Here is a 54,746-nt window from a genome sequence, read left to right as displayed (position 1 = left end):
AGAGATGTGTATAAGAGACAGGCTACGCTCCCGTTGCGCCCGAATCGATCGCCGAATCGGCCCCGGCCGACGACTGAGCTACTCGAAGAACTCCTTGTAGGCTTCGAGGGTCTGCTCGACGTCCTCGTCGGTGTGGGCGTCGCTGACGAACTGTGATTCGAGCTGATTGGCGGTGAGGAAGACCCCCTCCTCCTTCATCGCGGGACGGAACAGCCTGTCCCAACGATCGGTTTCGGCGCTCTCGACGTCGGCTCCCGTTTTCGGGCAGTGGTCGAAGCAGTCGCTGTCGGGCGTCTGGCGATAGCCCGGGATGCAGGCCTCGTCGATGTCGGTCGCACCGGCGCGCGTGAACACGAGTTTGAACATGCTGTCGGTGCCCAGTATCGTGTAGCCCGGTGCGCGGTCGGAGACGATGTCGGCGATGCCCGTTCTGAGCTGCTTGCCCAGTCGGTTCACGTGATCGTAGACGTCGTTTTCGGCGGCGTAGCGCAGGGTTTCGAGGCCGGCAGCCATCGCGACCGGATGGCCAGAGAAGGTGCCCGATTGGAAGACGTCGCCGGCAGGCGTGAACGATTCGAGGATCTCCGCTGGGCCGCCGACTGCACCCGCCGGGAAACCGCCGCCGATGATCTTGGCGAAGGTCGTGAGATCGGGCGTCACACCGAGCTTCCCCTGTGCGCACTGGAGTCCGCCGACCCGGAACCCGGTCATCACCTCGTCGAAGATCAGGAGTGCGCCGGACTCGTCACAGAGCTCGCGCAGCTGTTCGTGATACCCCTCGACAGGGGGTACGCCCGCCGTGTTGCCGAGCAGCGGTTCGGTCAGCACCGCCGCGATCTCCTCGCCGTGGGTTTCGAACACTTCCTCGATGGCCTCGCTGTCGTTGAACGGCACCGGGATGGTGTGTTCGGCGAACGTCTGTGGCACGCCGGGCGAGGAGGAGCGCGCGTTCTCGGCGTCGCCCGCGACGAGCGTCGATTCCTGCGCGCCGTGGTAGCCGCCCTGCATGACGACGATCTTCCCGCGGCCGGTGTAGCCGCGCGCGAGGCGGACGGCCGAGACGGTCGCTTCGGTACCGGAGTTGACGAACCGCAGCATCTCGACCGAGGGGACGTGACGGGCGACGAACTCGGCGAGTTCGACCTCGATCTCGGTCGGCGCGCCGTACATCGGCCCGTCGCTCATCGACGACTGGATCGCCGCTCGAACCGACTCGGGCAGGTCGTGGCCCAGTAGCAGCGGCCCGTAGCCCATCACGTAGTCGATGTAGCGATTCCCGTCGGCGTCGATGACGTGGCCGCCGTCGCCGCGCTCGATGAAGGCCGGGTAGGGCTGGGTCGCCCGCACCGAGGAATTGACGCCGCCGGGGAGCACCGAGAGCGCACGATCGTAGAGGTCGCGCGAGGTTTCGTGGTTCATAATCAGCCTTCGACCGGCGTGCTGAAAGTCGTTACTGAGCCGGCGCGATGGCGGCTGCGGTGCGGTCGGCGGCTGCCGGGCGGCTGCGGTACGGCAGCCGGCGGTTGCGGTTCGGTGCTCTCCTGGTGGATGAAGGGCGAAGCGCGACCAGCGGGAGCGCGAGGGCTTCTGCGGTGCCGTTGCGGTTTGCGGAAAGCGTCAGCATCCGCGCGAGTGAAGCGAGCGCGGTTCGCGAGAGACGCGTAGCGTCTCTCTGGCTCTCGTTCATTCCCTGCGGTCACTCACGAGAACGCCGTGAACGAGCGCCGTAGGCGCGAGTGAGCGGGAGTTTTTAATGAACGTTTTTGCAAGGGGTTGAGCGCGAGCGAAGCGAGCGCGATCCCCCGCAGTAAAAACGTTCAGGCGGAGCTCTCGGCGCGTTCGCGGATCAGCTCGCGCAGCGCGTCGGGATCGTCGATGGCGTCGATCTCCTCGCGTTCGATGAGTGCGGTTTCCTCGACGGCGTCGCGACTGGCGTCGTCGACGACGTAGACCGAGCGCGTGCGGGTGACGGTGCCGAGCGAGGACATGATGCGGGCGCGCTTCTCGGCGGTCTGTGTGAACGCCGAGTGGCCGGTGAGGACGTTCTCCTCGTCGCCGTCGTCCTCGCTGACGGTTTTGAACGGCGCGCGCGTCGTCGGATGGACGTCGAAGCCGACCCGTGTGAGCACGGCGACGAGTGCGTCGTCGGTCTCGTCGTCGGTCGTGTCCTCGTCGGTGGGGTCCTCGGCACCGTCGAGCACGTCGACGGGATCGACGAGCGGTGCGTCGAGCAGCTCCTCCATTTTGGCGGCGACCTCGACGGAGGCGTTCATGCCGTCCTCGTATTTCGAGACGGTGCGTCGTGAGACGCCGAGCTCCGAGGCCAGCCGGCCGAGACTCCACTCGCGCTCTTCGCGTTCGTCGGCGAGCACCTTGCCGTCGATGTTGACGTAGAGCCCGCCGGGGGCGGCGTAGATCATCGGCGGGACGTCCTCGATGAACAGATCGAGGGCGGTGTCGGGGCTCAGGACCGGCACGCCGTGTCGGAGATACATTACGCCGGGTTTCAGCTCCTCGTCGCGGGTTCGCAGGCCGACGACCATCGGTGTGGCGTCGAGATGGGTGCCGAGTCGCCGCATCTCGATGCCGGTGCGGGCATCGAAGGCGTCGATGTTGCCGAGGATCTTGAGCAGCAGTACCGTGTCGTCGCGGCGGGCAGCCACGTCGAAGCTCTTCGGGCGGACCGCACAGCGCTCACTGACGAGAAAGCCCGCGTCTTCGAGCATGGCCGTCACGTTGCCGACGAGCGCGGACCGGGACATAGCTGTACGTAAGTAGCGCATCGTATATAGTGGTTGTGCCGGCGGGAGACCCTCTCGTCGGGCGGTTCGTCGTTCTACAGCAGAAGATTTATATATCAAATTTGAGCCGGAACGCGGTTGAGCGACGGCGTCCCAGAACCGGTGTGACGCTCATCGGGCTCGACGACAGCGACTCGCGCGAGCGAGGGATGTGTACGACGTATCTCGCCGTCCGAGTCGCCGAGGCGGTGCGCGCGGCCGGCGGGACGGTCGAGCGACTGGTGCTCGTCAGACTGAACCCCGCCGTCGAGCACAAGACGCGCGGTAACGCCGCACTCTGTGTACACACCGATCTCGCCGTCGACGAAGCCCTCTCGATCGCTCGCAAGGCGGTCGATGCGCTCGCGGCGATCGACGACCCGCGGACGAACCCTGGGGTCGTGGTCGCCCCGGGCGAGACGACCTCGGAACCCGTCGTGGCGTTCTCGCGCCGGGCGGTTCGCGAGCATCTCGCGCTTGCCGACGCCGAGGCGCGAATCGACGCTGCCGGCTATCGCCACGCCGAGTGGGGCAACGCGCGCGGCCTCATCGGTGCGCTCGCGGCGGTCGGCGCATGGCAATCGTTCGACGACCCGACCTACGAACACATCAGCTATCGCGAAGCGGATCGGCGCGGAACGCCGCGCGAGGTCGATTTCGATTCCCTCGTCGCGGCCGCCGATTGGGGCTATCCCGACGCGTGGGATACGGTCGATCACGGCGAGAGCGCGATGGTCTGCGTGCCGCACGCGCCCGGTCCGATCCTCCACGGGGTTCGCGGCGACGATCCCGGGGTCGTGCGCGCCGTCGCGGAACGTATCGAGAGCGAACCCGTCGAGCGAGCGGCTTTGTTCGTGACCAATCAGGGTACCGACGCACACCTGCGCGACGGGACGATCGAGGCCAGCGAGGACGGGCGATCGTACCGTCTCGACGGCCGAGTGTCGGGTTCGCCCGAAACGCGTCAGGGTGGCCACGTCTTCTTCGAACTCGACGACGAGGGTGCGACGATGGCCTGTGCGGCCTTCGAGCCGACGAAGCGTTTCCGTGATCGGGTGCGCGCGCTCCGAGTCGGCGACGAACTCACCGTCTGTGGCGAGGTCTCCGAGGGGACCCTCAAACTCGAGAAGTTCGCCGTCCGCGATCTCGTGACGACCGAACCCGTGGTCCCAACCTGTCCCGACTGCGGGCGCTCGATGGAGAGTGCGGGCCGCGGACAGGGCTATCGTTGTCGACGATGTGAGACGAGCGCGCCGGGGAAAGTCGAGCAGCCGATCGAGCGCGATCTCGAGGAGGGGTGGTACGAGGTGCCACCCTGTGCGCGCCGACACATCGCCAAACCGCTGGTGCGTGGCGGGTTCGACGCACCGATCCATCCAGAGCACTGACGCCGCGGATTCAAACGTTCGCGTCCCCGAGCGTCGTGCATGGGGATTCGACGCGGGTTCGTCACGCAGATCGGGATGGAGTACGAGGACGCGTTCGCGCACGCCGACGCGTTCGACCTGGACTTCGTCGAGCTGATGATGGACGGGCAACACGTGCGGAACCGTCTCGACCCCGAAGCAGTCCAGGAGAGCGCCGTCGAGAACGATATCGACCTCGCGGTGCATCTCCCGTTCGCGCTCGATATCGCTTCGCCGTTCGAGCACGTCCGCGAGGGTGCGCTGCGCGAACTCCTGGCGGCGATCGAGACGGCCGCCGACTGCGGTGCGGAGAAGGGCGTCGTCCACGCGAGCACGTCGGCCTGGTCGCCCGCGTGGGAACACGACGAGCTCCGCGAGCAGCTGCTCGATTCGGTGCGCGAACTCGACGGCTTCGCGAGCGAACACGGGTTCGAGGTCTGCGTCGAGAACATCCCCGGCGAGTTCTTCCCTGCCGAACGGTTCCCGCGCCTGTTCGATGCAACCGGCGCGAGCATGACTTTCGATACCGGTCACGCGCGGATGAATGGCATGGATTCGACCGATATGGCCGACTTCCTCGACAGCCATCGTGATCGCGTTACCCATCTCCACCTGAACGACACCCGACGGGCCAGCGACGAACACCTCCCGTTCGGTGCCGGCACGCTCGATTTCGGGACGATCCTTGATCCACTGCGAGAGGACTGGACGGGGACGCTCTCGATCGAGGCGTTCACGCTCGACTGGGGCTACATGGAGACGAGCGTTGAACGGCTTGATGCGCTTCTCTGAGTCAGTTCTTCGCCCGCCCGGTCAGCGGCACCACCACATCCACGTCATCGGCGAGCACCCCGCGCTCGCGATACTCCCGGAGGGCGGCGGGCGCGACGGCGCTCGTCGGCTCGACGGGGAAGCCCGCTTCGTGGAGACGTTCGTGTTCGCGATCGGTCGCCGTGGCGTCGATCGCGATGGCGTCGCCGTCCGTTTCCGCGATGGCTTTCTGGACCTCGTCGGCGCGGACCGGTTCGCGGATGTGGATGCCGTCGGCGCGGTCGTTCTCGTCGTCCGAACCCTCGACGAACGGAGCGTAACCGGCGGCCTGAGCGGCGAGTAGCTGTGGCGGGTCGTCGATCCAGCCGGCGTCAGCGAGCGCGCGAAAGCCGCGATAGAGGCCGAGGAACAGCGTGCCGTGGCCGAGCGGGCAGACGACGGCTTCGGGAGCGTGCCAGTCGCGCTGGGCGGCGATCTCGAAGGCGATGGTGCTGGTGCCGGCGTCAAACGATGGTCGCCACGCGTGGCTCGCGTACCAGTCCGCACCCGTCTCGACGGCGTCGATGGCCGCCTCTGTCACGTCTTCTCTCGATCCCTGGACGCGGACGACGTCCGCGCCCGTGCGCTCGATCGCGTGGAGTTTCGCGGCGGTCGCGTCGGCCGGCACGTAGATTTCGCTTTCGAGGCCCGCGCGGGCGGCGTAGGTCGCGATCGCGGTCCCGGCGTTGCCCGACGAGTCCTCGACGAGCCGTTCGGCCCCGCAGGCGAGTGCTCGCGAGACCGTCAGCGCCGCGCCGCGATCCTTGAAACTGCCCGTGGGCGAGACGGATTCGAGCTTGAACGCGCAGTTCCAGTCGGGCGCATCGCCGGATTCCGTTCGGCTCTTCGAGGGACTGAGTCCCTCGCTGTCGACGAGCGGCGTCCAGCCCGCGCCGAGCGTGACGCGGCGCTCGATCGGGAGGAACTCGTCGAACGTCCAGAGGCCCTCGCGGGTGTCGAGGGTGGTCGGTATGGGCGGAGAACCTTCGGGTAGCGGTCGATCGACGAAATCGAGGGGTTGCCCGCACGCACATCGCCAGCGGTCGGCGTAGCGAGTGCCGCAGGCAGCACACTGGAGTTCGGGTGGCATACCGCTCGAACGCGTGTCGCGAACCAGTACCTGACGGTCCAGCGTGATGATTTCGTGCCGCTGGCGGCGCGGCCGCGGTGCGGTTGCGGTGCGGTGCCTGGCGGATGAAGGGCGAAGCGCGCGAGCGACCGTAGGGAGCGAGTAGCGAACGGAGTGAGCGCGCGCCGAGGGCTTCGGCGGTTGCGGCGTTGTGCGGTTTGCGGAGAGCGTCGCATCCGCGCGAGTGGAACGAGCGCGGTTCACTGCGAGCGACCGTAGGGAGCGAGCAGGAGTTTTTAGTCCAGGTTTTTGGACGGGGGTTGAGCGTGAGCGAACGTAGTGAGCGAGCGCGATGCCCCCGTCGAAAAAGTGGGGGTGTTTAACGGTCGTCGATCGGGACGAACTCGCGGTTCTCGGGACCGACGTAGCGTGCGCGGGGGCGGATGAGGCGGTTGTCTTCCTGGTATTCGAGGACGTGACCGACCCAGCCGCCGACGCGGCTCATCGCGAAGATCGGGGTGTACATGTCGAGATCGATGCCGAGCTGGTAGTACACAGTACCGGAGTAGAAGTCGACGTTGGGTGCGAGCCCTTTCTCGGGGAACTGTTCCTCCTCGGTGAGATACTCCTCGATCGTGGCGGCGTAGTCGTACCACTTCTTTTCGCCGGAATTCTCGCCGAGCTCTGCGGACTTTTCGGTGAGGATCTCGGCGCGCGGGTCCTTGACGTTGTAGACGCGGTGGCCCCAGCCGGGAATGCGGCGGTCGTTGTCGATCGCGTCGCGGATCCAGTCGGTGGGGTCCTTTTCGCTCTCGTCGAGTTCGAGCAGGGTCTCCATCACGTCCTGATTCGCGCCACCGTGGAGCGAGCCCGCGAGCGCGCTGACGCCGCCGGTGACGGCGCTGTAGGTGTCGGCGAGCGTGCTGGCGATGACCATCCCGGTGAACGTCGAGGCGTTGAGCCCGTGGTCGGCGTGGAGGATGAGTGCCATGTCGAAGGTCTCGGCGGCCACGTCGTCGGGTTCCTCGCCATCGAGCATGTAGAGGAAGTTCGCGGCGTAGCCGAGGTCCTCGCGGGGTTCGACGGGCTCCTGGCCGTTGCGCAGGCGGTCGTAGGCCGCGAGCACGGTGGGGACTTTCGCGGCGATGCGGCGACCCTTCCGGAGGGCGGCGTCGAGATCGTCGGGATCGCTCTCCTCGGGGTCGCTCGCCGAGAGCATCGAGACCGCGGTTCGGAGCGCGGCCATCGGGCGTTCGTCGGCGGCGGCGAGGCCGTCGAGCGTCGTGATGACCGACTCGTCGACCGCGCGTTCGGCGGCGAGTTCGGTGGCGAACTCGTCGAGCGCGTCGCGATCGGGGAGTTCGCCGCGCCAGAGCAAGTAGAGTACCTCCTCGTAGCTCGCCTCGCGCGCCAGGTCCTTGATGTCGTAGCCGCGATAGGCGAGCAGCCCGGCATCACCGTCGATATAGCTGAGCGATGATTCGGCAACGAGCACATCGTCGAGGCCCTTCTGGAGGTCGTCGGCCATGTCTCTGCTTCCCTACCTTCCGGGAAAAGCATTACCGTTGCGCCACGGCAAGCTTTTGACCGGTCCGGTCGAACGCCGACGTATGTCACGGGAGGTCGGCTACGAGCCACGGAGCGTCAAGCGGCTCCTCGCGGAGATGAAGGACATCGCCGAGCTCATGATCGACCTCTCGTACTCGGCGGTGCTGCTCGATAGCCGGGAGGTCGCCGCCGAGGTGCTCGAACTCGAATCCGAGATGGATATCCTCCAGCTCAAGACACGGATGAGTCTGCTGATGGCCGCCCGCAGCCCCGACGACGCCGAGGCGCTCGCGCCGGTCGTGGGGATCGTCGGCGCGACAGAGAAGGTGAGCGACGCGACCGGCGACATCGCCAAGGTCGTCCTGGAGGAGATCGGTCTGCCCGAGGCGATCCGCGGGGCGCTGCCCGACGCCGTCGAGACGATCGTGCGTGCGCAGGTCGCTCCCGATGCGCGCTTCGCCGGGGGAGCTCTCGGCGACCTCAATCTCGAAAGCGAGACCGGCGTGCGGGCGATCGCGCTCCGGCGGGCCGGCGAGTGGGTGCTCAACCCCGACCGCGAGACCACCCTGGAAGCCGACGATGTCGTGCTCTTTCGCGGGCCGGAGGAGGCGCTCGCCGGCGTCTATCAGAGTGTTACTGGGGAAGTCTACACTCCACCGGAGCCGCCCGACCCGACCATCTCGGATCTCGAACGTGCGACCGATTCGGTGGTGTTGATGAAGAACATGAGCGAACTCGCCGTCGACCTGGGCTACGGTGCGGTGCTGTTCGACAGTACGAATCTCGCCGACGAGGTGGTCGACCTGGAGGCCGAGGTCGACGCGCTTCAGTCACGCTTCGAGGCGTGGACGCTCCGTGCGGCGAGCCGAGTCGATGATCCCGTCTCGCTGCGCGGGCTCGTCCATCTTGCCCGCAGCACCGAGGTCATCTCCGACGCGGCCGTCGAGATCAGCGAAGGCGTCCTCAGAGGACTCGGCTCGCATCCGGTCATCGCCGAGGCCGTCGGCGAATCGGACGAGGTGATCGTCCGGCTGACCGTCGGACACGACAGCGATCTCGATGGTGCGACTCTCGGCGGGCGGATGGTCAAGACCGAGACGGGGATGCGCGTCATCGCGGTCCGGCGGGCGGGGCGGACGGACGTCACCGACGAGTCCGTCACGACCGAGACGGTGACGCATGCCCACGACGAGTGGGTCGTCTCGCCCGGTCCCGAGACCGAACTCCGGGCGGGCAACGTGTTGCTCGCGAAGGGACCGCGGACGGCTGCCGAGCGACTCGGCGCGCTCGCCGGAGAGCAGTGAACGGGGATACGAATCGATGCTCAATCAGCGCTGTCGTACGGTCCGAACACAGCCGGACTGTATATCGTCCCGAAACCAATCAGTAGCATGAACAGTCCGGAGGCCAAGGCGACGACGTCGTACGGTTCGACGCCCTGTTCGAGGACGGAAACAGCCGGCGACCAGAGAAGCGCGACGCCGAGTAGTAGCTGTGCAGCGGCGACGAACTGTCGCTCCCGTATTCGTCGTGCTCCGACGCTGAACTGGATTTCCAGTCCGGAGAGAAAAAACAGGAGTGTAGCCAGAACGAACAGGAGCAGCTCGAACTGTTCGGGTGCCGTCGGCGGGTCGAACAGCACGTACAGCGCTCCGGTGGCGACGAGTAGCAACAGCCCGACTCCGAAGTTCCAGTACCGCCACCAGTAAGGCATCGACCGGTGTTGGTCCATCGACTACACTCTGTCGAGATAGACAATAACTATTGGGCTGGTGATATCCGACAGATCGATTTGGAGATCCCGTGATCGTGTGAGCTGTGTTCGGCCACAGTTACGATTCGCGGGCGAGGCGGTAGGCCGAGACGAGCGTCAGCCCGACCGTGACGAGCGCGGCGACCGCGAGCACGAGCGTCAGCGCCAGCGAGAGGAAGAGCAGCGGCGAGCCGCGCGTGTCGACCGATGGGCCGGCGATTTCGAGAACGCGGTAGGCGTAGGCGAGCACGGCGACGGCCACGCCGCTGGCGAGTCCGATCTTCGCGTTCCGGGCGACCGACAGCGCCGCGATGAACTGTGCGGTCGGTGGCCGTTCGGGGGCGTTGCTCGACACGCCTCGACTATCGCCGGCACCGACAAATCCGCGTCGGTTCGACTCGCATATCGAACGCCTCAAGGCGGTCGGCGAGTCCCATCAATCAATGACGAGCCTCGGAACTGCGAGCGCCGCTCCCGGCGAGGTCGACACCGGGCGACTGCCGATCGGCGAGACGCGTGACGGCGCTCGGGCGGGGCTGCCCGTCTGTGTTATCAACGGCGCTGAGGCGGGCAAGACGCTCTACATCCAGGCTGCGAGCGACGGCGACGAGCTCAACGGCGTCGGTGTCGTCCGCGAGCTCGTCCCCCAGCTCGATCCCACGGAGCTGTCGGGCACGATCCTCGTCGTCGGCATCGTCAACGTCTACGGCTTTCGCGTGGCCGAACATCGCAACCCGATCGACGACACGAAGATGAACCGAGCCTACCCCGGCGACGAGCACGGCACGTCCTCCGAGCGCATCGCCGCGGCCACCTTCGAGGCCGTCCAGCGCGCGGACCTCGCGCTCGATCTCCACCAGGGATCGACCAGTCGGATGATCCACGAGACGCGCGTCCGCTGTGGCCCGCGCCACCACCTCCACGACGAGTGTCTCTCGCTCGCGAAGACGTTCGACTGCGGGCACGTCCTCGACCAGAAGGGACCCGACGGCCAGCTCGCCCGCGCCGCCCCCGACGAGGGCATCCCCACGATCGATCCCGAGCTCGGCGGCGCTGTCGGGCTCGATCCCGAGAGCATCAGTACGGGTGTCGAGGGCGTCATGAACGTCCTCACCGCCTACGGGTTTCTCGACGGGGAGATCACGAACGGCGAGCAGACCCGTGCGACCGGTTTCGAGCAGTACGGCGCGCCCGCCGGCGGACTCGTCGATTTCGAACTCGATCTCGGCGATTCGGTGGAGCGTGGCGATCGTATCTTCCGCGTGACCGACGCCTTCGGGCGCGTGAAAGCCGAGACGACCGCCGACGTCGACGGCGTGTTCTGGCGCACCCGCCGGCTCCCGCAGGTCGCCACCGGCGAGTACGTCTGCTCGGTCGGGACGGACGTCGACACCGTCTGATCACGTTTTACGGCCTCATTGAGACTCTGGAGAAGACTTGGCTTCGACGCAGCGATCGCTCCGTTCGCACTCCGAATTGCCAGTTTCAGTCAATAGCACGACCATTTGGCGTTTTGGATGCGAGCGAACGCGGACGTGTCGGCTCCATCGACGATCGATGCGACGAGCCGACGATGGAGAAACGAATCAGTCGTCGGCGGTCGATTCCGCGGCGGCGGAGCCGTCGGTTCCGGTTCCACTCCAGTCGAGTTTGCGCTGGAAGTAGAGTGCGACGTTGACCAGCGCGAGGAGCACGGGAACCTCGATGAGCGGGCCGACGACGGTGGTGAAGGCGACGCCGGAGCCGACGCCAAACACGGCGACCGCGACCGCGATGGCCAGTTCGAAATTGTTCGAGGCCGCAGTGAAGCCGATCGCGGTCGTCGTCGAGTAGTCCGCACCGATGCCCTTCCCCATGCCGAAGCTCACGAAGAACATCACCACGAAGTAGATCGTCAGCGGCACGGCGATCAGCAGGACGTCGCCCGGCTGAGCGACGATGCTCTGGCCCTGCGTGGCGAACATCACGACCACGGTGAACAGCAGCGCGACCAGCGTCAGCGGGTCGATCTTCGGGACGAACTCATCGTCGTACCACTCCTCGCTCTTGACGCGCGTACCGACGTAGCGAGTCAGAAAGCCGCCGACGAAGGGGATGCCGAGGAAGACCACGATCGCCTGGAACACCTGCATCGGGGTGATGTCGAAGGTCGTGATGCCGGCGACGAGCGAGTCCATGCCCAGCAGTGGCGGGAGGAACAGTCCGAAGAACCAGACGTAGACGCCGTAGGTGACGATCTGGAAGAGGCTGTTGAACGCCACCAGTCCGGTGACGTATTCGGGCGAGCCCTCGGCGAGTTCGTTCCAGACGAGCACCATCGCGATACACCGGGCCATCCCGATGAAGACGAGCCCGAGGAAGAACTCGGGACGGGCCGGCAGACCGGGGACGAGCCCGCTGAAGAACACGACCGCGAGCCCGAACATCAGCGTCGGCCCGATGAGCCAGTTCTGGATGAGGCTCAGCCCGAGCACGCGCCAGTTGCCGAACACCGTCCGGAGCTGCGAGTAGTCGGCCTTCGCCAGCGGCGGGTACATCATCAGTACGAGACCGATCTCCACGAGGTGGAGGTTCTGGATCGGTTCGGTCACTGATGGGGCGAGATAGCCCAAGCCCACGCCAATCGCCATCGCGCCGAAGATCCAGACGGTGAGATACTTGTCGAGGAAATCCATCGAGCGCGGATCGCCGCAGCTCTCACACTCGCAGTCCGGGCCGTGTTCGTGGTCGACGCTACTCATCGCTCACGCTCCCGTCGAGAACGGTCACGAGGGTGATGGCACGGTTCGTCGCACGATATTTCTTCCATCGTCCGTCCTTGCGTCCGGTCGCGAGCCCCGCGTCGACGAGTGCCGAGAGCGCGTGACTCAGCCCGCTCTCGCTCACGTCGACGACGGCATTGAGCTCGCAGACGCAGAGCTCCTCGCCAGCGGCCACGAGCACACGAGCGAGCGTGTAGCGCGTCTCGTTGGCGAGTGCGGAAAGAACGCCGAGTTCGTCGTCGACCTGTGCCGGGCCGAGCGCCGCTTCGAGCGTGCCGAGTTCGTCGAGTCGCTGCTCGACATCTTCGTCTCGGCACTCGCCGAGTTCGTCTTCGAGATACCGCTGGAGTCGTTCGGTCGCTTCTGCCATGCATCATCGGTTGAAGAGATACTCAATTAATGCTTCCGATACTGTTGTGGATCATCGCTCTGAAGCCACCAAATCCGGGCACATGCTACTGATCGAATACGATGGATTGAGATACAATTGAATGGAGTATGAATCCAAATATGCAATCAAAGAACCAGTAGATCGGTTCCGGACCGGGTGTGCGAAGCAACCGAAGCCAGTCGCCCCTGCCGAGGACGGAACCCATTTCATCCCGCCACACCGATCTCGAAAGAGTGCAGCGACTCCCGAATCCGGTCCGACTCGTGGTCTACTGGGTCGGTCTCGTGCTGGTTCGCGCCGGCCTGATCGAGCGCGAGCGTGCCCGCCGAGCGACGACCCTCGCGTGGCCGCGCATCGTCACCGGACTGGCCAGGATGTCGAAGAGCGCCGCCGACGTGGCGATGGTCGGGGCGGCGATCGGGACGGGCGCGATCGCCGGCGTCGGCTTCGCCGCCCCCTACTGGGGGATGGCGTTCGCGCTCGGTGGCGGGCTCGCCAGCGGCACCATCGCGCTCGTCTCGCAGGCCTACGGCGCGGACAGATCGGCGGGCCAGGCGGTCCGGTCGAGCGTCGTCTGTGTGATCGTGCTGACGCTGCCGGTCGCAGTCCTCTTTCACACCTATCCGAGCGCGCTCATCGGCGTTCTCAGCGACGATCCGAACGTGGTGGCGCTCGGTGCCGACTACCTCGAAGTCGTCGCGTTCGGCGTTCCCTTTGCTGGAGTGAATCTCATCGGCAGCCGCACGCTCGTCGGGACCGACGACGCGTGGACGCCGATGGTCGTCCGCGCCGGCGGGGCCGTGCTGAACATCGCGGCCAACGCGATCCTGATCTTCGGTTTCGGCTACGGCGTCGTCGGCGCGGCGATCGGGACTGTGCTCGCCAATGTCGTCGTCACTGCGACGTTCACCACCGGCTTTACGACCGGCTCGGTCCCGCTGATCGGGGCGTTCCCCGTGACCGTCGCTCCGTTCGGCACGTATCTCGACGGGGCAACGATCCGCCGACTGCTGCGCATCGGCATGCCGATGATCGGGAAAAACCTCGCGTGGCGGCTCGGCGAGTTCCCGCTGCTCGCGATCGTCGATCTGTTCGGGACGGCGGTCGTCGCGGCGTTCGTCGTCGCCCAGCGCGTGCGCGACCTGCTCAACACGCCCGGCTGGGGGTTCGGCCTCGCCTCCTCCAGCCTCGTCGGCCAGGAGCTCGGCACGGGCGACGAGACGACCGCGGAAGCCTACGGCCGGGAAGTCATCCGCTTCGGCGTCGCCGTCTACCTCGTTTCGGCGACACTCGTCGCCGTCTTCGCCGACCCGATCGCGCGCGTGTTCGTCGACAACCCGACGACAGGGACACTGTCGGTCGCCGTGACGCTCATCTACGCCACCTGCGTCGGCATCGTCTTCAAGGGGCTCTCGCGGACGGCGACCGGCCCGTTACGCGCGAGCGGCGATACGCGCTGGCCGTTCTACGGGCAGGTGCTCGGCTACGTGGTCGCGCTGCCGTTGGCCTACGCGGGCGCGACGACACAACTCGGACTCGCCGGGCTGGCGCTCGCCATCGTGACGCTGATGGCCGTCCCTGCCGCGGTCAACTACTACCGGTTCTGGACCGGCAAGTGGAAGGCGATCAGCCGGGGCTACCGGCCCGCGACCCATGCCGACGACTGATCGCGAGGAATTAGGCCGACCAAAACGCTTATAGAATTAGGCCCGCCTAACACCGGTATGGCGGTTCCCTCCCGACTGACGAGCGCCGACGACACCACGACCGCTGACAGCGATGTCTCGATCCATTCGACCTCTCTCGAACGAAGCGTCTTCATCGAGGCGGACAACGCCGACGGCTGGATCTCGACCGATACGACCGTTCCGCTCGAACGCTAAAAAATCGGGTTTTAGTGGGTCGCTTCGTCGACCACCAGCGTGTCGTCTTCGAGGTAGTGTTCGAGGTGGTGGGCGTGATCCTCGTAGTCGTCGATGGCGTCCCTGAGGACCTCCTCCGAGGCGTAGTCGCCGAGGCTGTTGGTGAGTTCGATGTGGTCGCGGAACCGCTCGACGATGTCGCCGAACAGCTCCATGTCGTTGCGCAGCGAGGTGCGGACGTCGTAGACGTCCTCGCCCTCGAAGTCGACGTAGCTGTGATCGGCGAGGTTCGTCGGGCCGGCGACCGGGACGCCGCCGATCGCCTGCGCGCGCTCGGCGATCGCGTCGGCCTGCTCCTCGACGTCCTCGTAGGCCTCTTCGAGGAACCGGTGGAGTTCGAGGAACTCCGCACCCTCGACGTTCCAGTGGTGTTTCTTGAGCTGGTGGTAGAGCACGTACGACGCGGCGAGATCGGCGTTCAGCGCGTCGATGATCTGCTCTGCGCGCTCTTCCTCGATGCGGAGTGCCGGAGACTCCTCGACGGACCCGAACTCCTGTCGGAGCTCGGAATCGGACTGTTGGAAGCTCATTACACTCCATCATAGGTGGACAACCCACTTAACTGTTGCTGTTCGGAAAACATATTTTCGGCATCCCAAAAACCAGTTCTCCATAGAGCGAACAAACGGTGTCGAAAGCGGAGAAATCGTCGCCGATCGGGATGCAGCCGGGTCGGTGTGGTCGCCCATTCCGAATCGATCCGTCGAACGTCAACCGAAACGGCTAACCGTTGTTTTGGCGGACCTAAAATATATGTCCGAACGAACCGATGCGAACCCCACGCGACGCGGCGTGATCAAGGGCGGCAGTGCGATGCTCGCCGGTGGCATGCTCGCGGGCTGTACTGGCAACGGAGCGCAGTCGGGCGTGAACAACAGTTCGTCGACCGACTCGACCACATCGAACGGTGGTTCCTACACCGTCGGGATGGCTCCGATGGGCGACGTCTCGTTCGAGGGAGCCCCCGAATCCCTGTTCGTCGTGTTCTCGCAGTACGCGGACATGGCGGTCGCGCTCGGCCACGGCGATGCGGTGAACGCGATCTACAGTCCGGAGCTCTCCGGCGACATCATGGGTTCCTACTGTGCGCGTCTGGATGGGGTCTCGCCGGGCTGGAAGGAACTCCCCGACCCGCTCGCTGACGGACTGAGCAAGGAGAAGCTCTACGAACTCGACAGCGATGTGCACTTCCTCGATCCGGCGTACGTCTCGACCCAACAGAACTGGAAACAAGCCGACATCGACGAGATCGCGACGAACGTCGGTCCCTGGTTCGGGAACTTCTACAGCGGCACGCACGACGAGCCGCCGAAATCCTATCGGGATAGCTATCAGTATTACTCGCTGTGGGATCTGTTCGGCAAGGTCGCGCGCGTGCTCCAAGAACGCGATCGCTACCGGAAACTCGAACGGATGCATTCGAACGTGCTCTCGACGATCCGCTCGAAGCTCCCGCCGAAGGGGGAGCGGCCGACCGCCGTCCGCGTCACGCTCAACGACGACAACAGCGCGTTTTACACCTACCATCTCAACCGGCCCGGCTACTGGCTGGCCGACACCCGTCCGCTCGGGGCGCGCGATGCTTTCGCCGAAAAGGACTGGTCGAGCCTCTGGGGCGAAGTCGGCTACGAGGCCATGCTCGAAGCCGACCCCGACGTGATCCTCCATCTCTGGAGTATGTCGTCGAAACACGATCTGAGTGACGTGCGCAAGCGCATCACGAACAAGCCGGCAGGACGGGATCTCGCTGCCGTCCGCAACGACCGCGTCTATCCCGCCGGAATGCGCTATCAGGGTCCGATCATGAACCTCTTCCAGCTGGAGATGACCGCCAAACAGCTCTATCCCGAGCGCTTCGGCGAATGGCCCGACTACACGAGTGGCGATCCGTATCCCGAGATTCCCGCCGACGAACGGCTGTTCGACCGGCAGAAGCTCGCCGCCATCATCGACGGAACTGCCTAGCCACCGCCGACTGTTTTTCCTGTCTCCTCACATTTAGGCCAGCCAAAATCGGAACGCTTTAGCCTCTTTTCGGCGAGCCTAATCCACATGCAACGACGACGCTTTCTGACCGGCGCGACCGCGACGGCCGGCGCGCTGCTGGCCGGCTGTGCCGGCGGTGCCAGCGAGGGCGGCGACGGCAACGGGAGCGACCGCACGACCGGATCGACAACCGGAACGGCCGCGGGTGGAGCGACGACCGGTGCGGGCTCCGACGGAAACGGTGCCTATAGCGTCTCGATGGCCCCGATGGGTGAGGTCACGTTCGAGAGCGTCCCGCAGACGTGGGTCGCGAACAACGGCAGCTGGGCCGACATGGGCGCTGCGCTCGGCGTCGAACCACCGAAGGCGCTCTGGCTGCCAGAGCGCTACCACACCCAGTATTACGACGGGATTCCCGGCGTGTCGGTCGACACCTCACAGATGACGACACTGTTCGGCGACGGCGGTAGCGTGAGCAAGGAAACGTACTACCAGCTCGACGGCGACGTCCACGTCCAGGACCCGACCTTCCTGTTGAATCGCGCCAAGAACTGGAAGCAGGCCGATATCGACGAGATCACGAACAACGTCGCGCCGTTTGTCGGCAACACCGGCTTCTCGCGGGGCTACTCGTGGCACGAGAACTACCGCTACTACTCGCTGTACGAAGCCTTCGGGAAGCTCGCGACGGTGTTCAAGCGCGAGCAGCGATACGACGCGTTCTCGAAGCTCCACGACGAGTTCCAGTCGCAGCTCTCGAATATCGTCCCGTCGAAGAGCGAGCGCCCGGCGGTCGCCATCCTTTGGGCCGAAGGCAACCAGCCCGAGCAGTTCAGTCCGTATCTCATCGGCAAGGGAACCAGTTTCAAGCAGTGGCGCGATCTCCAGGTACGAGACGCGCTCGCCGAGACCGATGTCGAGAACTTCCACGCGTCGCGAGCACAGGTCGACTACGAGACGCTGCTGGAGATCGATCCCGAGATGCTCCTCCTGTGCGGCCACGAGGACCAGACCGCAACGAAGTTCCAGAACACCGTCGTGCAATCCCTCCGCAACCACGAGATCGCAAGTGATCTCACTGCAGTCAAAAACGGTGATGTCTATCGTGGCGGCCCCCTGTACCAGGGGCCGATCACGAACCTCGTGCTCACCGAACGCGCCGCGAAACAGGTTTACGGCGTCTCGAAGGAGCTGTTCGACCGCAACCGCGTGGCGGACATCGTCGCCGGAAAGCTCTCGCAGTAATCGACGATCGCGAACGCGACTCGAATCGCCATTCATCCGGTAACGGAAACGTTTATGTATTTTAGGGCCGCCTAAACAGCCATGAGCGAGCGATGGTGCGTCCCGCCGGCGCGGACCGATCGATCGAGCTCCAAGAACGGGCTACTGGCGGGTGGCGACGACTGATGGACGACTCTACCGAAATCGCACCGGACGGCGGCACGCTCGTCGCCGGCGGATCGTCGACGGAGGGGACGACGATCGACACGGTTCGGAACGAGCCGGACAGCGCCCTCGTCGGCGAGGAGCTGGTGCTCGGCTATCCGACCGGCGATCAACCGGTCATCGACGGCGAATCGGTGTCGATCCCTGAAAACCGCGTGACGGCGCTCGTTGGGCCGAACGGCTCGGGAAAGAGCACGCTGCTCCAGGGACTCGCCAACCAGCTCGATCCCGATTCGGGTGTCGTCACGCTCGATGGCCGGGAGATCCAGTCGCTCGGGACGAAGGAACTCGCCCGCAAGCTCGGCTTGCTCTCCCAGGAAAGCAGTCTGCCGGCGAGTCTCACCGTCGAGAGCCTCGCCATGCACGGGCGCTACCCACATCGCGGCGCGTTCGACTCCCCGACCGAGGACGACGAGGCGGCCGTCGAGCGCGCGCTCTCGCTGGCGGGCGTCGGCCACCTCCGCGAGCGGACCCTCGGCAGCCTCAGCGGCGGCCAGAAACAGCTCGCGTGGATCGCGATGGCGCTCGCCCAGGACACCGAGGTGCTGCTGCTCGACGAACCGACCACCTTCCTCGATCTCCACCACCAGCTGGAGGTGATGGAGATCGTCGAGACGCTGCGAGCCGAGAGCGACGTCACGGTCGTGCTCGTCCTCCACGATCTCGACCAGGCCGCCCGACACGCAGAACACATGCTCGCGCTCGCCGACGGTGAGATCTACGCCCACGGGCCGCCGTCAGAAGTCGTCTCCGAGGGGCTTCTCCGTGACGTCTTCGGCGTTTCGGCGACCGTCGAGCAGGGCGAGCGCGGCCCGCACATTACGCCCCACCACGCGGTGCACGAGGACTGAGCGGGTCGCTACGGGACGCTTTTTACCCCCGGACGTGGTGGATTTATCATGCACGTCAGCACCGCCGTCGTCGAGCGACTTCGCGCGAACGGTATCGATACCGTCTTCGGCCTGTCTCTTATACACATCTCTGAGNGCAAGCAGTCGCTTCCGCTGAACGACGGCATCGACCGTGCGGACGACATCCGCTACGTCGTCGCGCGCCACGAGACCGCCGTCAGTCAGGAAGCGTGGGGCTACGCCGAGACTAGTGGTCGGCCGGCGGCGACGATCGTCGTGCCCGGCCCGGGCGACATGAACGCGATGAACGGGCTGAAGAACGCGACAAACGACTGTACGCCACTCCTCCACATCGCCATCGAGACCGAGCCCGAACTCCGCGGCGGCGACGCCATCCACGAAACGCCGCCCGACATCTACGACGAGATCGTCAAGGAGAACCTCCTCGTCGAGACCGCCGAGGCGACCGCCGCCGAGATCGACCGTGCGATAGCGATCGCGCAGACACCGCCGAAAGGTCCCGTCAGAATCGGCATTCCGAAGAACTTCCTGAAGCAGGACGTAGCAGTCGCATCGCCGGCCGAGCACGAGCCGTCGGCTCCCGCTACACCCGACGACGTCACCGCTGCGGCCGAACTGCTCGACGAGGCGACCAAACCGATCGTCATCGCCGGCGGCGGCGTCAGGACTGCGGGAGCCGCCGCCGAACTGAACGCGGTCGCCGAGAGCCTGGGCGCGCCGATCGTGACGACGTACAAGGGGAAGGGCGTCGTCGGCGGTGACCACCCGCTCTGGCTCGGCACGCTCTCCGGTAGCGCCAGCCCGGAAATCGACGAGACGCTGGCAGCGGCCGACGCCGCGCTCGTCGTCGGATCGGATCTCGACGCAGTCGCCACGAGCAACTGGTCGGCACCGCTGCCCGACGAACTCGTCCACGTCACGCTCGACGCGAACGACATCGGTACCGGCTACGCTCCGACCGTCGGTACCGTCGCCGACGCGCGCGCGACGCTCGACGAACTGTTGACTCGTCTCGACGGGGGCAGGTCGGGGTGGGACGGTGCCGAAGAAGTCGCGGCGGTCAGGGATGCCTACGACGAACGTATCGCCGGTCTCCTCGATGTCGAGCGCGAGCCACCGACCTCGGTCGCCTGCCTTCGAGCGGTCCGCCGCGCGATCCCCGACGAGACGGTCGTCAGCGCCGACGCGGGCGGCTTCCGGGTCTGGGCGCTCAACGTCTTCGACGCCGCCGGCCCGCGCCGATACGTGAATCCCGGCTCGTGGGCGACGATGGGCACCGGATTGCCCGCTGCCATCGGCGCACAGCTGGCGAACCCCGAGAAACCCGTGCTGGCGCTCTGTGGCGACGGCGGCCTGATGATGGCGGTCCACGAACTCCACACCGCGGTCGCCGAGGACCTTCCGATCACGACGGTCGTGTTCAACAACGACGACTACGCCATCATCAGCGAGGAGGCCGAGCGAAGCTACGGGCTCGAATCGGGGGCCTACGGTTGGCCGTCGGCCGCGCTCGACTTCCCGACGATCGCCGAGGGGATGGGCATGACCGCGTTCCGCGCGGAGGGCGTCGCGGAGCTCGAAGAGCGCGTGGCCGAGGCCGTCGCGCGCGACGAACCCGTGCTGGTCGAGGTCCGCACGGATCCCGACGAGCCACAGGCGAGCGCGTTCATGGAGGGAGCATGACCGGTGAAGCGCGCACGGCCGACGGTGATCGCGGGCCGCTCGACGGACTGACGGTACTTGACGCCTCGCGCGTTCTCGCCGGCCCCTTCTGTACGATGCAGTTGGGCGACCTCGGCGCGGAGGTCATCAAGGTCGAGCGCCCCGACACCGGCGACCAGACTCGCGGCTGGCAGCCACCCTCCTACGGCGCTTCGGAGGAGAGCGCTTACTACATGAGCATCAACCGGAACAAGCGCTCGATCGCGTTGAACCTCGCCTCGGAGGCGGGTCGCGAGGTGTTCCGCACGCTCGCCCGCGAGGCCGACGTGCTCGTGGAGAACTTCCGGGTGGGGAAGATGGAGGAGTGGGGGCTCGGTTACGAGGACCTCCGGGACGCGAACCCGGAGCTGGTCTACTGTTCGATCACGGGCTACGGTGAGTGGGGGCCCGACAGCCACCGTCCGGCCTACGACATCATCATGCAGGCCGAGGGCGGGCTGATGAGCATCACTGGCGAGGAGGGGCACACTCCCGTCCGCGTCGGCGTCGCCATCGCCGACATCGGTGCGGGGATGTACGCCACGCAGGGGATCCTGGCAGCGTTGCTCGAACGCGAACTGGGTGGGTCGGGAGGGCAGAAACTCGACATCAGCCTGTTCGACGGCCAGGTGGCCTGGATGACGTACATGGCGTCGAACTACTTCGCGACCGGTGATCCACCTTCCAGAATGGGCAGCAAACACCCGACGATCGCGCCGTATCAGGCGTTCGCAACGAACGATGGCCACGTCGTGGTCGCGGTCGCATCCGAGAACCTCTGGCCGAACTTCTGTACGGCGCTCGATCGCGAGGATCTCACCGACGACGAGCGGTTCGCCACGAACGAGGATCGGGTGGCCAACCGCGAAGCACTTGACGCGCTGCTCGCCGAGGAGCTTCAGCAATACGACACTGACGAACTGCTCGCGCTGTTCGACGAGCACGACGTGCCCGCGAGCGACGTCCACGACATGGCCGACGTCTTCGCCGACGAGCAGGTCGCGGCGCGCGGGATGCACAGGGAAATCGACCACCCGACCGCCGGCACCGTCGAGATGCCGGGCAGCCCGATGCACTTCTCGAATACGCCGACGACGATCCGCCAGTATCCCCCACGACTCGGCGAACACACCTGCGACCTTCTCCACGAGGCGGGCTACGACACGTCGGAAATCCAGGAATTGATCGATGCCGATGCCGTCGCTCCTTTCGAGAACTGATCAGCCGAGCGAACTTTCGTTGACGGCGAACTCCAGCGCGTTGATGAGATAGTGGGCGACCACCACGACGAGCAGGCTCCCGGTCACGACGAACGCGCCCGCGAGCACGAATCCGAGGCTTCCCGTGACGACCATGCCGAGCGCGCCCTGCGCGCCGTGACCGAGCGCGAACGCGAGCGACGAGAGCAGCGCCAGCAGCCACGGCGAGAGCGAAAAACCCGTCGAGAACGCGCCGACGAGCGCCGCCCGGAAGAGGAACTCCTCGAAGACGGCGATCGTGGGTAGAACGACGCCGAGCAGCACGATCCAGCCGCTCGTCGAATCGGGCGCGAGCGACCCGCGCAGCTGCTCGGGCACCTCGATGCCGACGGCTTTCGCCGCGCGCGAACCACCCTCGTTGGCGAGATATAATCCGACACCGAGCGCCACGCCGACGGCGAGTTCCCGGAGGCCGTTGGTCGCCGGTGCTGCACCGAGCGCTCCGAGCGGGATCCGTGTGTACCACGCGCTGCCAATCAGAATGACGAGGAACAGTCCCTGTGAGAGCGCGACGTTCGCGAGCAGTAGCCCCGTCGATAATGATGTGGGCTCCTGTGGTTCGCGTTGCGAGTGCTCCGCTTCCAGACGCTGTTCGGCATTCGGATCGGAGTCCGCTTCGTGATGGGGCGCTGCTTCCGGATGATATTCTGGTTCAGCGCGTTCGGGAACACTCGCCGGCGTTTCATCCGTCGGGGTGGCCTCGTGGCTCGCCACCTGGGAAACGCGCGCGAGCGCGAGCAACAAAACGAGAACGAGGGCGGTCAGCCCCGCGAAGACCGCCCAACGGGCCACGTTACTGCGGGCTGGGGCTGCCGGTGCCCTGCTGGCTGACCTGCTGCCGGTCGAGCGCCTGACCGGTGATCGACTTCAGGCGGTCGACCAGTCCGTCCTTCTCACCCTCGCCGGCGAGGGCGACTTCGAGCACCTCGCTGATGTGCGAGACGGGGACGACCTCGATCTGGTCCTTGTACTCGTCCTCGATCATCACGTCCTGTTCGTTCGCTGCCGGGATGATGACCCGTTCGAGACCGGCCTTGGCTGCGGCCTCGATCTTGTGGGTCACGCCGCCGACCGGGAGCACGTCGCCCCGGACGGACAGCGAGCCGGTCATCGCGAGGTTCTGGTCCACGGGCACGTCCTCCAGTGCGCTGATGACGGCGGCGGCCACGGTGATCGAGGCCGAGTCGCCGTCGACGCCCTGCTGCCCAGTTTGCACGAACTGGATGTGGATGTCCTTCTCCGAGATGTTCTCGTCGGAGAACTTCTTGATGATCGCCGACACGTTCTGGACGGCCTCCTCGGCCATCTCCTTGAGCTGGCCGGTGGCGATCACGCCACCGGGGCCCTGCGAGGGCGTGACTTCGGCCATCACGGGGAGGACGATCCCCGAGTCCTCGCCCATCACGGCGAGCCCGTTGATGCGGCCGACGACGTCGCCCTGTGCGACGGTCATCTCGTAGTCCTTGCGGCGCTCGATGAACGTATCCGCGAGCTGCTGTTCGATCGAGCGCGAACGGTTCTTCGCCTGGAGAACGTGCTCGCGGGTGGTGAACTCGGCTTCCTCCGCCCGAGCGATGTCGCCCGCCACGCGGACGAGCCCACCGAGATCGCGCATCTTGAGCGAGAGGTGTCCCTTCCGGCCCGCACGGCGCTGGGCTTCGAGGATCATCTCCTCGATGGCATCGCGCGTGAAGTGCGGGAGCCGCCCGTCCTTGTCGACCTCCTGGGCGACGAACCGGGCGTACTTGCGGCGCATCTCCGGCTCGTCCTCGATGGTGTCGTCCATGTACACCTCGTAGCCGTAGCCCTTGATCCGCGAGCGCAGCGCCGGATGCATGTTCTCCATCGCGTCGAGGTTCCCGGCGGCGACCATGACGAAGTCCGTCGGGACGGGTTCGGTCTGGACCATCGCGCCCGAGGAGCGCTCGGACTGACCAGTAATGGAGAACTCGCCCTCCTGGATCGCCGTCATCAGCTTCTGCTGAGAGCGCACGTCGAGCGTGTTGATCTCGTCGAGGAACAGCACGCCCTTGTTGGCCTCGTGGATCGCCCCTGACTCGACGCGGTCGTGGCTCGGCGTCTCCATCCCGCCCGACTGGAACGGGTCGTGGCGGACGTCGCCGAGCAGCGCGCCGGCGTGGGCACCCGTCGCGTCCTTGAACGGGGCGGTCTGGGTGTCCGAGGAGTCGATGAGGAGGTTCGGGATCATCGCGTCCGTACTGCGCGAGCTGTACTTGAAGGCGATGTAGATGACGCCGGCGGCGAGAATGCCGAGCAGCACCTGCCCGGCGATCAGCAGCGAGTAGCCCAGCACGATGGCGATGATGATCCACATCAGGAACTGGCGCATCTGATTGCGCTTCTGGGCCTCCTCCTTGTGCGCCTCGATGATCTGTTTGCCCTTCCCGCCCGGCACGGTTCGGACCTTTGGCGCGTTGCCATCGTCGGGGTTGTGATAGACCAGAACGTCCTGGAGATCCTCCTTGGGCAGGAGCTGGCTCATCGCTTTGGCCAGCATCGACTTGCCCGTCCCGGGCGTCCCGATCATCATGACGTGACGGCGCTGCTTGGCCGCCTTCATCACGACGTCACGGGCGTGATCCTGCCCGATGACCTGATCGACGAGTCGGTCGGGGATCTCGATATCGGCGGTCGATTCGATGTCGAGCCCCCCGAGCAGACCGTCCTCTTGCCCCTCGATGATGGCCTCGTCGTCGACGTCGCTGCCGAGTTCCTCCCCTGACGGAACGGTCGTCTCGGCTCCCGACTCCGAGCCCGAGTCGATCTCAGACTCGGTCGGGAACGCGTCGTCGGTGTCGGTGTCGTTGCTCATATGACTGTCTCTAACAGTAGAAACGAGGGCACGTTTACTGATATACTTTCTCCCCTCGAACGTCCCGCACACGCTGCCGAAACCGACCCTGTGAGTGCGTTTCTGCCATGATTCGTCGTTCACGTACGACCGGCCGGTTTTATATACGTGTGGGGCGGGAGTGTGGATATGACGCGGGGGTTCTACATCGGTCGCTTCCAGCCCTACCACGACGGCCACCACCACATGGTCGAGCGCATCGCCGGCGAGGTCGACGAGCTCGTGCTCGGCATCGGCAGCGCCGACGACTCACACACGCGCCACAACCCGTTCACCGCCGGCGAGCGCATCATGATGATCACCAAGGCGCTCGAAGACGCCGATCTCGTCATCTACCCGGTGCCGATCGAGGATCTCGACCGCAACGCGGTCTGGGTCTCCCATGTCCGGAGCATGTCACCGGCGTTCGACGTCGCCTACTCGAACAACCCGCTCGTCGTCCAGCTGTTCTCCGAGGCTGGCGTCGAGGTGCGCCAGTCGCCGATGTTCGAACGCGAGAAGCTCGAAGGAACCGAGATCCGTGAACGCATGATCGACGACGAGGGCTGGGAGGAGCTCGTCCCGAGCGCCGTCGTCGACATCGTCGACGAGATCGACGGCATCGAGCGCCTCCAGCGGGTGAGCGACACCGACGGCGCGGCCGATGATCGTCCGCACCGCTCGAACACCGCTGATCCCGAATAGCATGCTCACGCTGAGCTCCGACTTCGGCACACCCTACCCGGCGGCGATGAAGGGCGTGTTCCTCTCGAACACCGACGCCCGGCTGGTCGACGTCAGCCACGAGTTCCCGAGACAGGATGTCCGCACGGCGGCGTTCTGGCTGCGAGAAGTGCTCCCCTATTTCCCGCCCGCCGTCCATCTCGTCGTGGTCGATCCGGGCGTCGGCACCGACCGTGCGGCGCTCGTCGTGCGCGCGGGCGACCACGCCCTCGTGGGGCCGGACAACGGTGTCCTCCGCCCTGTCGCTCGCCAACTCGCCGAAGGCGACGACATCGAGGCGTTCGTGATCGACGATGACGAGGCCGACAGCTCGACGTTCCACGGACGGGACGTGTTCGCACCGGCGGCCGCCGCCGTCCACGAGGTGGGCATCGATCACATCGAGAGCCTCGATCGCTGTACGCCAGCGGACGGGATCGAGCAACTCTCCTTCCCAGAACCGACGCACCGCGACGACGCGATCGCGGGCGAGGTGCTCGTCGTCGACGGGTTCGGCAACGCCATCACGAACGTCCCTGGAGAGGTGCTCGACGACTCCTTCGGTGACAGTATCACCGTCAACGACGAGCAGGCACCGGTCGAACGCTCGTACGCCCACGTCGAGTCGGGCGAGCGCCTCGTCACCGTCGGCAGCCACGAGAACGTCGAGCTCGCGGTCAACCGCGGCCGTGGCGAGCGGGCGTTCGACGTCGGGGTGGGCGATCCGGTCGTGCTGACGGACGTCTGATGGTCGATGCCTTCGGCGCGATGAACGCGATCGGCCTCGTGGCGTTCGCGCTTGCCGGCTCGCTCAAGGGTGCCGACGCCGATCTCGACCTGTTCGGTATCGCGGTTCTCGGCATGCTCACGGCACTTGGTGGCGGCATTCTCCGCGATACGCTCGTCGGTCGCGTCCCGATCGCGCTCCGAACGACCGGCGACGTCGCCATCGCCCTCGCCGGCGTCGCACTCGCGCTCGTGCTCGCACGGCTGCTCGGTAGCCGTCTCCGGAATCACGCGGCGATCCAGCTCCCCGATGCCGTCGGTCTCGCGGCGTTCGCGGCCACCGGCGCGCTCGTCGGTGTTCAAGCGGCGCTCTCGCCGTTCGGCGTCGTCGTTCTCGCGACGCTCACCGGGGTCGGCGGCGGCAGCATCGCCGATCTACTGCTCGGTCGGGTGCCGAGCGTACTCCACGAGGACTTCTACGCGACGCCGGCGGTGCTCGGCGGGGCTGCGTTCTGGCTCGCCGTGCGGGCGGGCGTCGCGTCCGGTCGGGCGGCGCTCGGCTGTGCGATCGTCGTGCTCGGGCTTCGCCTGCTGGCGCTGCGATACGACTGGCGGCTCCCGACGGTCTGAAGATTGCCGACGGACGTGCGAGGCGCTGGTCGTCGTTGGAACAAAAAACGGTGGGTTCGGCTTGAATCAGCCGTCCGCGGAGATGACGTCGTCGATGCGGGCGATCATCGTCGCGGCCTCGGTCGCGCTCTCGATGGCCTCGTGTTTGACGGCGACGGGGTCGAAGACGCCGGCCTCGACGGGATCGGTGACGGTGCCGGTCTGACTTTCGCTGATGATGCCGGCCCGGCCCTCGCTGTCGTGGCGACTGCGCAGCTCGACGAGCGCGTCGATCGGGTCCATGCCGGTGTTCTCGGCGAGCGTGCGCGGGAGCACGTCGGTCGCGTCGGCGAACGCCTCGACGGCGAGCTGGCGACGACCCTCGATGCTCGCCGCGTGATCGCGGATGTACGCGGCGATGGCGACCTCGCTCGCGCCGCCACCGGGCACCACACCACCCGCATCGAGTGCGGCGGTCACGACGTCGAGCCCGTCGTGGAGCGCCCGTTCGAGCTCGTCTGTGACGTGCTCGGTGCCGCCACGGGCGAACACCGTCACGGATTCGGCGGCCGCGCCGCCCTCGACGAAGACGAGATCGTCGTCGGCGAACGACTCGACGCTGACGCGCTCGGCGTTGCCCAGATCGTCCGCTTCGAGGTCGTCGATGGCACCGACGCGGCTCGCGCCGGTCGCCTGTGTGATCGCCTTTGCCTCGTCGTCGTCGACGCTCTCGAAGGCCAGAACTCCCTCGTCGGCGAGGTGGGCGGCCGCGCGGTCGTCGACGCTCTCGGTGACGAACGCCACGTCGACGTCGAGATCGGCGAGCGCGTCGGCGTACTGCTCGAACTGGCTCTCCTCGGCGTCGATGGCGGCGTTGAGTTCATCGACGCTCCCGACGTCGTACTCGGCGTCGACGTTCGACTCACGGATGTCGAACTCGACGTCGAGGACGGCGATCGAGGCGTCCTCGACGGTCGAAGGCATGTCCTCGCGGACCGGCTCCTCCTCGCTGATGACGCCCTCGACGAGCTCCGTCGCGCTCGAACTCGCGCCCGTCTGGGTGCGGACGGTGATGTCCTCGCGCGCGACGCCATCGTTCTCGACCTGTCGGATCCCCTCGACGACCGTCTCCGCGAGCGCTTCGGCACCGACGTCGCCGGTGCCCTTGCCCGTCATCGAGGTCTCGGCGACGCCACGGAGGACGTCGTCGTCGACCGTCTCGTCGACGACGAGCTCGTCGACGGCCTCGTGAGCCAGCTCCGCAGCCTCGTGATAGCCCTCGACGATCGTCGTCGGATGGACGTCATCGTCGAGGAGGCTCTCGGCCTTGGCGAGCAGCTGGCCGGTGAGGACGGCCGCCGTGGTCGTCCCGTCGCCGACTTCGTCCTCCTGTGTCTCGGCAACCTCGACGATCATCTGTGCGGCGGGATGCTCGATATCCATCTCGCCGAGGATCGTCGCGCCGTCGTTGGTGATGACGACGTCGCCCGAATCCGAGACGAGCATCTTGTCCATCCCCTTCGGACCGAGCGTCGTCCGGACGGATTCCGAGACGGCCTTGCCGCCCTCGATGTTCGAACTCTGTGCGTCCTCGCCGCGCGTTCGCTCGCTGTCGTCACTGAGGATGAACATCGGCTGTCCACCCATGCGCTGTTGCTGTGCCATGATTTGAAATCCTCATCAATGGGTCGTTTGCGGTTCTATATAAAAATTGCTACTCGGGATCGCGGAAACGCCGGACACGAACGGCAGGCTCTGGCACACGAACACCGGAACGAACGCTTATCAATCGCCGTCAGCGCCAGTCGTGGACCGCGACCGCCCGCTCGGATCGCGCGGAGAGTCCGTTCGGGTTGCGGCGGTCACGTGAGCGCCAGCGCGCGGCCAGCCCGGAGCCGTTGCCGCGCAGGCTCCCGGTGAGGACGTCTCGCCCGTTCCCGACCCAGTTCGTCGGGCTTGCCTCGCCGCGTACGACGCTTTCGAGTCCGGTGAGGGCGTCCCGCCCCGCATGCGAGAGCAGTCGTCGGGCGGTCGTCGGCCGCAGCCCGTAGTTCTTGACGAGGCGGTAGGCGAGCGCGCGATATTTCCAGTACCAGTCGCGCTCGGTCCGGCCGCCGTCGGAGATCGCCCGCGGTGCCGACGGGGCCGTCTCGGTGCCGAGCGCATCGCCGACGGCCATCCCCGCCGCCCAGCGGACGTCGTACTCCGCGGCCGCGAGCCGGTGGGCGAGATCGCGCGCGCCGCCCGTCTGGAGATATTCGTCGAACCCGTCCGCGTCTTCGAGTGCCGCGCGGGTGAACGCGACGTTCGACCCGTCGAAATACGTCACCTCGCGGCCGGTGATGGTCCGCGATTCGGGTGTCGTCGGCCCGTCGGTCGATCGCGCCGGGCCGGTGACGACTCCCACATCTCGGCGCATTCGCGGTGGATACCCTTCGGCGATGGCGTGCGCACGCCCGTCGCCGTGGCTGTCGGTGTCGAAGCCCGCCGCGAGCGCGTCCTCCCAGCCCGGCTCCACGGTCCGATCGTAGCCGACGAACGCGACGTGCTCGCCGGTCGTGTGTTCGATCCCGGCGTTGCGCGCGACGTTCAGGTTGCGGTCGGCGACCTCGACGAGCACGTCGACGTCGTCGCGTTCGCTGACCATGCCGGTGGTACCGTCCGCGGAGGGGCCGTTGACGACGACCACCTCGCTCTCGGGGGCCACCGCCGCGAGCGCGTCGAGACACGCCACGAGTTGGGTCCGGCCGTTGAGGGTCGGCACGACCACCGAGAGCTGCATACCGACCGAATAGCGCCGCTCGACATAAAAACAACCGCTTTATCGTCGAGCCGCTGCCGATCCTTCCAACGACCGACGAAACGGTCACTCGCGGACGATCGTGCGCCAGTCAGTTCATTACCGACGGAAGCTCGCCCCAGTGGGCGACAGCACGGCGACCGGTTCTCACTCCTCTTGCAACCGTGCGTCCCAGTACGATACCGACGCCACGTACTCGCCGATCGGCGAGTCCATGATCACGTCGTCGAGTTCGCGCACGCGGGTGGCCATCGCGTCGGGGAGCTGGCGATAGAGGCCGTACGGGAAGAAGAAGTCGTGTTCCTCGCCGGCCAGCTGCAGTCCGGCTCCGTCGAGCAGCTCCTCGATCTCAGCACGGGCGTACAGCCGCGAGCCCATCGGCAGCAGCCAGTTGTAGATGCTGCGGGTGCTGAACCGACGGAAGGTGTCGAAGACGACCTGCTTGCGGGCGACGCGGCGTAGCTCGGCGAGAAACGAGGCGGGCGTATCTGCGAGATGGAAAAACCGCATCGCGATGACGGTCTCGAAGTGGTCGTCGGGGAAGGGCAGGCGGGCGGCGTCGCCGCGCATGAACTCCAGATGGTCGTCGACGCCCGCTGCGCGCGCCTTTTTGCGACCCTCCTGGAGCATCGCGGGCGAGATATCGAGGCCGACGATATCAGCGCCGCGCTGGGCGAGCATCGTCGTGAATCGCCCCGTTCCGCAGGCGATCTCCAGGACGCGTTTGTCGTCGACGGGGCCGACTGCCGAGAGCACGGCCTCCTTCTCCCGCTCGTCGATGAGCCGGCCGCCGTCGGAGAACCGCTTGGTGTCGTACTCCTCGGCGACCTCGGCGGTCTGGTACCACTCCTGTCCCTTCACGCTACCCGTGGTTTTCGGTCGAGGAATAAAACCGTACGGATATGGCGCGCTGCCCGTCAGTGGCGACCGTCGAGCGACCCGACCGTGGCACGATCCAACTGCTCACCGCCATCCGTGGCCCGGCCATGCGGTGCGCGCCGCACCACGAAATATAAGGACAAGGGTATTCATTCATGCGGTAGTAGTATACATTCCCATATATGGGCAAGTTTTACCATAGCCCGTCGAAGAGTGGTGGGCATGAGCGCCACCACGGACCGCACACAGCCCGACGACCCGTTGACCGAGACCGAGTTCCGCGATCGCCTGCGCGAGCTCCCCCCGAGCGCGAAGCTCGTCGCCAAAGTGCTCGAATCGGAGACGCCGCTCTCGCAGGGGCAGCTCGCCGACGAATCGCTGCTGCCCGATCGGACCGTCCGCTACGCGCTGAACCGCCTCGAAGACGACGATCTCGTCGGCTCGCGCTACAGTTTCCGCGACGCCAGAAAGCAGGTCTACTTCCTGAACCAATAACTGGCCTTTTGGGCCGCGAACGCCACCACTCGTCGTGAGTCCGACCCGTGTTCCGATCCCTGTCGAGACGGCCGCACCCGGCGGCGAGACGAACGCCTATCTCGTCGGGAGCGAGCGGGCGTTGCTCGTCGATCCGGCGGCCGCGACGCCCCGACTCGACGAGGCAATCGACGGCGTCGCAAACCTGCTCGTGACCCACACCCACCCCGATCACGTGGGCGGTGTCGAAGCGTACGCCGACCGGGCGACCGTCTGGGCGCGCGCCGGCTACGCGGACCGGTTCGAGCACGCGACCGGTGTCCCGCCCGATCGCACCTTCGGCCCGGGAACGCGCATCGACACCGACGCAGGGACCGTCGAGCTGCTCGCGACGCCGGGACACGCCCCCGACCACGTCGCGCTCGCCATCGACGACGAGCTGCTGGTCGGCGATCTCGCCGTCGCGAGCGGCAGCGTCGTCGTGGGCAACGAAGACGGCGACATGCGTGGCTATCTCACCGCGCTCCGGCGGCTCCACACTCGGAACCCGGCGCGATTGTATCCGGGTCACGGACCGGTCGTCGAGGAGCCACGGGCGGTGATCGAACGACTCATTTCCCATCGACTGCGCCGCGAGCGAGCGGTTCTGCGGGCGGTGCGCGATGGCGCGCGGACGGTCGCCGCGGTGACCGACGCGGCCTACGAGAAGGAGCTTGCGGGAGTGCGAGGGCTGGCCGAACGCACGGTGGCGGCCCATCTCGTCAAACTCGCCGTCGAGGGCCGCGTCGAGTGGGATAGTGAGCAGGTCCACCCCTGACGACGGTCTTTTTGCGCGGCGGTGGGAAGGGGGCGTGTGAGTTTCGAGGACGAACTCGTCCGTGCGCGCGATCTCGATGTCGAGGTGCTAGCCGACGCCATCGAGGAAATCGGCTTCGAGTGTACGCGCTGTGGGGCCTGCTGCAAGGCGGCGACGGGCCCGGACGGGCACGAGGAGCACACCGCGACGGTGTTCCCCGACGAGATACGCGAGCTGCAGGACGCCACCGAGTACGATCACCGGGACGTTGCCCGACCGATGCCGTATGGTCTCAGCGAAGGGGAAGACGGATTGGAGGGCGAGACCTTCGAGTGGGCGCTCGAAACGAGCGACTGTGGCGACTGTACCTTCTACGCCGAGGAGGACGGTGTCGGGGCGTGTACCGTCCACGAGGATCGGCCACTCATCTGTCGCACCTATCCGTTCAGCGTCGCTCTCGATGGATCGAGCCAGCCGATGGGCGCGGCCGTCGACCAGGTCGGCGACGTGCGCGCCCACGAGTGCGAGGGGCTCGGGCGCGACATCGACCGCGAGCACGCCGAGGAGCTGGCCGGTGCGCTCAAAGAACGCGCGATCCGCGAACTCGAAGAGGCCATCGCCGTCAGCGAACGCTACGAATCAGCAAATCCCGATTCCGGCGAAGTCGTCGTTCACGACTCCGAGGGTGCGAAACGGCCGGACGGAACCCCGATAGACGGGTAGTCGCCGGCCCTGCCGGCGGTGCGGTTGCGGTGCGGCGACGGTTTGCGGTCCTGGTGTCTCGGCGAGTCAAGCGAGCCGAGGCTCAGGAGAGTGGTTCGAAAGACGCGAAGCGTCTTTCGTCATTGTCGAGCAAAGCTCGACTTGCAGTCAGAACGTATCACGTTCTGACGACATCACGAGAGAGCTTCGCTCTCTCGAACGACNCTTGCAGTCAGAACGTATCACGTTCTGACGACATCACGAGAGAGCTTCGCTCTCTCGAACGACTATGCTCTCCTGGTGGATGAAGGGCGAGTAGCGAGGGACCTCCGGTCCCTCGTACCGTGCGAGCGGGCCTCCGGCCCGCGAGCAGACGACCGGAGGGAGCGAGGGCTTCTGCCGTGCTGTGCAGTTGGAGGGTGGTGTAGAGAGTCCGCGCGAGTGAAACGAGCGCGGTTCACGAGAGACGCGAAGCGTCTCTCTGGCTCTCGTTCACTCCCTGCGGTCGTTCACGAGAACACCGCTCGCGCGGTTTGCGAGCGGGAGTTTTTAGCGTAGCTTTTTGCGAGGAGTGGTGGCCGACCGCAGGGAGGCCACCCGACGAAGTAAAAAGGTACTAATCGATGATTTCGCCGACGGCGAAGTTCGATTTCACCTCGGTGATCTCGACTTTGACGCGTTCGCCGATCTCGGCACCGGGGACGATGATAACGTAGCCACGTTCGACGCGGGCGATGCCGTCGCCCTGCTTGCCGATGTCCTCGACCTCGACGTAGCGCATCTCACCGACGTCGACGGGCGGCTGTGGCTCCGAGGAGGGTGTGCTCGACCGCGAGCGCGAACTGCTCGATGATTCCTCGGTTGGTTCACGCGAGACGAGTGCCACACGATAGGTATCGCCGGGCTCGATCGACCCGTTCTCGACCTCGCGTCGCGGTATCTCGACGGTGTAGCTGTCTTCGGATTCGGTGACGTCGGCGTTGAACAGACACAGGAGTTTATCAGATATTTCCATCGCGTAGTCCTCCATCCGCCGCTACCGTGGCCGAGAAATAAAGAACTACCGCCCGCTCGCGCCGTACCCATCCGTACCACCCCCGACTCGAACGGGCGTCGACGGGCCACGACGGGCCCGATCGACATGGTGAATGCGACCGAAATCGACCGATAGCGCCCGAATTAGCCCATCGCACCAAACCCGCTATGTGTGATGCGCCGTTCGGATCGTGTATGGCCGCACGCAGCGCACCGATGCAGACTCTCAGTGAGAAACAGCGCCGCATCCTCTCGTATCTCCGCGAGCACGCCGACAGCAAGACCTACTTCAAATCCCGCCTCATCGGCGACGCACTCGGACTGTCGCCGAAGGAGGTCGGCACGAACATGAACGCCATCCGCAAGACCGATGGCGTGCTCTCGGTCGAGAAGTGGGGCTACTCTTCGAGCACGACCTGGAAAGTCACTCAGTAATCAGGCGTCGACGCTGATGAACCGGTCGGCCTCGCGGGCGAACCGGACCGTCGCGGCGTCGAAGGAGTCGGCATAGCTCACCAGCAGCGTCAGCAGTCGTTCCGGGCGGACGAGCGCGTAGCCGTTTTCGCGTGAGAGCAGCCCCGCCGCGTCGAGATCGGCGGCGTGATTGCTTATCGTCGGCCGCGACACGCCCACGTCTGCTGCGAGATCGCTCGCGGTCGCGTCGCCGTCGCGCAACAGCGCGATGACCATTCCGCGCGGTGTCTCGCGGCGGAGAAAGCCGAGCGCCGTGCGCTCGAACGCGTCGAACTCGCGGGCCGGGAAGTAGCGTCGGTAGTCGCCGTCGCGGTGGCTCTCGACCGTGCCGTCCCGTTCGAGTCGTTTGAGGTGGTGCTGTGTCTCGCCGGTGGCCAGATCGAGATCGTCACGGATCTTCGAGAAGTGTGCGCCCGGCGTCGTCGCGAGATAGCCAGCGATCGTCTCGCGGATCCCGCCATCGTCCTCTGCGAGGCCGGCGAACGGTCCGACGGCACCCAGCGCGGCGACTCGCCGGAGCGTCGCCCGCCGTCCTTCGTCGACCTCGCGGTCGCCCATTGGACCACATCGGAGAAACGCAGGTAAAACCCCTTCGGCCCGGTCAGCTCGTCGCTCGTTCGGGCCGTCGCTTGTTCAGTTCGTCTCCGGTTCGAGCTCGCCGTCCTCTTCGTCGGTGACGGACGGCCCCTCCATCGATTTGCTCCCCTCAATGCTTTCGTCGGCGTCCATCTCGGAGATGACCTCGTCGGGGTCCTGGATGTCGGTCGTCGCCTCGCCGGTCTTGATCGCTTCGGCCTCCTGTTCCATCTCTTCGACGTCGAGTTCGGCCTCCTCGTCGATGTTGCCGATGATCTCGTCGATGTTGTCGAGACCGATGAGCTCGCGCGTCTCGGGGTCGAAATCGAGGCTCTGGAGATCGTCCGCGCTCTCGCGGCTGTCGCTCCCGGTCAGGTGTTTCCCGTACCGGCCGAGCATCGAGGTGAGCTCCTGGGGCAACACGAACGTCGTGGACTCGTTTTCGCCCATCGACTGCAGCGTCTCCATCCCGCGCTCGATGACCGCCCGTTCGCCCATCGATTCGGCGGATTTCGCTCTCAGTACCGTCGAGACCGAATCACCCTGCGCTTCGAGGATCTGGCTCTGTTTTTCACCCTGTGCGCGGATGATGTTCGACTGTTTCTGCCCTTCGGCGCTCTCGACGGCACTCCGTCGTTCACCCTGTGCTTCGAGGATCATCGCCCGACGTTTGCGCTCGGCGGAGGTCTGCTGTTCCATCGCCTGCTGGACGTCCGGCGAGGGGTTCACCTCGCGCACCTCGACGGATTCGACGCGAACGCCCCACTCGTCGGTCGGCTCGTCCAGGTCCTTTCGGATGCGCCCGTTGATCTCCTGGCGCTTGCTCAGGGTGTCGTCGAGGTCCATGTCGCCCAGAACGGCTCTGAGAGTGGTCTGGGCGAGGTTCGAGACCGCCCGCTTGTAGTCGTCCACTTCCAGGAAGGCCTTCTTCGCGTCCATCACCTTGATGTAGACCACGGCGTCGGCGGTCACGGGCGAGTTGTCCCGCGTGATGGCCTCCTGTCGGGGGACGTCGAGCGTCTGGGTACGCATGTCGAACGGGTAGGTCTTGTTGACGAACGGCGGCACGAAGCTGATGCCGGGTTCGAGTAGTTTGCGGTAGTCGCCCAGTACCGTCAGCGCGCGCTTCTCGTAGGCGTTGACGATCTCGATGGAGCTGTAGACGGTGATGATGGCGAGTGCCAACACCAACAGCACCACGACGGCGGGTGCGATCGCGAGCGCCTGAAGCGGAACGAGTGTCATCTATCTTTTGCGTTAGGCGGTACGGGACATAAGGTTTCGGGCGGGAGTTCCGTCAGGCGGTTTCGCGTTCGCGCTCGTCGGTATCGCGGCCGCGAGCGAGTGCGCGATCGATGTCGTCCTCGACGGTCGAAAGTGCCTCGACGGTGAGCACGTTGCCGCCGCCGGGGTCGGTCACCATCACCGGTTCGTTTTCGGGGATCTCGCCGTCGAGTGCGCGGGCGCTGTAGTAGGGGTTGAACCCGCCCGCGTCGAGTTTCACCTCGCCACCCGTCGCCGTCACCCGTTCGGTGACGCGCCCGGTCTTCCCTTTAAGCGCGGCCGAGTCGCTCGTCTTGCCGGCACCCTTCCCGCCGTAGAAATCGAACCGGCGATAGGTGTAGAACGCGCCCGCGCCGCTCGCGAGCACGAGCACCGAGAGGACGACCGCGAGGATGACTGGCCCGAGAAAACTCCCGAGTACCAATCCGACCAGCCCGGCGAACAGCAGCGCGACGCCGAGCACGACGAAGTGTGCGCCGGGCGCGAGCGCCTCGGCAGCCATCAGCCCGATCCCGGCGACGACGAGCACCAGCGGGAGCTGCTCCAGGACGAGGTCGGCTACCTGGAGGACCGGAAGCGCGGGTGCGAGCAGCGAGCCACCGGATGCCAGCGTCATGGTCGCGTGTTGGCGCGCGACGGGATTAACTGTTGGGTCCGCTAGATTCCGAGAACAACCAGCAGCGCGATGGCGACGCCGAGCAGAACGAAGACGACGTTCTCGAACGACGGCGAGCCGGGTTCGAGCTCGTCCGGCTCGTTCTCGCCGAAGACGTCGGTCGCGTGCGCGTCGTCCGCGCCCTCGTCGCCGTCGTCCTCGAAGTCTTCGACCGCGTATTTCCAGTCGTCCGCCATGCCTCATCGTTGGCGTCCAGCCAGAAATGGCTGCCGCTCGGTCAGCGAACTCTCGTTCCCGGCTGGCTGTCGCCGTGGGTGGTCAGCAGATCGGCCTCCTCGCCGGCCGCGAGCACCATCCCGTTGCTCTCGACGCCGAACAGCTCCGTCTTCTCGATGTTCGCCAACACGACCACCCGTTCGCCCGGGAGCTCGTCGAGATCGTGGAGCTGTTTGATCCCGGCGACGATCTGGCGCGTCTCGACGCCGAGATCGACCTCCAGACGCGCGAGGTCGTCAGCCCCGTCGATCCCCTCGGCGGTGAGAACTTCACCCACCCGCACGTCGAGCTCCTGGAACCCCTCGAAGCCGATGCGGTCGTCGGCGAGCGCTTCGAGGTCGGCCTCCGTGGCCTCGGCAGCGTCACCCTCCGAGGCCCCGTCGCTCTCGCCACCCTCGCTCGCGGCGGCGATCTGCGCCTCCAGTTTCTCGTTCAGCTCGGCGACGCGCTCGTCCTCGATGCCCTCGAACGGTTCGTCGGGCGCGTCGAACTCGGCGGACGGTGCGTCGAGTGCCGCGTTCAGGGGGACCTCGTGGACCGAACCCGTTTCGTCGAGCTGGCTCCAGAGCCGTTCGGCCATGCCGGGCATGATGGGCTCGGCGAGCACCGTGACCGCCTTCGAGAGCTGCACGCAGTCGCGGATGACCGCCGCACGCTCGGGATCCTCTGCGTTCCAGGGCTCGTGGCGCTGGATGTACTCGTTGCCGAACTGGGCGAGTTCGACGGCCGACTCCCCGACCGCCCGCACGGAGTAGTCGTTGACGCCGTCCTGGAACTCGTCGATCGCTTGCTCGATGCGCTCGCGGACCTCCTGAGAGACCTCGCCGTCGGGCGTTCCCCCGTAGTTGCGGTGGGCGAACAGCAGTGATCGGTAGAGGAAGTTCCCCACCGTGCCGACGAGTTCGCCGTTGACGCGTTCGGCGAACCGTTCCCAGGAGAAGTCGATGTCCTGCTGGAACCCGGTGCCGGTCGTGATGTAGTAGCGATAGAGATCCGGATCGAACCCCTCGTCGAGATAGTCGTCGACCCACACCGCGCGATCGCGACTGGTCGAGAAGCCCTTGCCGTCGAGGTTGACGAACCCGCTCGCGAGCACCGCCCGCGGCTCCTGATAGTCGACGCCGTGGAGCATCGCGGGCCAGAACACGGTGTGATGCTGGATGATGTCCCGCCCGATGACGTGGACGAGCTCGCCCGACTCCTGCCACGCCTGCTCCCAGTCGAATCCGTCCTGTCCGACGCGCTCGCTGTACTGCTTCGTGCTCGAAACGTACTCGATCGGTGCGTCGACCCAGACGTAGAGCACGAGCTCCTCGTCGCCGGGATAGTCGATCCCCCAGTCCATGTCCCGCGTGATACACCAGTCCTGGAGCTCGCCCTCGATCCACTCGCGGGGCTGGTTGCGCGCGTTCGCCGTTCCGTCCATCCGGTCGATGAACTCGCCGAGGTAGTCCTGAAACTCCGAGAGCCGCAGGAACTCGTGTTCGCGGGTGCGGTACTCGGCGGGGTTGCCCGTGATCACGCTCGTGGGTTCCTCGATCTCGCCCGGTTCGAGATGGCGGCCACAGCCCTCGTCGCACTCGTCGCCGCGGGCGTGTTCGCCGCAGTACGGACAGGTCCCCTCGACGTATCTGTCGGGCAGGGCCTGTCCCTCCTCGGGGTCCCATGCGACCTCGATCTCCTGCTCGTAGACGTACCCCTTCTCGTCGAGTTCGCGGACGAACTGCTGGGTGAGTTCGACGTTCTGCTGTTCGGCCGTGTGGCCGTAGTTGTCGAACTCGATATCGAACGTCGGGAACGTTTCTTCATACTTCTCGTGGTGACGCAGCGCGAACTCCTCGGGTGTGACGCCCTCTTCCCAGGCGTTGACCGCGACGGGCGTGCCGTGCATGTCCGACCCCGAGACGAACGCCGTCTCCTGGCCGAGCTTGCGGAGCGCACGCGTGAACGCGTCGCCGCCGACGTAGGTCCGGAGATGGCCCACGTGCAGGTCGCCGTTGGCGTACGGCAGCCCGCAGGTGACGACCGCCGGGTTCTCCGTGGGGAACTCCTCGTGGCTCATGGCCATCGCTACCGGGATGGGAGCCTAAAGCCCGCCGCTTTCGGCTCGCGGGTGGCCGTCCCGTCAGAGCCCGAACAGCGAGGTGACCGGCGCGAAGACGCCCGCGACGACCAGCAGCCGCCCGGCGCTGCCGACGAACGTCGCCGCGGCGAACTTCAGGTAGTCCTCCTCCAGAATGGTGAAGGCGTAGATCGACAGCGTGTCCGGGAAGAACGGCACCGAGAGTGCGATCGCCAGCCCGATGTAGCCGTACCGGCGCGCGAGCTGTATCGTCCGCCGTTCGGACCATTCGACGATGTCGAACTGCGAGTCGCGTAACCATTCGACGAGTCGCCCGGACCGGTGTCTGGCCTCGTGACCGAGGCGGAAGGCGACGACGCTGCCGGCGGCCTTCCCGATGCCGCTGACGAGCGTGATCAGGACGAAATCACCCGTCTCGGAGATTCCGAGATCCAGCGGCGCGACGAGGACGATCTCGCTCGGCAGCGGCAGCGCGATCGCGATGAGAAACGAGTAGCCTGCGATGATGAGCAGCCCGAGCGGCCCGGTCGCCGTCTCGACGAGGCTTTCGAGTGCGTCGATCTGCAGCGGCGCAGACACGGTTCCGGCCGTATCCGCAACGAGGGCCGACAGAAGCGGCGTCACTGCCGGAAATCGCTGCGTCACACGCCTAAGTGTTGTCTATTCCTGTCGGTCGAGATCGTCGACGAACGCCTGAAGCGTCTCGCGGGTGACGTGCGGCATGCAGACGACGCGGAGCGCACCGTTCCCCGTTCGGGAGATCCGCCAGTCCATCTCCCTCAGTGCCTCGAACGTCTTCTCGGGGACCTCGGCGGCGACGAGCGGGAGTTCGGGATCGACGACCGAACAACCTCGATCTTCGAGCGCGGCGGCGAGCCAGTCGGCGTTCGCCTGCCCGCGTTCGGCCTGGTCGCGATAGCCGCCGGGCCACAGCGCGTCGAGCGCGGCGCGGGCGCTCGCCACGCCCGCCCCGCTCCGCGTGCCCGTCAGCGTCGCCTGCGAGCGCGATTCGAGATACGGCGTTTCGACGGCGAGCGCGTCGAGCAGTTCGTCCGAGCGCGCGAGCAGCCCGCCGGCGGGCACGACCGCCCGCCCGAGCTTGTGCGGGTCGATCGTCATCGTGTCGATCGGCGCGTCGGCGAAGTCCCACTCGTGATCGGTGAACGGGAGGTGGAAGCCGCCCCACGCGGCGTCGATGTGACAGAGCGCACCCACCTCCTCGGCGATAGCGGCGATCTCGGGGATCGGATCGACGCGGCCGTGTTCGGTGGTGCCGGCGACGCCGACGACCGCGACGGTGTCCTCGTCGGCCAGTTCGACCATCGCCGTCGTGTTCGCCCGGTACTCGTCGTCGAGCGGTGCGGTACGGAGTTCGAGCCCGAGCATGCCGGCGGCCTTGTGAAAACTGAAGTGCGCGCTCGTGGGCGCGACCACGTTCGGCTCGTCCGTGTCGGCGCGGTTGCGCGCGATGCGCAGCGCCTGGATGTTCGCCTCGCTACCGCCGCTGGTGACGTAGCCCGCCGGCTCCGGCAGCGAGACCATCTCTCCCAGTTGTGCGACGACCTCGTGCTCGATGTCGGCGATCGTCTCGTACGTCCCTGGATCGCCGGGGTTGGTCGCGAGAAAGCGCTCGGCGGCCGCGCGTGCGTCGGGATGTGGCTCCGTACACATCGAGGAGAGAACGCGGGAGAACTCCTGTGGCGTGGCCCGCTGCATGATCAGAACTGAGCACTCACGCTGTTAGCCGTTGTGCATCTCCCCGCAGATCGCGTGCGATCGTGATTGAGCATCGGAGCCCTACCTGACAGTATCGAGGACGAGTTTCTGTTCGACGCGCTTGACCTCGTGCTGGACGTCGCGCACGGCGTCGATGTTCGCCGAGATCGAGGAGATGCCCTCGTTGACGAGGAACTGTACCATCTGTGGTTTCGAGCCGGCCTGCCCGCAGATGCTGGTCGCGACGTCGTTCTCGCGGCAGCTCTCGATCGTCTGCCCGATGAGTTCGAGCACGGCGGGATGGAGTTCGTCGAAGCGGTCGGCGACCTGGCCGTTGTTTCGGTCGACGGCGAGGGTGTACTGGGTGAGATCGTTCGTCCCGAAGGAGGCGAAGTCGATGCCCGCGTCGGCCATCTCCTCGATGCGCAGCGCCGAGGCGGGCGTCTCGACCATCACGCCCCAGGAGCGCTTGTCGGGATCGATGCTGGCGTCCTGCATGAGATTCTTGGCCTGGAGGACGTCCTCGACGTCGTTGACGAGCGGCAGCATGATCTCGACGTTGTCGTAGCCCATCCCGTAGAGCTGGCGGAAGGCTTCGAGCTCGTGGACGAACACGTCGGGGCGGTCGAGGCTGCGCCGGATGCCACGGTAGCCGAGCATCGGGTTGTGTTCGTCGGGTTCGCTCTCGCCGCCCTCAAGCTGGCGGAACTCGTCGGTGGGGGCGTCGAGCGTGCGCACGCGCACCGGTCGTGGGTAGAACTCCTCGGCGACGTTTCTGACTCCCTCGACGATCTCCTCGATGTAGGCGTCCTCGCCGTGGTCGTCGATGTACTTCTCGGGGGTCTTGTTCGTCGAGAGGATCATGTGCTCCATCCGGAGCAGACCCACGCCGTCGGCGCCGGTCGCGGCGGCGCGTTCGGCGGCCTCGGGGATCGAGACGTTGACCTTCACCTCGGTGGCGGTCATCGGCTTCACAGGAGATTGCGGGCGGACCTCCTCGACGGCGTCGCGCTCGCCGTCGTCGGCCTCACCCTCACGGATCGTCCCCTTGTCGCCATCGATGGTGATCTGCCGCCCATCGGAGAGCGTGCTCGTCGCGCTCTGTGAGCCGACGACCGCCGGCACACCGAGTTCGCGGGAGACGATCGCCGCGTGGGAGGTCATCCCGCCCTCGTCGGTGACGATGCCGCTCGCGCGCTTCATCGCCGGCACCATGTCGGGGGTCGTCATCTCAGTGACGATGACGTCGCCCTCGCCCACCTTGTCGAGCTGGTCGAGCTTGCCGACGATCGCCACTGCGCCGCTGGCGATGCCCGGGCTCGCGCCGAGCCCCGTGAGCAGCACGTCGTCGTTCGATGCGGATTCGTCGCCGCCGTTGGCGACGCTTGCCTGCTCGCCCCCGTCATCGGCGATCGTCGTGATGGGGCGCGATTGGAGCATGTAGACGTCGCCCTCGAAGATCGCCCACTCGACGTCCTGCGGTTCGCCGTAGTGCTCCTCGACCTGCTCGCCGATCTCGACCAGACTGTCGAGTTCGTCCTCGTCGAGCACCTGTGCCTCGCGTTTCTCGCCCGGAACGTCGACCATCGTCGTCTCGCCCGTCTCGGGTTCCTTGACGCACATCGTCTTCTTGTCGGCCACGGTGACGGAGTCGAGCTCGTGGCTGTCGCGGTCGACGACGTAGTTGTCGGGCGAGACCTCGCCGGCGACGACCGCCTCGCCGAGCCCCCATGCGGCCTCGACGATGAGCTCCGGCGCGCCCGTCGAGGGATGGGAGGTGAACATCACGCCCGATTTCTCGGCATCGACCATCCGCTGGACGACGACCGCGATGTCGACGCTCCGGTGGTCGAACCCCTGCTGTTCGCGGTAGTAGATCGCCCGCTGAGTGAACAGCGAGGCCCAGCACTCCTTGACGCGCTGGACGAGGTTTTCTCCTGTGACGTTGAGGAACGTCTCCTGCTGGCCGGCAAACGAGGCGTCTGGCAGGTCCTCGGCGGTCGCCGACGAGCGCACCGCGACGAACGCTTCGCCGTCGTCGAGGTTCCCGTAGGTCTCGAGGATCTCCTCACGCAGCTCGTCGGGCATCTCCGTCCCCAGAATGAGGTCCTCGGCTTCGGCCGTGGCGGCGGCGAGCGCGCTCGAATCGTCGGGATCGACATCGACGGCGTCGAACAGCGCCTCGTCGATGCCGGTTTCCTCGATGAACGAGCGGTACGTTCCGGCCGTGACGACGAACGCCGGCGGGACGGGCAGGCCGGCACCAGCGAGTTCGCCCAACGACGCGCCCTTGCCGCCGACGGCGTCGATGTCGTCCTTGCCTACCTCGTCCAGCCAGAGTACAGCCATCGTGGACGTATAATCACGAACGTCAATAAAGAAGGTTCCGAACCGACCGGCTTCGTGCGGTAGCGTCACAGTCAGCCACGCCAAACCGACCGCTGTCACGCGGTTTCGCTTGCCGAAGCACCGTCCGGAACGAAACGGTTATCCGTCGAGCTGAACAAATATTCAGTGTCCACACGGGGCGGACGAGCGTCGTCTCGCCCCGCGACGGACGGAAAGACACTATGAACGGACTCAACGACAAAACGGTAGCCGTTACGGGTGCCGGCGCGGGCATCGGTCGTGCGTCGGCGCTGCGTTTCGCCGAGGAAGGGGCCGACGTCATCGTCACGGACATCGCCGAGGATGCCGGCCGGGAAACCGTCGAGCTGATCGAGGACGACGGCGGCGAGGCGCTGTTCCTCACCGTCGATATCACCAGCCAGTCGGACATCACCGCGATGGTCGAGGAAGCGGTCGACAGCTACGGCGGCCTCGACATGGCCCACAACAACGCCGCCGGTGCGGCGGGCGAGATGGTGCCGACGGCGGAGGTCTCCGAGGACGATTGGGACAAGGAACTCGACATCACGCTCAAATCCACGTGGCGGTGCATGCGCCACGAGATCGACGCGATGCTCGAACAGGGCGGCGGTGCGATCGTCAACACCTCCTCCGGCGCGGGCCTGAAGGGCCAGCGCAACGTCGCGCCCTATTCGGCGGGCAAACACGGCGTCGTCGGTCTCACACGGACCGCCGCGCTCGAATACGCTGAGGACGGCATCCGCATCAACGCCGTCTGTCCCGGGCCGGTCGACACGCCCGGCTACAGCCAGATGCCCGACGAGATGCGCGAGAAACTCAAATCGAACGTTCCGATGCGGCGGCTCGGGGATCCCGAGGAGATGGCCAACGCGGCCGTCTGGCTCTGTTCGGACGACGCCTCGTACGTCACCGGCATGCCGCTCTCGGTCGACGGCGGCATCATGGCCGGTCGCTGATCGGAAACTGACCCTTCGTTCTCGCTGATCGTTGCTCCACCGAGCGGAGAGACACAACGACTTAACGCGTGCCGCCATCCCACACAACTGAGCCATGACCGAGCGCGACGACTTCACCTGCACCGTCACCAACTGGGAGTACATCTACGGCCGCTGTCGGTCGGTCGCCGATCAGGTCAGACGCACCGAGTTCGAGCCGGAGGTCGTCGTTGCGCTCGCGCGCGGCGGCTGGTTCGCCGGGCGCTGTCTCTGTGACTTCTTGGGGCTCGACGATCTCACGAGCCTGAAGATGGAACATTACGTGGGAACCGCGGCGAAGACCGGCGAGCCGGAGATCCGCTATCCGATGCCCGAGGGGAGCGTCGAGGACAAGGACGTCCTCATCATCGACGACATCGCCGACACCGGGGGGTCGATCGAGCGCGCCCACGAGTACGTCACCGACCGCGATCCGAACGACGTCCGCACCGCGACCGTCCAGCTGCTCGGCACGAGCGAGTTCGAACCCGACTACGTCGGCGAGCATCTCGACAGCTGGACCTGGGTGATCTACCCCTGGAACTTCATCGAGGACATGACCGACCTCGTGAGCGGCGTTCTGGAGCCCGATACGACGATGGACGTGGGGGAAATCCGCCATCTGCTTGCCGAACATCACGGCATCGATCGCATCGAGATGGAGATCGCTCAGCCCGATCGGATGGACGAGGTGCTCGCGGAGATGGAACGGCGAGGGATCGTCGCACGCGAGGGCGAGGGCTGGACGCTGCTGGAGGAACCATGATCGGTCTCATCGGCGGCAGCGGCATCTACGAAGCGCTCGATCTCGACACGGGCCACGAGGAGACCGTCGAGACGCCGTTCGGCGCGCCGAGCGGCTCCGTCACGGTCGGCGAACTCGATGGCCGGGAGATCGCCTTCCTCCCGCGACACGGGCCGAACCACGAACTCTCGCCGACGGAGGTACCCTACCGAGCAAATGTCTACGCGCTGAAGCAGCTCGGCGTCGATCGCGTTCTCGCGACCAACGCGGTCGGGAGCCTGCGCGAGGGGCTCCCGCCGCAGACGCTCGTCGTCCCCGATCAGCTGTTCGATCGGACGCGCCACCGGACGACCTCGTTCTTCGGCGACGGGATGGTCGTCCACATGGGCTTCGCCGAGCCGTACTGCCCCCATATGACCAGCCATCTCGCCACCGCGGCCGAGACGGTCGACGACGGGGCGGGTGCGGGTAGCGGGGCAGAAGCGGGCGTCGAGGAGGGCGGCACCTACGTCTGCATCGAGGGACCACAGTATTCCGCCCGAGCGGAAAGCGAGTTCTACCGCGCGCAGGGCTGGGATATCGTCGGGATGACCGCCGTGCCGGAGGCGAAACTCGCCCGCGAAGCCGAACTCTGCTACGCGACCGTCGCCGGCGTCACCGACTACGACGTCTGGAAGGAGGACAGCGAGGTGAGCCTCCAGGAGGTGCTCGACAACGCCGCCGCGAACGAGGAGCGCATCAACGCGACGATCCGGCGTGCCATCGAGACGATGCCCGACGAGCGCGACTGTGACTGCGCGCACGCGCTCGACGGGACGATCAACACCGCGGCCGAGGCGATCCCCGACGAGACCCGCGAGCGCCTCGCATTGCTGGCTGGCGACTATCTCGACTGAATCGTTGCGAGAGTACGCCGACGATTTACCGAAACAGCGACGACTTCCGAGCGACGCTCACGAACCGGTTTTCACGTGCGACTCTCCGACCCCGCCGAACCGATACTGACCCGCGTACTTCTCGCGCGTGGACGCCGCGGGCTATCGTCTCACCGTCGCCCGTCGTCGCGGACGTATTCGAGCGCGCTGACGAACGCCTCGACATCGACTCGTCCTTCGGTCTCCTCCAGCCGCTCCCTGATGCGTTCCGGTGTCATGGTACGAGATACCATACATCACGACATGGTATCAACCTTTCGGCGAGCGGAAACACTTGCCGGCGGACGATCGCGCGGTGACGATCCGCAGCAGGCTACGCCTTCGTCAGCGCCGCCTGGTAATGTGGCGAGTCCGCGGCATCGTAGCTGTGGGCAGCGACTTCCCAGTCGGTCTCGGCTGCGGCCTCGCGTAGCCGATCGGGACTGAACAGTCGGAACAGGAGCGTCTCGCCGACATCACCCTCGTATTCGAACTGCATCACGCGGTGGGCGAGTCCGGGTGTCGGGTCGGCCCGATAGCCGAGCATCTCGTCCGCCACGATCCGCTCCGGATCGTGACAGTCGAGCGTCGCCGCTCCGTCGGGCGCGGTGACGAACGCGAGGTCGTCGAGGAACTCCCGGAGTCCCCGCATCGAGGCCGCGAGCTCGACCTGTGTCCCCCACGCGAACGCCGATTGAAACCGATCGCGCTCGAACGACTCCCGAAGTGCGAACATGTCTGCACGGCGGACATCGCGGACACCGCGCTCGCGCATCGTCTCGATGAGATGGTCGCTCACTTCGATGGCGATCGTCTCGAACTGTTCCTGGAAGTAGAGGGTATCGCGACCCGCGCCCGCACCCATATCGAGCAGCGGGCCATCGACCCAGGACGTGAGGAACTCGCCACGATCACTGTCAGGGTCGAAATCGCCGAAATAGAACGCCTCGATCGGGTGTTCGCGCGCCCATTCACCGTCACGCTGGATGAGGGGTGCGTCCTGTTCGTCCCGATGGAAGTCGCGGACCGCGCGGCCGAACGGATCGGACATGTACCATCGTTCGTTCCGAGCGCAATAATCGTGGTCTGAACCGCGGTAGCACGTCCCGACCTCAGTCGGCGATCGCTTCGGTCGAGGCCGACTCCGTGTTCGGGTTCTGCACCCAGAGATCGCCGAACAGCTCGTCCTGCTGGAGGCGGACGTGGCCGCGGTGTGAGAGAAAGAGAACTGCGAGGAATGTCTCGACGCGCGAGCCACCCGCCGTGTCGATCTCGGCGTAGAGCACTTCCTCGCGCCCGGCGTCGTACTGCTTGCGGAGTACCCGTTGAACGTCCGCGATGATGGCCTCGATGTCTTCGCCGTGGGCCGTGCCCGTCACGTCGGCCTCGGTCGGCTCGTCGTCGACGCGCAGATCGTCGCCCGAGCGGTAGTCGAGGGTCTGCGTGCCGCGCTGGAACCCCTTCGGCGAGCCACTCGTGTCGTAGGTCCTGGACTCCTTCCACCACGAATCGCGCTCTGCCTCGCGGAGTTCGCGCACGAGTTCGTCGAGCGTCTCCGGCGTGCCGCGCGCGCCCTTCCGGTCGAGCCGGCGATCCATCTCGTCTTCGAGCGCCGCCACCGGATCCGGTCCGAACTCGTCGGGCGGTTGCTCGTAGCCTTCCTCCCAGGGTTCGGGGTCGGGTTCCGGTTCTTCCTCGGGTTCGAGCAGCGCCTCGCTCTTCATCCGAAGGAGCACGCTCGCGTAGAAGAGCGCCCGACCCGAGGTGCGCAGATCCGCCGCGTCGAGCCGTTCGAGGAAGGCGTCGGTCACGTCGACGACGTCGATATCCCACGGCTCGATCTCACCCTCTTCGGCGAGCCTGACGAGCAGTTCGACCGGTTCGACCTCCTCGTCCTCCCCGTTTTCCGCTGCACCACCCGCCGCCTCAGTCATCGGCGGGCACCTCCTGTGCTCCGAGATCGATCCCCGTCACCGCCGAAACGTTGTCGCCCTGCATCGTCACGCCGATCGCGCGCTCGGAGCGTTCGAGCATCGCCGAACGGTGCGAGACGACGATGAACTGCGCGTCGGCGGCGAGTTCGTCGACCAGCTCTCCCACCCGCTCGGCGTTGGCCGCATCGAGGAAGGCGTCGACCTCGTCGAGCGCGTAGAACGGCGCGGGGTTGTGGCGCTGGATGGCGAAAATAAAGGCGAGCGCCGTCAGTGACTTCTCGCCGCCGCTCATCGCATCCAGCCGCTGGATCGGCTTGTCGCCCGGCTGTGCTTTCATCGTCAGCCCGCCCTCGAAGGGATCTTCCTCGTCTTCCAGATGGAGCGTCCCCGACCCCGCGGAGAGCCGCTCGAAGATGGACTCGAACTGCTCGTTGATCGTCTCGTAGGAGTCCATGAACGTCTCCCTCTTCTGAGCCTCGTAGGAGTCGATGCGCTCCTCGATGCCGTCGCGCTCGTCGACGAGGGTCGCCCGCTTGTCGGTGAGATCGTCGAGATCCGCCTCGACCGTGTCGTACTCCTCGATGGCGAGCATGTTGACCGGCTCCAGCTCCTCCATCTCCCCCTCCAATCGCGCGATCTCGTCTTCGACCTCGTCGTGATCGGGAATCTCGTCGGGGTCGTACTCGCCGACGACCGATTCGAGCTCGTCGATCTCCCACTCCAGTCGCTCCCGGCGTTCGCGGCGACTCTCCAGTTCGCTTTCGGTCTCGTTCACCCGCTCGCGCTGCTCGTCGCGTGACTCTTTCGCGTCGGCGAGCTCTGCCTTCAGCTCCACCCGCTCGTCCTTGAGATCGGCGAGTTCGTCTTCGAGATCGGCGACGGCCGCCTCGCGCTCGTCGAGTTTTTCCTCCTGTTCGTCGATCTTCCCGTCGAACTCCTCGATGCGCTCCTCGCCCTCCGCCTTGCGATTTTGGGCGCTTTCGAGCGTCTCGTGGAGCTCGTCGATCGACTCCTCGGCGTACTGTTTTTCGAGCTGGAGCTCGTTCAGCTCGCCGTCGAGATCGTCCATCCGGTCGTCGAGTTCGTCGATATCGTCCTGAATCGCGTCGGCCTCGTTCGTGAGCTCCGGGATGGCCGAGTCCGCGAGTTCGTCTTCCAGCGCTTCGATATCGCCCTCGATGGCCGCGATCTCGTCGTCGTGTTCGGAAATCTCGGTCTCCAGGCTCTGCATCTCCGCGTCGACCTCCTCGCGGGCGTCCTCGATCTCCGCGATATCCGCTTCGAGCTCGTCGATGCGCTCGTCGATCCCCTCGCGCTCGCGCTCTTTCTGCTCGATATCGTTCTCGATGTCGCGGACCTGCTCGGCGGCCGCCGACCGACGCTCGCGCGCGTCGTCGAGGCGCTCCTCGATTTCCCGAACGTCCTCCTGGACCTCGCGCCGGCGCTCTTCGAGCTCGGTGATCCGGTCGGCGACGCGTTCTAGCTGGCCCGCGCTCGACTCGAAGGAGTAGCGCGACCCGCTGCGCGACCCACCTGTCATCGCGCCGCTCTTCTCGACGAGTTCGCCCTCCAGGGTGACGAGCCGGTAGTCACCCATCAGCTCGCGGGCGGTCTCCATTTCCTCGACGACGAGGGTACTGCCAAGTACGTATGAAAAGACGCCCGCGTACTTCTCGGGAAAGTCCACGAGATTGTAGGCGAAATCCACGACGCCCGCCTCGTTCGGTCGGCTCGGCACCGACCGACGCTGCATCTTCGTCATCGGCAGGAAGGTCGCCCGGCCCGCGTTCCTGGATTTCAGATACTCGATGGCCTGCTGGCCTACCCCGTCGTCGCCGACGACGACGTGCGCGAGCCGGCCGCCCGCTGCCGTCTCGCACGCCGTCGCGTACTCGCTCGCCACGCCGCCCAACTGCGCGATCGTGCCGTGCACCCCGTCGAGATCGGCGTTCAAAACAGTGGAAACGGCTCGTCCGTACGACGAGCCGCTGTCGTCGGTCTTCGCTTCGAGGCTCGCGTACTCGTCCTTCGCGGCGCGGAGCTCCTCCTCGATCTCGTCGAGTTCCTCGGTCCGCTCGCGTTTGTCCTCTTTGAGGTCGGAGACGACGTCCTCGATGTTCGCCTCGTTCTGCTCGGCCTTCGCCAACTCGTCCTTGATATCACTGATCGCGGCCTCGATCTCGGGGATCCGCTCGCGGGTCTCGTCGAGATCGCTCTCTTTCTCGCTCTGTTCGGTCGAGCGCCGCCGGGCCGCGTCCAGTAGCCTGTCCTGCTCGCGCTGTTTCTCGTTTTTCGCGCTCTTTTCGGCTTCGAGCGCCTCCCGCCGCTCTTCGAGGTCGGCTTTCACCTCGTCGTACTCCGTGTCGCTCGCCTCGATCTCCGCTTCGACCTCGGCCAGTTCGTCCTCCTGGTCCTCGATATCAGCAGTAATGGAGGACTTCTCGACTTTCACGCTCCGGATGTCGCCGTCGAGATCGTCGACGGTCTCCTGTTTCTTGTCGAGTTCGACGAACGCCTGCCGGCGCTCGTTTTCAGCCGACGCGATGCGCTCCTCGGTGTTCTCGATCTTGTCTTCGAGCCGACTCTTCTCGCCTTTGATCTCCTCGATCTCGCGCTTGATGGCGAGCTGTTCGTCCTCGCCCTTGCGCTCGATCTCGTCGTTGAGTTCGTCGAGATCGGTTTCGAGTCGCGAGACCTTGCCCTGGCGTTCGTCGAGTTCGCGCTGACGTTCGTCGAGTTCGTCGTCGAGCTCGTCGATCCTCTCGACTGCCGATGTGAGGCTCGTGCGCTTGTCCTCCAGCTCGGCGGCCTTGCGGTAGGTCTCGTACTCCTCTTTGTCCTCGCGCAGCGACTGATATTCGAGCGCCGTCTCGCGTTCGTCGTTCAACTGTTCGAGCCGTTCTTCTTTCTCCTCGATGCGGAGTTCGGCCTCGTCGATGCGCTCCTCGACGACTTCGAGCTCCTCGAAGGCGTCCTCCTTCTTCGCGTCGAAGGCGGCCACGCCGGCGATCTCGTCGATGATCTCGCGGCGCTCGCCCGCGGTCATGTTGATGATACCCGTCACATCGCCCTGCATCACGACGTTGTAGCCCTCGGGTGTGACGCCCGCCCCCGCGAGCAGATCCTGAATATCGGAGAGGTTGACCGACCGCTCGTTGAGATAGTAGTAGGAGTAGTAGTTGTCCTCGGTCTGCTTGACCCGGCGCTTGATGACGATCTCGTCGACGTCGCCGACGTTCTCGGTGCCGGCGGCGCTCTCGATCTCGGCACGCGGGAGCGTCCGCTCGGCGTTGTCGAGCACCACCTCGACGCTCGCTTCCCGGACACCGCCACCGGCCGATTCGCCACCCTCCTCGTGACCGGGGTTGTAGATGAGGTCGGTGAGCTTCCTGGCGCGGATCCCGCGCGTGCGGGCGAGTCCGAGACAGAACAGGATGGCGTCGATGATGTTCGACTTGCCGGAGCCGTTCGGCCCGCTCACGGTGGTGAAGTCCTCGTAAAACGGGATCTCCGTTCGACGGCCGAAACTCTTGAAGTTCTCTAGGACGAGCGATTTGATATGCATGGGGTGCTCGTGGACGGCCTACGCGACGATGATGTCGTCGGCCGATGAATCGTCAGTAGAATCGTCCTCGTCCGGGTTAGCTTCTTCGTTTGCGCTCGATTCCTCGGTCCCGTCGTCGGTGACGGCCCCGACGCCCGCCTCGATGTATTCGTCCGAGGACTCGTCTTCGAGCTCGGCGAGTCGGGCTTTCGTCTCCATCAGTTCGTCGGTCAGGCCGGAGAGGGAGGCTTCGAGTTCTTCGACGCGCGATTCGAGCTCCTCGACGCGGTTGCCGCTCATGGCTGATGGCGACGTTCCGCGGACATAAACGTGCGTCAGACACGTTTCCGAGAGTTGGTAGGTGTGGCCACCGTGCCGTGCGACGGCGATGGCGTCATGTTTTAGCGGTCGCGGCCGGATAGAGGCGACAATGAGCGCCCGCGCCGTCAGTGCCAGCGACCACCGCGTCGTCATCGGGCTGGAGGTCCACGTCCAGCTCGAAACCGAGACCAAGGTGTTCTGCGGCTGTAGTACGGATTTCGAGGACAGCGAGCCGAACTCCCATACGTGTCCGACCTGTCTCGGCCTGCCGGGCGCGCTCCCGACGCTGAACGAGGCGGCCGTCGAGGGCGCGCTCAAACTCGCGGCGGCGATCGACGCCGACGTGCCCGACGAGAGTTACTTCCACCGGAAGAACTACTACTACCCCGATCTCCCGAAGAACTTCCAGATCACCCAGTACGACTCGCCGCTCTGTCAGGACGGCGAACTCACGGTCACAGTCGAAAACGACGAGCGCACCATCGCCATCGAGCGCGCCCATCTGGAGGAAGATCCCGGCAGCCTCCAGCACGCCGGCGGCGGTGGCGGCATCGACAGCGCCGAATACACCAGAGTCGACTACAATCGTGCGGGCGTCCCGCTGATGGAGATCGTCACCGAACCCGACTTTAGGAGTCCCGACGAGGTCCGCGCCTTCCTCGCCAAACTGGAGGAGGTGCTCGACTATCTCGGCATCTTCGACAGTTCCAGAGATGGGTCGCTGCGCATCGATGCGAACATCTCGCTCGTGCCCGAGGCGGAAGTCGATGCCGACGGGAGAATCGGCCCGGACGCGCTCGCGGCCGCCAACCGCACCGAGGTGAAAAACATCTCCAGTCACAAGGGGGCCGAGCAGGCGCTCGCCTACGAGGTGACGCGACAGAAAAACGCCCTCCAGCGCGATCGGACGATCGCACAGGAGACCCGCCACTGGGACGAATCCCGGGGTGTGACCGTCTCGATGCGCTCGAAGGAAGAGGAGAAGGATTATCGCTACTTCTCCGAGGCAGATCTCCCCGTGCTCCGCGTCAGCGACTGGGCCGAGGCAATCGAGATCCCCGAACTCCCCGATGCCCGCCGCGAGCGCTTCGCCGCGGAGTACGGATTGAGTTCGTCCGAAGCCCGAAAGCTCACCTCCACCCGCGAGGTCGCGGATTTCTACGAGCAGGTCGCCGACCGCTTCGACCCCGACGTGGCGGCGTCGTGGGTCGCCGACACGCTCCTGGGCGAACTCAACTACCGCGACATGGCCATCGCCGATGTCGAGAGCCGGCTCGACGAGTTCCTCCATCTCATCGAACTCGCCGAGACGGACGAGATCACCGCAAAGAACGCCGAGGAGGTCGTCTTGCGCGCGATGCTCGACGACGGACGCTCGCCGGACGAGGTGGTCGAGCGCGAGGGGCTTGGTACCACCGACGAGGACGAGATCGAGAGCGCGGTCGCGACCGCGATCGACGAGAATCCGGACGCGGTCGAGGATTATCACACCGGCGAGGACGGCGCACTCAACTTCCTCGTCGGACAGGTGATGCAGTCCACGGGCGGCAGCGCCGATCCCGGAACGGTGAACGAACTGCTCCGGGCAGCACTCGACGGCTGACCGGCGCTCGCTGGCCGCCGAACAGTCGGTACACATTTGTGCGTTACTGCGTACTGTTGAGACACGATGATCAACGATGACGCGGAGCACGCCGGCGAATTTGAAGGCTACGGAGGCCGGCACGTTCCCGAGCCGCTCGTGGAACCGTTCCAGGAGCTCGCCGACGCGTTCGACGACATCGCCACGTCCGACGACTTCCGCACGGAGTTCCGTTCGATCCTCGAAAAATTCGCGGGGCGACCCACACCGCTCTTCCATGCCGAGCGCCTCTCGGAGCGCTACGGGGCCGAGATCTATCTCAAGCGCGAGGATCTCCTGCACGGCGGTGCGCACAAGATCAACAACGCCGTCGGCCAGGCGCTGCTCGCCGAGCGGGCGGGCAAATCCCGACTGATCGCCGAGACCGGCGCGGGTCAGCACGGCACCGCGACCGCGATGGTCGGCGCGCTGTTCGACATGGACACCGAGATCTACATGGGCGCAAAGGACATCGCGCGCCAGCGGATGAACGTCTTCAGGATGCGACTGATGGGTGCGGAGGTCAACGAGGTCACGCGCGGCGGGGCCGGCCTCGCGGACGCGGTCGATGCCGCCCTGGAGGATTTCGCCGCGAACGTCGACGACACCCACTATCTGCTCAGCTTTGCACGTTCAGAGATACCACCCTTTAGAACCGTCTGAACCGTCCGAGTGGAGGAAGAGATGCTCGATCTCTTCCATCAATTNCTCAGCTTTGCACGTTCAGAGATACCACCCTTTAGAACCGTCTGAACCGTCCGAGTGGAGGAAGAGATGCTCGATCTCTTCCATCAATTCGTCGAGCGCCTGTTTTGGATGGTCTCGCACCCATGAGAACAGGTTGTACACGACTTCCTTCAGAGCGTATTCCAGCTGGACTTGGATCGATGACGCTTTCGAGCACTGCGTTCCCGAGGCGTTCGATTCAGGACCAAGCCGCAGCAGACTGTAGGCCAGCATCTGGAGGTGCCAGTGCCGACTGGCACCTCCCTCGTCCCGGACCTCGCAGTCTCCAAAGCCCAGATCCTGCTTCGAATCCTCGAAGAACACCTCTACCGGCCACCTGAATGAGTACGACCGGATCAAATGTTCGGACGGCGCATCGATCTTGTTCGAGGCAAAATACCTCACCGGGTTCTCTTCGTCCTCTTTTTCTGTGACTTTCTCCGCGATGAGGAGCCGCACTTCATCCAACTCTGAGATAGAGCGCTTCTGTGTCCAGATTTTGTAGGTTTCATCATCAATCTCTCGTTCGGTTTTGTCGATGCGCTCTTCCAGCGCATCGACGCGGATCTCCTCGCCACCGTAGGTCACTTGCCGATTGCTGCGGAGCGGGCCGACCCAGTCCTTGCCGTATGATTCGATGTACTCGGTGAGATTCGAATCGTGGGTGAACCACGAATCCATGAGGTAGGTGTCCGCCGGGACACCTACCTCGTCTTCGAGTTCATCGATGATGTCTCTGGCAAGGTCGTACTTCGACTGGTCGTCGTCATCATCGTAGAGGCGAAAGGCGAGTGGGTAGGCGGTTTTGTCGTCGGCGTAGAAGGCGTAGACGAGATTCTGTCCCCAGACAGTTTCGCCTTCGGCGTGATCGTAGAACTTGCCGACACCGGGAAGTTCCTTCCCGGTTTTGTCGGTGACCGAGTCGTCGAGGATGACGTAGCCATCCTGTGACCACCGCGTTTCACCGTGTTTCTGCAACTCTTCGAGCCGTTCATGGTTGACCTGATCCTCGTCCCAGTCGTACTCGGTGAGGAACTTGTTGACTGCTCGTTTGCCCTGTGCGGGAAGGATCTCACGTGCGATCCCAGCCACGGTCTTGTTGCTGGCGGCAACAAGACCTGTGGTGTAGGTTTTCGCGTGGTGCTGCTGCTCGGACGATAGCGACTCGAACTCGTCGATTGGCTCCGTACACGACAGGAAGTCTGTGATTGGAAGCATCGCCCGTTACCCCTGCCTACATCCCGACGCTACTTAACGTGCAAAGCTGAG

50 protein-coding genes and 1 pseudogene are annotated in these 54,746 nt (G+C 65.7%); 23 read left to right on the top strand and 28 right to left on the bottom strand.

The features are described 5' to 3' along the window. Positions 1 to 78: 78 nt before the first annotated feature. Both hemL and C448_RS00660 read right to left on the bottom strand, forming a co-directional pair. Positions 79 to 1,419: a glutamate-1-semialdehyde 2,1-aminomutase gene (hemL, locus tag C448_RS00665; protein WP_004051123.1), complete on the bottom strand. Its 1,341-nt coding sequence runs from the start codon at positions 1,417 to 1,419 to the stop codon at positions 79 to 81. A 398-nt stretch (positions 1,420 to 1,817) separates the two neighbouring features. Continuing rightward, the gene (locus tag C448_RS00660) at positions 1,818 to 2,762 is read right to left on the bottom strand and encodes a transcriptional regulator (RefSeq protein ID WP_004051122.1); all 945 of its coding nucleotides are present in this window, start codon (positions 2,760 to 2,762) and stop codon (positions 1,818 to 1,820) included. 143 nt (positions 2,763 to 2,905) lie between these two features. Between C448_RS00660 and C448_RS00655 the strand changes: the two genes are divergently transcribed. Both C448_RS00655 and C448_RS00650 read left to right on the top strand, forming a co-directional pair. Beyond that, complete coding sequence (locus C448_RS00655) at positions 2,906 to 4,168, top strand: TiaS agmantine-binding domain-containing protein (RefSeq protein WP_004051120.1); 1,263 nt, start codon at positions 2,906 to 2,908, stop codon at positions 4,166 to 4,168. Between the two features lie 39 nt (positions 4,169 to 4,207). Continuing rightward, positions 4,208 to 4,978 carry a sugar phosphate isomerase/epimerase family protein gene (locus C448_RS00650; RefSeq protein WP_004051116.1) on the top strand — a complete coding sequence of 257 codons (771 nt, stop codon included), beginning with the start codon at positions 4,208 to 4,210 and terminating at the stop codon, positions 4,976 to 4,978. Between the two features lies 1 nt (position 4,979). Here C448_RS00650 and C448_RS00645 read toward each other — a convergent pair whose 3' ends face one another. Both C448_RS00645 and citZ read right to left on the bottom strand, forming a co-directional pair. Then, entirely contained in the window at positions 4,980 to 6,086 is a 1,107-nt protein-coding gene (locus C448_RS00645) for a pyridoxal-phosphate dependent enzyme (protein ID WP_004051115.1), read from the bottom strand. A gap of 358 nt (positions 6,087 to 6,444) precedes the next feature. Continuing rightward, positions 6,445 to 7,593 (bottom strand): citrate synthase, encoded by a 1,149-nt coding sequence (gene citZ, locus C448_RS00640; protein WP_004051113.1) that lies wholly within the window; start codon positions 7,591 to 7,593, stop codon positions 6,445 to 6,447. Positions 7,594 to 7,675: 82 nt separating this feature from the next. Here citZ and C448_RS00635 point away from each other — a divergent pair, with 82 nt between their 5' ends. Then, the gene (locus C448_RS00635) at positions 7,676 to 8,917 is read left to right on the top strand and encodes a potassium channel family protein (RefSeq protein WP_004051112.1); all 1,242 of its coding nucleotides are present in this window, start codon (positions 7,676 to 7,678) and stop codon (positions 8,915 to 8,917) included. A gap of 20 nt (positions 8,918 to 8,937) precedes the next feature. Here the strand turns inward: C448_RS00635 and C448_RS00630 are convergent, their stop codons facing one another. Together C448_RS00630 and C448_RS00625 are read right to left on the bottom strand one after the other, a co-directional pair. Next, on the bottom strand, positions 8,938 to 9,345 hold the full coding sequence (locus C448_RS00630; protein WP_152415487.1) for a hypothetical protein: 408 nt from the start codon (positions 9,343 to 9,345) through the stop codon (positions 8,938 to 8,940). 100 nt (positions 9,346 to 9,445) lie between these two features. Beyond that, complete coding sequence (locus C448_RS00625; RefSeq protein WP_004051107.1) at positions 9,446 to 9,721, bottom strand: DUF7536 family protein; 276 nt, start codon at positions 9,719 to 9,721, stop codon at positions 9,446 to 9,448. Positions 9,722 to 9,809: 88 nt separating this feature from the next. On the opposite strand from C448_RS00625, the gene C448_RS00620 reads away from it, so the two are divergent. Further along, positions 9,810 to 10,766 carry a succinylglutamate desuccinylase/aspartoacylase family protein gene (locus C448_RS00620; protein ID WP_004051105.1) on the top strand — a complete coding sequence of 319 codons (957 nt, stop codon included), beginning with the start codon at positions 9,810 to 9,812 and terminating at the stop codon, positions 10,764 to 10,766. Between the two features lie 186 nt (positions 10,767 to 10,952). Here the strand turns inward: C448_RS00620 and arsB are convergent, their stop codons facing one another. Continuing rightward, on the bottom strand, positions 10,953 to 12,107 hold the full coding sequence (arsB, locus tag C448_RS00615; RefSeq protein WP_004051103.1) for an ACR3 family arsenite efflux transporter: 1,155 nt from the start codon (positions 12,105 to 12,107) through the stop codon (positions 10,953 to 10,955). Next, positions 12,100 to 12,498, bottom strand: coding sequence for an ArsR/SmtB family transcription factor (locus C448_RS00610; RefSeq protein WP_004051101.1), 399 nt, complete (start codon positions 12,496 to 12,498; stop codon positions 12,100 to 12,102). Before C448_RS00610 ends, arsB begins: the two co-directional genes overlap by 8 nt. A 254-nt stretch (positions 12,499 to 12,752) precedes the next feature. Between C448_RS00610 and C448_RS00605 the strand changes: the two genes are divergently transcribed. Both C448_RS00605 and C448_RS16220 read left to right on the top strand, forming a co-directional pair. After that, positions 12,753 to 14,186, top strand: coding sequence for an MATE family efflux transporter (locus C448_RS00605; protein WP_004051099.1), 1,434 nt, complete (start codon positions 12,753 to 12,755; stop codon positions 14,184 to 14,186). Between the two features lie 57 nt (positions 14,187 to 14,243). Continuing rightward, a complete protein-coding gene (locus C448_RS16220; RefSeq protein WP_169316339.1) occupies positions 14,244 to 14,402 on the top strand; it encodes a hypothetical protein in 159 nt (52 codons plus the stop codon). A gap of 11 nt (positions 14,403 to 14,413) precedes the next feature. Here the strand turns inward: C448_RS16220 and dpsA are convergent, their stop codons facing one another. Then, entirely contained in the window at positions 14,414 to 14,971 is a 558-nt protein-coding gene (dpsA, locus tag C448_RS00600) for a DNA starvation/stationary phase protection protein DpsA (RefSeq protein WP_004051098.1), read from the bottom strand. Positions 14,972 to 15,194: 223 nt separating this feature from the next. On the opposite strand from dpsA, the gene C448_RS00595 reads away from it, so the two are divergent. The 5 genes from C448_RS00595 to C448_RS00575 all read left to right on the top strand — a co-directional run bounded on the left by C448_RS00595 (position 15,195) and on the right by C448_RS00575 (position 21,669). Next, entirely contained in the window at positions 15,195 to 16,406 is a 1,212-nt protein-coding gene (locus C448_RS00595; protein WP_004051097.1) for an ABC transporter substrate-binding protein, read from the top strand. Between the two features lie 87 nt (positions 16,407 to 16,493). Then, the gene (locus C448_RS00590; RefSeq protein WP_004051096.1) at positions 16,494 to 17,672 is read left to right on the top strand and encodes an ABC transporter substrate-binding protein; all 1,179 of its coding nucleotides are present in this window, start codon (positions 16,494 to 16,496) and stop codon (positions 17,670 to 17,672) included. Between the two features lie 164 nt (positions 17,673 to 17,836). Then, the gene (locus C448_RS00585; RefSeq protein WP_152415486.1) at positions 17,837 to 18,727 is read left to right on the top strand and encodes an ABC transporter ATP-binding protein; all 891 of its coding nucleotides are present in this window, start codon (positions 17,837 to 17,839) and stop codon (positions 18,725 to 18,727) included. Positions 18,728 to 18,775: 48 nt separating this feature from the next. Beyond that, positions 18,776 to 20,431 carry a thiamine pyrophosphate-binding protein gene (locus C448_RS00580; RefSeq protein ID WP_004051094.1) on the top strand — a complete coding sequence of 552 codons (1,656 nt, stop codon included), beginning with the start codon at positions 18,776 to 18,778 and terminating at the stop codon, positions 20,429 to 20,431. Then, on the top strand, positions 20,428 to 21,669 hold the full coding sequence (locus C448_RS00575; RefSeq protein WP_004051093.1) for a CaiB/BaiF CoA transferase family protein: 1,242 nt from the start codon (positions 20,428 to 20,430) through the stop codon (positions 21,667 to 21,669). Before C448_RS00580 ends, C448_RS00575 begins: the two co-directional genes overlap by 4 nt. Here the strand turns inward: C448_RS00575 and C448_RS00570 are convergent, their stop codons facing one another. Both C448_RS00570 and lonB read right to left on the bottom strand, forming a co-directional pair. Beyond that, positions 21,670 to 22,500 carry a CPBP family intramembrane glutamic endopeptidase gene (locus C448_RS00570; RefSeq protein ID WP_004051091.1) on the bottom strand — a complete coding sequence of 277 codons (831 nt, stop codon included), beginning with the start codon at positions 22,498 to 22,500 and terminating at the stop codon, positions 21,670 to 21,672. Position 22,501: 1 nt separating this feature from the next. Then, a complete protein-coding gene (gene lonB, locus C448_RS00565; protein WP_004051089.1) occupies positions 22,502 to 24,541 on the bottom strand; it encodes an ATP-dependent protease LonB in 2,040 nt (679 codons plus the stop codon). Between the two features lie 168 nt (positions 24,542 to 24,709). Here lonB and C448_RS00560 point away from each other — a divergent pair, with 168 nt between their 5' ends. The 3 genes from C448_RS00560 to C448_RS00550 are packed head-to-tail and all read left to right on the top strand — an operon-like array spanning position 24,710 to position 26,638. Continuing rightward, positions 24,710 to 25,264 (top strand): nicotinamide-nucleotide adenylyltransferase, encoded by a 555-nt coding sequence (locus tag C448_RS00560; RefSeq protein ID WP_004051088.1) that lies wholly within the window; start codon positions 24,710 to 24,712, stop codon positions 25,262 to 25,264. Between the two features lies 1 nt (position 25,265). Continuing rightward, positions 25,266 to 26,030 (top strand): SAM hydrolase/SAM-dependent halogenase family protein, encoded by a 765-nt coding sequence (locus tag C448_RS00555; protein ID WP_004051087.1) that lies wholly within the window; start codon positions 25,266 to 25,268, stop codon positions 26,028 to 26,030. Then, the gene (locus tag C448_RS00550; protein WP_004051086.1) at positions 26,030 to 26,638 is read left to right on the top strand and encodes a trimeric intracellular cation channel family protein; all 609 of its coding nucleotides are present in this window, start codon (positions 26,030 to 26,032) and stop codon (positions 26,636 to 26,638) included. The genes C448_RS00555 and C448_RS00550 overlap by 1 nt, the downstream gene beginning before the upstream one ends. 66 nt (positions 26,639 to 26,704) lie before the next feature. Here the strand turns inward: C448_RS00550 and thsA are convergent, their stop codons facing one another. The 3 genes from thsA to C448_RS00535 all read right to left on the bottom strand — a co-directional run bounded on the left by thsA (position 26,705) and on the right by C448_RS00535 (position 30,278). Continuing rightward, on the bottom strand, positions 26,705 to 28,264 hold the full coding sequence (thsA, locus tag C448_RS00545; protein WP_193363100.1) for a thermosome subunit alpha: 1,560 nt from the start codon (positions 28,262 to 28,264) through the stop codon (positions 26,705 to 26,707). Positions 28,265 to 28,412: 148 nt separating this feature from the next. Next, a complete protein-coding gene (locus C448_RS00540; protein ID WP_004051081.1) occupies positions 28,413 to 29,399 on the bottom strand; it encodes a glycosyltransferase family 2 protein in 987 nt (328 codons plus the stop codon). Between the two features lie 165 nt (positions 29,400 to 29,564). Beyond that, on the bottom strand, positions 29,565 to 30,278 hold the full coding sequence (locus tag C448_RS00535) for a class I SAM-dependent methyltransferase (RefSeq protein ID WP_004051080.1): 714 nt from the start codon (positions 30,276 to 30,278) through the stop codon (positions 29,565 to 29,567). Positions 30,279 to 30,518: 240 nt separating this feature from the next. Here C448_RS00535 and C448_RS00530 point away from each other — a divergent pair, with 240 nt between their 5' ends. From C448_RS00530 to C448_RS00520, 3 genes are read left to right on the top strand one after another with little or no spacing between them, the layout of a single operon-like run. Continuing rightward, positions 30,519 to 30,791 (top strand): MarR family transcriptional regulator, encoded by a 273-nt coding sequence (locus C448_RS00530; protein ID WP_004051079.1) that lies wholly within the window; start codon positions 30,519 to 30,521, stop codon positions 30,789 to 30,791. A 34-nt stretch (positions 30,792 to 30,825) separates the two neighbouring features. Then, positions 30,826 to 31,587: an MBL fold metallo-hydrolase gene (locus C448_RS00525; RefSeq protein WP_004051078.1), complete on the top strand. Its 762-nt coding sequence runs from the start codon at positions 30,826 to 30,828 to the stop codon at positions 31,585 to 31,587. 36 nt (positions 31,588 to 31,623) lie between these two features. Continuing rightward, positions 31,624 to 32,289 (top strand): YkgJ family cysteine cluster protein, encoded by a 666-nt coding sequence (locus C448_RS00520; RefSeq protein ID WP_004051077.1) that lies wholly within the window; start codon positions 31,624 to 31,626, stop codon positions 32,287 to 32,289. A 595-nt stretch (positions 32,290 to 32,884) separates the two neighbouring features. Here C448_RS00520 and C448_RS00515 read toward each other — a convergent pair. After that, a complete protein-coding gene (locus C448_RS00515; RefSeq protein WP_004051076.1) occupies positions 32,885 to 33,283 on the bottom strand; it encodes a TRAM domain-containing protein in 399 nt (132 codons plus the stop codon). Positions 33,284 to 33,498: 215 nt separating this feature from the next. Here C448_RS00515 and C448_RS00510 point away from each other — a divergent pair, with 215 nt between their 5' ends. Beyond that, entirely contained in the window at positions 33,499 to 33,738 is a 240-nt protein-coding gene (locus C448_RS00510) for a DUF7123 family protein (RefSeq protein WP_049915992.1), read from the top strand. Here C448_RS00510 and C448_RS00505 read toward each other — a convergent pair whose 3' ends face one another. From C448_RS00505 to ppsA, 8 genes are all read right to left on the bottom strand, one after another. Then, the gene (locus C448_RS00505; RefSeq protein WP_004051074.1) at positions 33,739 to 34,335 is read right to left on the bottom strand and encodes a winged helix-turn-helix transcriptional regulator; all 597 of its coding nucleotides are present in this window, start codon (positions 34,333 to 34,335) and stop codon (positions 33,739 to 33,741) included. Between the two features lie 75 nt (positions 34,336 to 34,410). Beyond that, positions 34,411 to 35,598, bottom strand: a complete 1,188-nt coding sequence (locus C448_RS00500; protein ID WP_004051073.1) for an SPFH domain-containing protein — start codon at positions 35,596 to 35,598, stop codon at positions 34,411 to 34,413. 52 nt (positions 35,599 to 35,650) lie between these two features. Continuing rightward, positions 35,651 to 36,253 carry an NfeD family protein gene (locus C448_RS00495; protein WP_004051072.1) on the bottom strand — a complete coding sequence of 201 codons (603 nt, stop codon included), beginning with the start codon at positions 36,251 to 36,253 and terminating at the stop codon, positions 35,651 to 35,653. 41 nt (positions 36,254 to 36,294) lie between these two features. Beyond that, positions 36,295 to 36,489, bottom strand: coding sequence for a DUF7312 domain-containing protein (locus C448_RS00490; RefSeq protein WP_004051071.1), 195 nt, complete (start codon positions 36,487 to 36,489; stop codon positions 36,295 to 36,297). A gap of 41 nt (positions 36,490 to 36,530) precedes the next feature. Then, a complete protein-coding gene (metG, locus tag C448_RS00485) occupies positions 36,531 to 38,591 on the bottom strand; it encodes a methionine--tRNA ligase (RefSeq protein ID WP_004051070.1) in 2,061 nt (686 codons plus the stop codon). Positions 38,592 to 38,654: 63 nt separating this feature from the next. Beyond that, positions 38,655 to 39,236, bottom strand: coding sequence for a YqaA family protein (locus tag C448_RS00480; protein ID WP_004051069.1), 582 nt, complete (start codon positions 39,234 to 39,236; stop codon positions 38,655 to 38,657). A 36-nt stretch (positions 39,237 to 39,272) separates the two neighbouring features. Continuing rightward, a complete protein-coding gene (gene mfnA, locus C448_RS00475; protein WP_004051068.1) occupies positions 39,273 to 40,328 on the bottom strand; it encodes a tyrosine decarboxylase MfnA in 1,056 nt (351 codons plus the stop codon). Between the two features lie 81 nt (positions 40,329 to 40,409). Next, the gene (gene ppsA / locus C448_RS00470) at positions 40,410 to 42,677 is read right to left on the bottom strand and encodes a pyruvate, water dikinase (RefSeq protein WP_004051067.1); all 2,268 of its coding nucleotides are present in this window, start codon (positions 42,675 to 42,677) and stop codon (positions 40,410 to 40,412) included. Positions 42,678 to 42,898: 221 nt separating this feature from the next. Between ppsA and C448_RS00465 the strand changes: the two genes are divergently transcribed. The 3 genes from C448_RS00465 to mtnP all read left to right on the top strand — a co-directional run bounded on the left by C448_RS00465 (position 42,899) and on the right by mtnP (position 45,313). After that, positions 42,899 to 43,654, top strand: coding sequence for an SDR family NAD(P)-dependent oxidoreductase (locus C448_RS00465; protein WP_004051066.1), 756 nt, complete (start codon positions 42,899 to 42,901; stop codon positions 43,652 to 43,654). Positions 43,655 to 43,748: 94 nt separating this feature from the next. Then, entirely contained in the window at positions 43,749 to 44,438 is a 690-nt protein-coding gene (locus tag C448_RS00460) for a phosphoribosyltransferase (RefSeq protein WP_004051065.1), read from the top strand. Further along, a complete protein-coding gene (gene mtnP, locus C448_RS00455; RefSeq protein WP_004051064.1) occupies positions 44,435 to 45,313 on the top strand; it encodes an S-methyl-5'-thioadenosine phosphorylase in 879 nt (292 codons plus the stop codon). Before C448_RS00460 ends, mtnP begins: the two co-directional genes overlap by 4 nt. A 352-nt stretch (positions 45,314 to 45,665) precedes the next feature. On the opposite strand, the gene C448_RS00450 is transcribed toward mtnP, so the two are convergent. The 4 genes from C448_RS00450 to C448_RS00435 all read right to left on the bottom strand — a co-directional run bounded on the left by C448_RS00450 (position 45,666) and on the right by C448_RS00435 (position 51,109). Next, positions 45,666 to 46,382, bottom strand: a complete 717-nt coding sequence (locus C448_RS00450; protein WP_004051062.1) for a methyltransferase domain-containing protein — start codon at positions 46,380 to 46,382, stop codon at positions 45,666 to 45,668. Between the two features lie 61 nt (positions 46,383 to 46,443). Further along, positions 46,444 to 47,265 (bottom strand): segregation and condensation protein A, encoded by an 822-nt coding sequence (locus C448_RS00445; RefSeq protein ID WP_004051061.1) that lies wholly within the window; start codon positions 47,263 to 47,265, stop codon positions 46,444 to 46,446. Further along, positions 47,258 to 50,830: a chromosome segregation protein SMC gene (smc, locus tag C448_RS00440; RefSeq protein WP_004051060.1), complete on the bottom strand. Its 3,573-nt coding sequence runs from the start codon at positions 50,828 to 50,830 to the stop codon at positions 47,258 to 47,260. Before smc ends, C448_RS00445 begins: the two co-directional genes overlap by 8 nt. 18 nt (positions 50,831 to 50,848) lie before the next feature. Then, positions 50,849 to 51,109, bottom strand: a complete 261-nt coding sequence (locus C448_RS00435; protein ID WP_004051059.1) for a DUF7518 family protein — start codon at positions 51,107 to 51,109, stop codon at positions 50,849 to 50,851. A 130-nt stretch (positions 51,110 to 51,239) separates the two neighbouring features. On the opposite strand from C448_RS00435, the gene gatB reads away from it, so the two are divergent. Together gatB and C448_RS00425 are read left to right on the top strand one after the other, a co-directional pair. Then, positions 51,240 to 52,733, top strand: coding sequence for an Asp-tRNA(Asn)/Glu-tRNA(Gln) amidotransferase subunit GatB (gene gatB, locus C448_RS00430; RefSeq protein WP_004051058.1), 1,494 nt, complete (start codon positions 51,240 to 51,242; stop codon positions 52,731 to 52,733). A 66-nt stretch (positions 52,734 to 52,799) separates the two neighbouring features. Beyond that, a pseudogene (locus C448_RS00425) lies at positions 52,800 to 53,372 on the top strand (pyridoxal-phosphate dependent enzyme); the annotation flags it as partial. A gap of 102 nt (positions 53,373 to 53,474) precedes the next feature. Here C448_RS00425 and C448_RS00420 read toward each other — a convergent pair. After that, complete coding sequence (locus C448_RS00420; protein ID WP_004051056.1) at positions 53,475 to 54,695, bottom strand: IS701 family transposase; 1,221 nt, start codon at positions 54,693 to 54,695, stop codon at positions 53,475 to 53,477. Between the last annotated feature and the right edge of the window lie 51 nt (positions 54,696 to 54,746).

It is taken from the genome of Halococcus morrhuae DSM 1307 (assembly GCF_000336695.1).
Classification (GTDB): Archaea; Halobacteriota; Halobacteria; order Halobacteriales; family Halococcaceae; genus Halococcus; species Halococcus morrhuae.
Note: the sequence above shows the minus strand (reverse complement) of the source record. Positions and strands in the feature narration are given on the sequence as shown.

Excerpts from the sequence above, each read along its gene's own strand:
- hemL (WP_004051123.1), bottom strand. The coding sequence starts at position 1,419 with ATGAACCACGAAACCTCGCGCGACCTCTACGATCGTGCGCTCTCGGTG.
- C448_RS00660 (WP_004051122.1), bottom strand. The coding sequence starts at position 2,762 with ATGTCCCGGTCCGCGCTCGTCGGCAACGTGACGGCCATGCTCGAAGAC.
- C448_RS00650 (WP_004051116.1), top strand. The coding sequence starts at position 4,208 with ATGGGGATTCGACGCGGGTTCGTCACGCAGATCGGGATGGAGTACGAG.
- C448_RS00645 (WP_004051115.1), bottom strand. The coding sequence starts at position 6,086 with ATGCCACCCGAACTCCAGTGTGCTGCCTGCGGCACTCGCTACGCCGAC.
- citZ (WP_004051113.1), bottom strand. The coding sequence starts at position 7,593 with ATGGCCGACGACCTCCAGAAGGGCCTCGACGATGTGCTCGTTGCCGAA.
- C448_RS00635 (WP_004051112.1), top strand. The coding sequence starts at position 7,676 with ATGTCACGGGAGGTCGGCTACGAGCCACGGAGCGTCAAGCGGCTCCTC.
- C448_RS00630 (WP_152415487.1), bottom strand. The coding sequence starts at position 9,345 with ATGGACCAACACCGGTCGATGCCTTACTGGTGGCGGTACTGGAACTTC.
- C448_RS00620 (WP_004051105.1), top strand. The coding sequence starts at position 9,810 with ATGACGAGCCTCGGAACTGCGAGCGCCGCTCCCGGCGAGGTCGACACC.
- arsB (WP_004051103.1), bottom strand. The coding sequence starts at position 12,107 with ATGAGTAGCGTCGACCACGAACACGGCCCGGACTGCGAGTGTGAGAGC.
- C448_RS00610 (WP_004051101.1), bottom strand. The coding sequence starts at position 12,498 with ATGGCAGAAGCGACCGAACGACTCCAGCGGTATCTCGAAGACGAACTC.
- C448_RS16220 (WP_169316339.1), top strand. The coding sequence starts at position 14,244 with ATGGCGGTTCCCTCCCGACTGACGAGCGCCGACGACACCACGACCGCT.
- dpsA (WP_004051098.1), bottom strand. The coding sequence starts at position 14,971 with ATGAGCTTCCAACAGTCCGATTCCGAGCTCCGACAGGAGTTCGGGTCC.
- C448_RS00595 (WP_004051097.1), top strand. The coding sequence starts at position 15,195 with ATGTCCGAACGAACCGATGCGAACCCCACGCGACGCGGCGTGATCAAG.
- C448_RS00590 (WP_004051096.1), top strand. The coding sequence starts at position 16,494 with ATGCAACGACGACGCTTTCTGACCGGCGCGACCGCGACGGCCGGCGCG.
- C448_RS00585 (WP_152415486.1), top strand. The coding sequence starts at position 17,837 with ATGGACGACTCTACCGAAATCGCACCGGACGGCGGCACGCTCGTCGCC.
- C448_RS00575 (WP_004051093.1), top strand. The coding sequence starts at position 20,428 with ATGACCGGTGAAGCGCGCACGGCCGACGGTGATCGCGGGCCGCTCGAC.
- lonB (WP_004051089.1), bottom strand. The coding sequence starts at position 24,541 with ATGAGCAACGACACCGACACCGACGACGCGTTCCCGACCGAGTCTGAG.
- C448_RS00560 (WP_004051088.1), top strand. The coding sequence starts at position 24,710 with ATGACGCGGGGGTTCTACATCGGTCGCTTCCAGCCCTACCACGACGGC.
- C448_RS00555 (WP_004051087.1), top strand. The coding sequence starts at position 25,266 with ATGCTCACGCTGAGCTCCGACTTCGGCACACCCTACCCGGCGGCGATG.
- C448_RS00550 (WP_004051086.1), top strand. The coding sequence starts at position 26,030 with ATGGTCGATGCCTTCGGCGCGATGAACGCGATCGGCCTCGTGGCGTTC.
- thsA (WP_193363100.1), bottom strand. The coding sequence starts at position 28,264 with ATGGGTGGACAGCCGATGTTCATCCTCAGTGACGACAGCGAGCGAACG.
- C448_RS00540 (WP_004051081.1), bottom strand. The coding sequence starts at position 29,399 with ATGCAGCTCTCGGTGGTCGTGCCGACCCTCAACGGCCGGACCCAACTC.
- C448_RS00530 (WP_004051079.1), top strand. The coding sequence starts at position 30,519 with ATGAGCGCCACCACGGACCGCACACAGCCCGACGACCCGTTGACCGAG.
- C448_RS00515 (WP_004051076.1), bottom strand. The coding sequence starts at position 33,283 with ATGGAAATATCTGATAAACTCCTGTGTCTGTTCAACGCCGACGTCACC.
- C448_RS00510 (WP_049915992.1), top strand. The coding sequence starts at position 33,499 with ATGGCCGCACGCAGCGCACCGATGCAGACTCTCAGTGAGAAACAGCGC.
- C448_RS00505 (WP_004051074.1), bottom strand. The coding sequence starts at position 34,335 with ATGGGCGACCGCGAGGTCGACGAAGGACGGCGGGCGACGCTCCGGCGA.
- C448_RS00500 (WP_004051073.1), bottom strand. The coding sequence starts at position 35,598 with ATGACACTCGTTCCGCTTCAGGCGCTCGCGATCGCACCCGCCGTCGTG.
- C448_RS00495 (WP_004051072.1), bottom strand. The coding sequence starts at position 36,253 with ATGACGCTGGCATCCGGTGGCTCGCTGCTCGCACCCGCGCTTCCGGTC.
- C448_RS00490 (WP_004051071.1), bottom strand. The coding sequence starts at position 36,489 with ATGGCGGACGACTGGAAATACGCGGTCGAAGACTTCGAGGACGACGGC.
- metG (WP_004051070.1), bottom strand. The coding sequence starts at position 38,591 with ATGAGCCACGAGGAGTTCCCCACGGAGAACCCGGCGGTCGTCACCTGC.
- mfnA (WP_004051068.1), bottom strand. The coding sequence starts at position 40,328 with ATGCAGCGGGCCACGCCACAGGAGTTCTCCCGCGTTCTCTCCTCGATG.
- ppsA (WP_004051067.1), bottom strand. The coding sequence starts at position 42,677 with ATGGCTGTACTCTGGCTGGACGAGGTAGGCAAGGACGACATCGACGCC.
- C448_RS00465 (WP_004051066.1), top strand. The coding sequence starts at position 42,899 with ATGAACGGACTCAACGACAAAACGGTAGCCGTTACGGGTGCCGGCGCG.
- C448_RS00460 (WP_004051065.1), top strand. The coding sequence starts at position 43,749 with ATGACCGAGCGCGACGACTTCACCTGCACCGTCACCAACTGGGAGTAC.
- mtnP (WP_004051064.1), top strand. The coding sequence starts at position 44,435 with ATGATCGGTCTCATCGGCGGCAGCGGCATCTACGAAGCGCTCGATCTC.
- C448_RS00450 (WP_004051062.1), bottom strand. The coding sequence starts at position 46,382 with ATGTCCGATCCGTTCGGCCGCGCGGTCCGCGACTTCCATCGGGACGAA.
- C448_RS00445 (WP_004051061.1), bottom strand. The coding sequence starts at position 47,265 with ATGACTGAGGCGGCGGGTGGTGCAGCGGAAAACGGGGAGGACGAGGAG.
- smc (WP_004051060.1), bottom strand. The coding sequence starts at position 50,830 with ATGCATATCAAATCGCTCGTCCTAGAGAACTTCAAGAGTTTCGGCCGT.
- C448_RS00435 (WP_004051059.1), bottom strand. The coding sequence starts at position 51,109 with ATGAGCGGCAACCGCGTCGAGGAGCTCGAATCGCGCGTCGAAGAACTC.
- gatB (WP_004051058.1), top strand. The coding sequence starts at position 51,240 with ATGAGCGCCCGCGCCGTCAGTGCCAGCGACCACCGCGTCGTCATCGGG.
- C448_RS00420 (WP_004051056.1), bottom strand. The coding sequence starts at position 54,695 with ATGCTTCCAATCACAGACTTCCTGTCGTGTACGGAGCCAATCGACGAG.